The following is a 57,671-nucleotide window of genomic DNA, read 5'->3' as shown; positions in this document are numbered from 1 at the left end:
ATTAATTTTAAAGTTCTTTTTAATCTTCTTTTGCTCTTTTTTAAAAGCCATAAAAGGGAATAATGGAAAAAAGATACTGTTTTGTTCAAAAACCTTGCAGTTGTTGAGTGTTTTATCGTTAATAATTCTGATGTTAAAATCCCTACTACTTAACATTATTTTTTAAAATGGCTTTATAATGTTCTTCTTTTTTAAGCAACTCGATGACAGGAAAAATATACCCATTTCTTTTTCCTGTAATTTTTTTATTCTTCATAGAGAAAATATACAAAAACTTTCTCAGACTCCCTTTTTTATCATACAACAATGATTCTTCAATATCTGAATACAAAATTATCTCTAACAACGACTGAACTTCTTCAAATTGCTCTTGATTCTCCACAAAATAATCATCTAATATATGAATATATTCTCGCCCCATATAGATATTTAACATATTTTCCCACAGAAGAATTTTCAAATTGACCTTGTCTTTTTGATCCTTGATTTCCAAAACTTCATATCCATCTTCAATATATTTATTAGATAGATTATCCGTCAATGAATGATAATGGTTTAATAAGTTAAGCAGTCTATCGTTCATTTTTTTTCATCTAATTTATTATATTGAAAATTTAGAATTCATACACACTTTTTTCATGAGCGTTCTCCTTATTCCATGGATAATTAACAAAATATACAATCATGTCATCTATTCATAATAAATATCAGCGGGTAATAGCTCTTTAATCTCTTTTTTATTATTTACAATATCAACCAGCAAATCATATATTGATGTAAACTCCTCATCTTGAGAACAAAAATAAGATTTTTGGGCATTGTATATGTATGTTACTACTTTGTCTTGTAAAATCAGCTTATCATACATAACAGGAGAACTCCCTGTACTTGTACAATCCAATTTATCAGGGAGATTATGAAAATTATTTTCAGAAAAAGCATTTAGAATTTTCACTTTTTCATCAGAAGTTAAAGCAATTTTTACAACAATAGTATCATCACTATACCTTCTTTTGAAGGTTTGAGTTTTAGAGTCATAACTATCACTTAAATTTTCAAATCCAAAATGATTATCCATATTTACTACTGGCTTTTCTACACAACTACTCAATAAAATCACAACAAAAATCAAAATAACTATATTTTTTACCATAGCATAAATTGAATTTTAAGAAAATAACATCTCTTATCACTTCTCGGTCTTCATATTCCACTACTCTAAGCAAACAGCTTTTATATTGAAGACACATTCATCCCACACATTTTTTCTTTTTTTACTTTGCTATCATTGATATTAAACTTACATCCTCTTCATCATAAATACTATGTTTTTTCAGATAGTATTCTATTTCCTTGAATGAATTAGCTATCCCTTCAAAACCATCTTGTAGCAACTCGTAATCTGTTTCTACTAAATTCCAAAAATCAAAATCTATGGATAATAGGTCTTTTCTTTTATCAAGAAAAAAATAGTATAGCTTTTCCTTAATATCTATAATCTTTCTCCTATTAAACAATTCTATGATTAAATGATATTTTATTTTAATTTCATCTTTCTGATAGTTCTTCCTACAAAACATGAATAAAATATCCGAAAAACTTTTATTCTTTGCAGGGTATATCAGTTCATAATAATCCGAATTACTGATATGTAATCCCTCTTTTTCCACCAAAGAGGCTACATCATCTTTCGTAATCACAGATAAAAGAAGCAAATCATACAGTAGCTTACTCATTTCTATTTCAGTTTTTTCTTGGCATTATTTTAACTCATAGATTCACACACCATTCTCCTAATTACTGGCCAAATTCCATCACTTATCACTCCGAAAGCAATGGTTCCTATCATACTTCTAGTGTATTGAGATAAAAAAAGCAGAACAATATGAAATATGACATAAACAGCCTAGCAGATATTAAATTAACCTATTGTGTTATATCCAACTCATATAAAGACTCTTTTTCTATCACATATCTTAATTTTTGATAAGAAATACCTCTTAAGATTGTATCTTGTTTTAAATCTTGAATAAAATATTTCAATTTTCGTTTGTCTATACTATTAGGTTTCATTGAATAGGTTGTATCTACCGAAACCAACAAATATGTGTCATTGTATTTTACATCTACCATTCCACTATCAATGAACAATTTATTATTTTTAATAAGTCTATTTTGATTTCCTCCTTCATATATAGCTTTATAACCCTGTGGTAATTCTTCTACCGAATCTGACATATTACAAGAGTATAATAACAATTGTGTCATTGAGATAAAAAGAGTTTTTTTCATATTAAACTATGGTTTTATTGTATTGACTCCACTAAAATTAATTTAACACTGCATATTCCCTATAGCTTTAAATTTATCCTTCCGTGAAAAAACAAAGAATTCTTTACTTACACATATTAATTCCTACCAAATCAAACAAAAAAGTGAATATTGGTTTCTTATCAAGAACAAAAAATAATAGTATAGCAAATAGACCAATTATTGAATTATTGATTGTCCTATATAAGTGTTTCCAATTATTTCAAAAACACTTTTGCGTTCATCTTTAAATACAAAATCATTATATCTTATTTGCAGGTAAATATAAATAAGTATCAATATTAAAAAAATTATGGCTTGGAATATATAATTACAATACATATTATTATCTTCTATTTATTTTCTTTGATGTGTTACCAACTGAGGCTCCTATTATAGCTCCTTGAATTTCAAATTTATAGACACTATAATTTACATGCATTTAATAACCATAATATTTCGCCATCATCATAACAAAATTACAAACTTTCTTTTCACGATAATATTCAAAACCTAGATTCAACTTATAAAAGTAACTTTCCGTTATTATTAATTATTTTCAAATATATTTCTTTTGGACTTAAAAAACCAAATCTTTTGCGTGGTCTTGTATTTAAAATTTCTTGTACCTCCTTTAATCGTTGTTCTGTAATCAGGTTAAAATCATAACCTTTTGGAAAATAATACCTTAACAGCTTATTATAATTCTCATTTGAGCCTCTTTCCCAGCTGTGATACGGACGAGCAAAGTAATAATCAAAATTGAAACCTTCTGACAACTCCTTGTGTTTAGAAAATTAACTCGTTGTTTTTAAAGAAAATAGCGGTCTCGTTGAATCTTCGATTTCTTTCCCATTATCCGTGGTTAAAGTATGTATAGTCAATTGATTATCAGTAATTATCTTTTCTATTTTCAATCGAACTTCTTCCGATGATTTTCCCTCTAATAGCTCCAAAAAAGTGTATCCAGTCGCTCGGTCGTTCATCGTTAAAATGGCTTTTTTGTGGTTTTTACCTAATACCAAATCGGCTTCATAATCTCCTATTCTACATCGTTTTTCTACAATTTCGGGACGGTCTTCAATACTTTTTCTTTCTGCAATAATTCCTCGTTTACCTTTGGTTTGAAAATGTTTATAGAGTTTTCCTCCCTTTCGCTTGTCTTCCCAAATGAACCGATAAATCCACTCATGAGAGACCGTTTCTTTGCCTTCTAATTTTAGTGTACCTACAATCTGTTCAGGTGAATAATCTTTTGAAAGTAAGCGTATTACTTCTTTTTTAATAGATTCGGTAAAGCGGATTTTTTTGGGCTTCTCTTTTTTCCGTTGTTCGTATTTTCGTTGAGCTAAAACGGCTTTATAAACACCATTTCTACCGTCTGAATTTCGCTTAATTTCCTCATTAATAGTCTTTTTCGGACGATTTAATCGTCTTGCAATTTCAGCTCTTGATATTTTTTCTTGCAAATAAACTTGAATTTCGCACCTTTGTTCCAGTGTTAAATGACTCATATTTAGTTACTTTTGTTCGAAAACAAATATGAGAAAAATTTTCGTTTAACTCAAGGGTAGTTTTAGCTTCCCTTTTTTTATCTGTTTTCCCTAAAAGTTACCTTTGTGGATTGAATGTGCCTTATCATGCTTTTCATTTTAAAAAAAAATCTTATCTTTATGCAAAATAAAAAACAATAAAATAATTACAAATAATATGAGTACAAATTCGGCAGATTTCGGAATTGAACAATCATTAAAAAACTTAGGAATCAGTACAGAAAATAAAGGAGTAAGCTATGGAGATTCTTTTTTTGCCAATGGGGAGACGATAGAGAGTCTCTCACCCACGGATGGAAAAAGCATTGCTAAAATCCAACTAGGAACAGCTGCAGACTATGAAAAAGTAATGGAAAAAGCAATGGAAGCTTTTAAATCTTTCCGTATGATGCCTGCACCTAAAAGAGGAGAGTTAGTAAGACAATTTGGAAATAAACTCAGAGTACACAAAGAAGATTTGGGAAAATTGGTTTCCTATGAAATGGGAAAATCTTTTCAGGAAGGCTTAGGTGAAGTTCAGGAAATGATAGACATTTGTGATTTTGCCGTAGGGCTTTCTCGTCAGCTTCACGGGTTCACCATGCACTCTGAAAGACCGCTTCACAGAATGTATGAGCAGTATCACCCTATGGGAGTGGTAGGCATCATCTCCGCATTTAACTTCCCTGTGGCCGTTTGGTCTTGGAATACCGCTTTAGCTTGGATTTGTGGCAATGTTACCGTATGGAAACCTTCTGAAAAAGTAGGACTTTGTGCCATTGCTTGTCAAAAAATCATTCAAGATGTTTTAAAAGAAAACGACATGCCGCTGGGAATTTCTGGCGTAATAGTAGGAGACGGAGAAATAGGAAACACCTTGGTAGAAGACAAGAGGATTCCGCTGGTTTCTTTCACGGGTTCTACCGCAGTAGGTAGAAAAGTGGGAGCCAAAGTAGCTGAAAGATTTGGTAAATCTATCCTTGAACTAGGAGGAAATAACGCCATCATTATCACCGAGAATGCAGACTTAGATATGAGCATCATTGGTGCTGTATTCGGTGCGGTAGGTACTGCGGGGCAAAGATGTACCACCACACGCCGTCTCATCATCCACGAATCTGTGTACGAAGAAGTAAAAGAAAGACTGGTAAAAGCCTACCAACAAATTAAAATAGGAAATCCTTTGGATGAAAATAACCATGTAGGCCCACTCATTGACAAGGACGCTGTAAATATGTACCTTAATGCCATAGAAAAATGCAAAGCTGAAGGAGGAAAATTCATCGTGGAAGGTGAAGTGCTCCAAGGCGAAGGCTACCAATCAGGGTGCTATGTAAAACCATGCATCGCAGAAGTGGAAAATCACTATGATGTAGTACAGCATGAAACTTTCGCACCTATTCTCTATCTGATGAAATATAGAGATTTAGAAGAAGCTATCACTATGCAAAATGATGTACCACAAGGGCTATCATCTGCCATCATGACCCAAAATCTGAGAGAAGCAGAGCTTTTCCTTTCTCATGCGGGTTCAGATTGTGGCATTGCCAATGTCAATATTGGTACCTCAGGAGCAGAAATCGGTGGAGCTTTCGGTGGAGAGAAGGAAACAGGTGGCGGTAGAGAATCTGGCTCTGATGTATGGAAATACTATATGAGAAGACAAACCAATACCATTAATTATAGTAAAGAACTGCCATTGGCACAAGGAATTAAATTTGATTTATAAACAATAAAAAACTACATAAAAATGAATGATTCAATTGCCTCAAACCCACAAAACAGTAACGCTGTAAAATCAAGCCTTGCCAAGCATATCCTTGCAGATGGTTTTGATTTTGTGATGGATTTTGAGAAATCACACGGAAGCTGGATTTATGATTCCGTTACCCATACCGAATTTTTAGATATGTTTTCCATGTTCGCATCAGCATCCATAGGATATAACCATCCTTATCTGATGAAACACGCAGAGTGGCTCGGTAAGTTAGCCGTAAACAAGCCTACTTTGGCTGATGTATATTCTCAGGAATACGCAGATTTCGTGGAAACTTTTGCGAGAGTGGCTATGCCAGAGCATCTTCAGTACGCCTTTTTCATTTCAGGAGGAGCCTTGGGAGTAGAGAATGCCATGAAAGCATGCTTTGACTGGAAAACGCATAAAAACTTCCAAAAAGGTATTCATACAGAGGGAGATATCTGTATCCATTTCCGTCAGGCTTTCCATGGAAGAAGTGGCTATACACTAAGCCTTACTAATACTGCTGACCCAAGGAAATACCAGTATTTCCCAAAGTTTGATTGGCCGAGAATCATTAACCCTTATTTGACTTTCCCTATTACAGAGGAAAATTTAGAACAAACCATTCACAATGAGCAGTTGGCATTGCTCAATATCGAGGAAGCAATTCTTGCAAACCCAGATAGAGTGGCATGTATCATCATAGAGCCTATTCAAGCGGAAGGTGGAGATAACCATTTCCGTGATGAATTTTTCCAAGGACTGAGAAAAATTTGTGACCAAAATGAAATCCTACTCATCTTTGATGAAGTACAAACAGGGATAGGAATTACAGGTAAAATGTGGGCACATGAACATTTCTCTGTAAAACCAGACATCATTTCTTTTGGTAAAAAAGCCCAAGTATGCGGATGCTTAGCCAATAAAGAAAAATTCGATGAAGTACCTAACAATGTATTCAAAGAAAGTTCTAGAATTAACTCTACTTTCGGGGGTAACTTCGTAGATATGCTCCGCTTTAAACTGATTTTGGAAGTCATAGAGCAAGAGAATCTTTGCGAAAATGCTCAGGTGGTAGGAGACTATCTTCTCCAAGGGCTTGAAAAACTAGCTACTGATTTCCCTACCCTTTTCTCTAATGCAAGAGGACGAGGACTGATGTGTGCCATTGACCTGCCATCTGGCGAGGATAGAGACCGTTTCCGTGAAGAAATGTATAAGAAAAACATCATCGTCTTAGCTTGTGGAGACCGCTCGGTAAGATTCCGTCCGCACCTGAATGTTTCTAAAGCAGAAATAGACATCGTTCTTAATAAAATGAGACAAATAGCAGAAAAGTAAGTTATTAATTTACTACATACTATACCGCTTTCAAAATTTGAAGGCGGTATTTTTTTGGAGCGAATATCTTTTTCGTACTTTTGCAGATAAGCATTATGGAAAAAAATCAATCTACAAAACCAATGGTAAAAGCCAAACCGCTTTCTAAGCCTAGAATTTTCTTTGGACTCAGCTTCATTCTCATGGGAGCAATGATGACTTTTTCTTTCATTTCTTATCTTTCCAACTGGAAAGCAGACCAAAGCCAGTCTGGAAACATGATGGATAAAGAGGTAAAATCTAGTAATATTTTTGGTAAAATAGGAGATTGGTTGGGGCAGGTTTTTATCTTTGATAGCATCGGTGTTGCTGCATTTATTGTAGCATTTCTCATGATTGTTTTCGGATTACTTATCTTAAAAAAGAAATATTTCAAACCTTGGAAAACCATTGGGCATTCTTTATTCTTCATATGCTGGCTTCCTATTGCCATGGGGGCAATTACCATGGGAGAAGGTACACTCAGTGGGGTATATGGCTACCAGATTGTGGATTTTCTGCGTTCTTTCATTGGACTGGTAGGACTTTGGGGAATTATTATATCCAGCATCGCTCTCTATTTCATCTTGGAATTTAACATGAGACCGAGTGCCATCCAAGCAAGACTCCAAAAACTAAAAACCTTTTCCAAAAATAAATTCAATACTGCTTTGCCTAAATCAGATGAACAATTTGAAGCCGATGAGGAATTATTAGAGGAAAAATACACATCTTCCACATCAGAAAACAGTCTCCACCCCACTACTTCAATATTTGATGAAAACGAAAAGGTTCCATCTACTGAAGAAAAGGAAAAAGAAGGGCTTCCCCTCACACCTACTGATGACGAAGTAATACTCACGTTCAATCCAAATACAAAAAATAATACAGAAAAAACTTCTGAAAAAACGAATTTTTCTACTGAAAATGAACCCATTTCAGGAATAAAGGTCTCTGTAAATAACCAAGACATACAATCTTCTGATTCGGTTTCTATTTCTAATGATTTAGAGGATATTCATTTTCAAGTTTCTATTGCCAAAGAAGAAGATGAACTACTGGACACCGAACAAAAATCGGCAGAACTGGTGAAAGAATTTGGGCTATATGACCATAAGTTAGAGCTGGGAAAATTCCAGCTTCCCAATATAAATATATTAAAAGATTATGGTAATGAAGAGATATCTGTCAATAGAGAAGAATTAGAGGAAAATAAAAACAGAATCGTAGGGCTTCTGAAAAATTTTAACATTGGAATTTCAGAAATTCGTGCCACGATAGGTCCTACTGTAACCCTATATGAAATCATCCCAGAAGCAGGAATCCGTGTAGCTTCCATCAAAAAACTTCAAGATGACATTGCCCTTAACCTTTCTGCATTGGGCATTAGAATCATTGCTCCGATGCCAGGAAAAGGCACCATAGGTATAGAGGTACCAAGGAAAAACCCTACTTTGGTATCGATGAGAAGTGTAATTGCTTCCCAAAAGTTCCAAAATACAGACATGGATTTGCCTATTGTTTTCGGAAAAACCATTTCCAATGAAATTTTCATGGCAGACCTTGCAAAGATGCCGCACTTACTGATGGCGGGGGCTACTGGGCAAGGTAAATCTGTAGGAATCAACGCTATACTCACCTCACTTCTCTACAAAAAACATCCGAGTGAGCTCAAATTCGTGATGGTAGATCCTAAAAAGGTAGAGCTTTCTCTTTATTCTAAAATTGAAAGACATTACCTCGCAAAACTTCCTCATGAAGAAGATGCCATCCTTACAGATAATTCTAAAGTAATCAATACGCTCAACTCGCTTTGTTTAGAGATGGATATGCGCTATGAACTTCTGAAACAGGCGTTTTGTAGAAATATCAAAGAATATAATCAAAAATTCAAAGAGAGAAAACTTAACCCTGAAAATGGTCATCGTTATTTACCGTACATTGTATTGGTAGTAGATGAGTTTGCAGACCTTATCATGACGGCAGGTAAAGAAGTAGAACATCCTATTGCCAGATTGGCACAGCTTGCTAGAGCCATTGGTATTCACCTCATTGTGGCTACTCAAAGACCTTCGGTAAATGTAATTACAGGGATGATTAAGGCCAATTTCCCTGCCAGAATTTCTTTCCGCGTAAATGCCAGCGTAGATTCCCGAACCATCTTGGATACTACAGGTGCAGAGCAATTGGTAGGAAAGGGAGATATGCTTTACTCTAACGGTAATGACCTTACCCGTATCCAATGTGCTTTTGTAGATACACCAGAAGTAGAAAAAATAGTAGATTTCATCGGAGAACAAAATGGCTATGCTTCAGCACTTTTACTTCCAGAAGTAGTAGGAGATGCCATAGGAAGCAATGACCTTCCAGATGCCGATGAAAGAGATGCCCTCTTTGAAGAGGCTGCAAGAATAGTGGTAGGTCAGCAGCAGGGTTCTACTTCTAATCTCCAAAGACAATTAAAATTAGGCTTTAACAGAGCCGGGAGAATCATGGACCAATTAGAAGCGAACGGAATTGTAGGAGGTTTTAATGGTGCAAAACCAAGAGAAGTACTCATTAAAGACCTTCATCAGCTAGAAGAATTTTTAGCGAATTTAAGGTAATCAATATTTTGGAATATTTTTTGCCCAAACTATTCCGAATTAAAAAAATGAATCATGCTTACTAAAAAAATATTCATCGCAAGTAGTTTTTTACTCTCATCGGTCGTTGCTTTTGGGCAAACTATTGATGATAAATCAAAGAAAATATTGGATGCGGTTACCCAAAAATACCATACCAATAAAAATAATTATTTTAAATTTTCCTTTGGTAGTGGCACGCAAGGTAAAGTAACCAAAACGGAACACGGTATTTATTACTCTGCAGGAGATAAATACAAGCTCAAAATTATGGGTACTGAGCAAATTTACGACGGAAATAAAATTTATAATATCAGTGAAGAAGATTCCGAGGTTACCATAGCTAAACCCAATGAGAATCAAGCTATGTTTTCACCTATTAACTATCTAGCGAATTATAGGAAGGACTTCAATGTAAGCCACGCCGGACAACTCAAAATTAACGGTATAAAAGCAGATTATATTAAACTGACTCCCGTGAAAAAAAGCGGACTCAGTGTAGTAAAGCTTTTCATTGATACTAAAAACAATAGCATCATAAAACTAGAACAGCATGGCACGAATAAAGATGTAGCAGTCATTGCCATCAAAGAACATAAAGCCAACCAAAACCTAAGCAGCGATATGTTCATATTTAACAAAAGTAAATACGCAAATTATATTATTACTGAACTATAAAAAAAAACTGCCTTTTAAAAGGCAGTTTTTTTTATAATTATTTCACATGGACATAGTAAGTCCACATTTGATAGTCCGTATTAAACGGTTGCTCATTATGAAGCCCTTCTTCTTTTTGTGAATTTACGAACTCCACCAAATATTTTCCCTTCCAGAGAGGTTCAAATTTCACTTCTCCTTTTACATTGGTCATGGCATTCTGCTCCCAACCGTTATCAGAAACTATTTTCACCTTATGCTTAGACTTCGCCTCCCCATTAAAAAGAAACTGTAATTTATTTTCTTTATTGAGCTTATGCTGAGGATGCTCTACCACCATTTCTAATGGAGATACGCCCATTTTCACATGATTATTAGAGGCATCTGTACTCATAAAAGCAACGGAGTGATAAGTAATCTTCATTTTCTTAAAAGTATCCTTCACTAAATGTTTTACGCTAATAGTATAAACGCCTTTTTCCATCGGAGTAAAAAAGGAAGAATAATAGTTTTCTTGCTGCGTTTTTTCTTTAATCACCGAAACCTTTCCCGATGGAGAAATGATTCTCAATTCTAAATCCTTAATATCCGAGAACCACTTTGCCGTAGGAGTAGGTTTTTCTATTTCACCGAAAAACACTTTTATCTCGTGTTTTTTATTTACTTTTCCTCCTAACTCGGTTTCTATCCACACTGTGTGGGCATTCACAAAGGCAAATAAACAAATTGCCAACAAATTAATAATAGATTTCATTGCTGTATTTTTTTTTGCAAATATAAGTTATTTTTATTCATGCTAAATAAAAACACATGTCCAATTATTACTCTATTATTACCTTTTTCGTACCAATGATTTCAGTGTTATCTTTCACAATGCTCAGATAATAGATTCCTTTCTCTAAATGGTGTATAGGAATTTTGGTTTCCACAGCGTTCAAAACAATTTGCCCCAAAGTGTTCACCATTATAAAGCTATATTTTCCATGCTCTGGCGTTTTAATTTGTACAAAATCTTTTGCTGGATTAGGGTACACTGCAAATTCTGATACAGCTACTGGAGTTTCTTTAGTGGTCAATGTGGCTGTAGGTCTAAATCCTGCCACTACACAGCTCACTTTCCTAAATGCGAGTACCTCATGCGAAAGCTCTGGTAAATGAATGGCTATTCCCGTAGGGGCATTATTGTAACCCCAATTCGGTTTAAGCACATTCAAAAAATAACTGACCATCATTGACTTTTTGAATATTGAGAGAAGGTTTTTTTGGAAAAAAGCAACACGCAGTTAATGCTCCCAGAATATTCATAATAAAATTATTGAGACCTTTGCAAGAACCGTCCACTCTCTATTTTTTATATTCGGATATTTTTTTAGAAAATGGGGTTTTGAAAATTCAAAATTGTGTTCTTTTTCATCATTTTTTATCTCTTTTTCGGGACGATTTTAATCAACATTTCCCTTTTTTGAGCCATCTCGCTTCCTTATCTACCCCATCTTCAGCCACTTCCTTGAAAAAATGCTCTTGTTTTTCAATTTCCTCCTCTGTCAACTCGTCTTCCTTTCAGTCTTGGGCAATTTCAAAAGTTTTCGGCTTTTTCGAATGAAACGAACTCTGCGTAATACTGGCATCTACCTTTACTCCTTGATGGATGATAATCCTATGTTTTTCCAACTGATGGTTGATTTTCGAAAGGAGTAAATCGAAGGCTTTCTTTTCGGTAAGCTCGGAACGAAATCGGCTTAAAACACTGTAGCTCGGAACAGAGTCTTCCAGCTGCATACCGCAGAATTTCATCGCCGATAGACTGTCGTTTACATGCTCTTCTAGAGAGGGTGTTCCACATCCCGGTGAGTAGCATTTTGAACAGCAGGAGTCCGTCATAGGGTTTTTCACCCGAAGCGGAAAGTCCTTTTTGATAGTGTTTGTTGATGATAGCAGAAATGGGTTTCCAATCGATAATGCTATCAATTTGTGCATAAAAAGAGCCTTTTCGGGTGCGTCTTTCTACCTCATAAGCAACAAAGGACATAGCGGATAGGGTTTTGGTGCGTTTCATGAAGTAAATACACAAAATAACCATCTAATATTCAAATAATTAACTTTTTTAGGGAAATTTACCTTTCAAAGGTCTCACTTTGTGATTAGTTACAACGGTACTCAATAAAGATGTATTGAAATTTCCGTTGTAAATTGCTTTCAATTTTCCGTAACTTTGTGATTAGTTACAACCTCAAAAAATAATCCTCTGACAGACAGAGGATTATTTTTGTTTTTAGAAATAAAAAATTGAGCAAAAAAAGAATAAATCGGGCTGAGTAAATCCATTTTTTTCATTCTATTTCTAAAATAACTCGAGCTGCTGGTAAGTAGGTGGCGGATCTTCGCGTACTTTAGAATGGAATATTTCCATATCACCAAACTGCTTATCTGTAATCGTCATTACGGCTACTTTCCCGTATTTAGGAAGCATCATTTTTACTCGTTTTTTATGCACTTCTGCATTTTCTCTACTCGGACAGTGCCTCAAATAGATAGAAAACTGAAATAAAGAAAATCCATCATCTTCCAAGCGTTTTCGGAAGAGATTGGCTGCTTTTTGCATTGCCTTGGTCTCGGTTGGCAAATCGTATAAAACCATTACCCACATAATTCTATAAGCGTTAAATCGTTCGGAATTCATAACATTTTAGGATAAGAAATTTGTCTTTTTTCGCCCGTATAGCATTTGTACAGAGAGGAAACGGTAGATTTTACCGCAACCAATAGCGGACGCACCTGTTCGTCTATTTTCACATCTTTGGTAGCGGTTTGTAAAAAATGGGCTTTCGCTTCTTTGGTCAGTTCTTCGGCTTCAGGATTCTTTTCCAACCATCGGATGACCAATAAATCCACAAAAGGACGGTAAGGTTCCATTAGGTCATCTGCCAAGCAGTAGGCATTGTATTTGTTTTTGTGAAAAATCCCCAAAACGGGCAGTAAACCTGTTTCTACAATGGCTCTTGCCACGATACTTCTCAATACGGAATAACCAAAATTGAAAAACTGATTGGGCGAATCGCCGTAGCGTTCGCGTAAAAAATCGGGGTGAATGAGGTATTTCCAATAGTGCTGTGCAGCGATGCCTTCCATATTGCTGGTGTCGCCCGATTTCACTTGGCTGAAATACTCATACATAGGACTGGCGTAAGTTCCAAGTCGTTCCAAAACAGCGGCTTGATTAGCTATTTTGCATTCTATGGTTTGTTTCCACAGCTGTTTTTTGAGCGGTTCGCTGGCTTCTATCTGATCTTTTATGCGTTGGGAATGAATCGCATTTCCGTGCAGAGGTAGCATTTGTCCGTGTGGGAGATGATGGGCATCGCAACTGATAATCACCACATTGTTTCCCATCAGCCACTGTATCAGCTGATGGGAAATGGTAATCTGAAAGTGGTCGAGCATCAACAAACCCAAATCTTCTACCGGAACGCTAGTATTTAAACTTACGATAACAAATCAGACTAAATATTCTTCATCAACCCACTTGTAAATTTTTAATAAAAAAATCATCACGCTTCATTTACTCTAATAAATTTTATGGTCTTCTTATTTCAGATATACGAAATATTGACCTAATATAGTTTAAAACATCAATAATATACTAACAATGGTTTTATTTTCATGAAACAAAATGCACTAAAACAGATGTTTCATCGCATTTTCTTCTTGACGGATACGCACCACCAAAATCACTAAATAAATAGGAAACAGTAAACAAAAGGTAAAAACAGCCTTACACAGAAGTGCCATTCCTATAAGCTCTGGTAAAATATTCAAAAAATAATTGGGATGCTTTACCCATTTGAATAAAAAAGTTTTATTAACCTTATGTTCAGGAAGAATATAAACTTTGAGCGTCCATACCTCCCTCAATTGATAGATAACATAGAACAGCATCAGATAAGCAAAAATAAGCAATGCTAATCCCCATTTTGAAGTACTATCTAGCATCAAATGATGATTATAAACCGCCTCAAATAAACACGAAAAATAAAACACAATGTGTACAATGGCAAGCAACATGGAATTTACTTTCCCATACTGTACACCCCCCAAAGCCTTGATACGCTTCTCATTTCTTAAAGAAATCCCCAGCGAAATAAGCCGTAATATAAAAAAACAACAAAATAAAACAACTACTTCTTGCATATTAATTTTTTATTTTTTTTTAAAATCACTTTTCTTATTAAGAAAAAATACAAAGATATTTTATCCCTTTTAAGAAAGTTCTTAACCTCCTCTTTTACCCAGTTCTATCACTTCTAAATTTTGGATTTCACTACCATTAATTTCAAAGCGAAGCATGGTGCGTACTTTATGCCAACCTATATTTCCTGCGGCACCAGGATTAAGATGAAGCAATCCCAACGACGCATCGTGCATGACTTTAAGAATGTGTGAATGCCCAGAAATAAAGATATTAGGTCTTTCAGCAAGGAGAGTTTCTTTCGCCTTTTTAGAATATTTATTAGGATAGCCTCCTATATGCATCATTGCTACTTTCACATTTTCACAATGAAAAACCGCTACTTCTGGAAACGAAGTTCTAATGGATGTATCATCTATATTCCCATAGACTCCCCTCATAGGCTTTAATGCTGAAATTTTTTCCGCCACACCCTCTCCAAAATCTCCTGCATGCCATACTTCATCTGCCTGATGAATATAATGACTTATCCTTTCATCCCAATAGGAATGCGTATCTGAGAGCAGCAAAACTTTGGTCATAAGCAATTCACTTCTCGTTCTAAAAAGATTCCGTATTTCTGCTGAATGGATGCAATAATTTGTGCTGAAAAATCAAAAATCTCTTTCCCCGTAGCATTTCCTGTAGCATTAATAATCACCAACGCTTGGGAACGATGACTTGCTACATTGCTTATCTGCTTCCCTTTCCATCCTGCATTTTCTATGAGCCAACCCGCTGGAATTTTTACTCCTTCAGGAGAAGGATAATGAGGAATAGTGGGATAAAGTGCTACTATTTTCTGAAACTCTTCATGAGAAATTACAGGATTTTTAAAGAAACTTCCTGCATTTCCTATTTTCTTTGGATTAGGGAGCTTTGAAGTTCTTATGGCGATGACCGCATCAGATACCTGCTGAATAGTAGGTTTTTCTATATTCTTTTTTTGTAACTCTAAAAGAATTGCCCCGTAATCCGTACGAATATCATGGTACCGACGAGTAAGTGCAAAAGTTACCGAAAGAATACAATACCTTCCTTTGTTTTGTTTAAAAATAGAATCTCTATACCCGAATTTACATTCTTGATTTTGAAAAACTTTAACTTTATTATCTTCTAAATCTAAAACGGTACAAGTGTGCATTCTATCTTTAATTTCCACCCCATAAGCACCGATATTTTGGATAGGCGAAGTCCCCACATTTCCAGGAATTAGCGAAAGATTTTCTAATCCACCGTAATTTTTACCAATACAATACAAAACGAAATCATGCCAATTTTCCCCTGCCATTGCCGTAACCCAAACCGTGTTCTCATCTTGAATATCCTCTTTTATCCCTTTCATTTTTAATAAAATAGTATATCCTTCAAAATCTTGTGTAAAAAGGATATTACTGCCACCCCCCAAGAAAAGAATAGGCAAATCATCTGTCTTTTGATTCAAAAAAGAGATGAGTACCTCTGTAGAATCTATTTCCACTAGGAAACGAGTTTTCGCCTCTATTCCGAAAGTATTATAAGGCAAAAGAGATGCGTTTTCTGTTATTTTCATAATTAAAATTCAAAATAATTATTTCATCTTATCCCAAAGCGGAACGAAATACAAAAGCCCCAATGCGAAATACATGAACAAAGTCATCAAATCTGTGTACAGAAATGTTCCTAAGAAATAAATATGAAAAGAAAAATGCAGTAAAACACTGATAGGAAATAATATAAGCCCCAATCTTTTAAAGAAAAAAAGCAATACCAAAGCGGCTATCATCACCGCATTTACGGAGAAAATAATATAAAAATACCATTCTGGGATATGGATTTCGGTTCGTTGGAGCACTTGGTCCACATCCACGCCCATGGTCATAATGGAAAATACAATGAGTACGATAAGAGTTACCCAAAAGAAAGTACCTCTATGAAGTACTTGGGAATTTGTTTTTGGCTGTGTCATCTGGTAAAAATAAAAAACTTACACACCAATGGGGTAAGTTTTTATTGCGTTTTTATTAGTGGAAAATTAAATCTCTAATGCCTTAATCAGTCTATTCTTATCACTGAGAAACTCCTCCATAGAAATCATAGATTCTGTACGCATTACATCTGGGATATCATCGATTTGATAGATAATTTTCTTCGCGTTTTCTGTATTTTTTGCTCTGATTTTGCAGAAAATATTATATTTCCCAGAAGTTACACTCGCTTCTATCACATTAGGAATTTCTACTAATTTTTTAAGTACTTCTTGTGTTTTATTAGATTTAGTTAAAAGAATCCCTATATAAGCTGTAAATTCATACTTTAATTTAGAGTAATCAATATTTAACGAAGAGCCCAAAATAATCCCTGCGTCCTCCATTTTCTTTACTCTCACATGGATAGTTCCTGCTGAAACATCCATTTGCTTAGCAATTTCAGTAAAAGGCATTCTAGTATTTTCTACTAGAAAGTCTAAAATCTTTTTATCAATGTCATCTAGGTGATAATTCATCATTTTATATATTTACTATTTAATTTTAAGTGCAAAGCTACAAATATAAATTGAGTCTATCTTGACTTTTTGAAAACAAACAAGGAATTATGATTTTTGTGGTGTGAAACATAAAAACCTAAGACCTTGTTTGTAGTACTGGACAAAGATACGATAGTAGAAGAAATTATCCCACATTTACCTAAAAGAAAAAGAGGATTTAAACCAAAATCGCCTATTAGTGAGATAATTAACTGTATTTTATACAAATTGAAAACAGGTGTTCAATGGGCACTTTTACCGATGGAACAATTGTTTTCAGAGGTAGTTCCGAGCTATAAAACCGTGTTTGGACATTACCGGAAATGGTGTGAAGAAGGTGCTTGGCAGACTTGTTGGGTAGAAATTTTGAAGAAAAACAAATCGAAAATAGATTGTTCAAGTTGCGATTTTGACGGTAGCCAAACACCCGCAAAAAAAGGCGGGGAAGAAGTCGGTTATCAATCTCGTAAAAAAGCAAAAACAACGAATAGTTTGTTCTTGTCTGATAGGCAAGGTTTGATGTTAGCAATGTCTCAGCCTATATCTGGCCAGCATCACGACTTGTATAATATAGAGACTCATTTTCAAGAAATTACATCCGTTTTGAAAAAGGCTAAAATCTCCACAGAAGGTTTATTTGTGAATTTTGATGCAGGTTTTGACAGTGAAAATCTTCGGAAAATAACCGCCTCAGAAGGTATCATAGCCAATATTTGTGAAAACAAAAGAAACCAAAAATCCCCCTCTGAAACGGAACATTATTTCGATAAAAAACTCTATAAAGAGCGTTACGCCATTGAAAGAAGCAACGCTTGGATGGATAGTTTTCGTTCGGTTTTAAATCTTTTTGATACTACCGTAAGTAGTTGGGTAGGTTTTAATTACCTTGCCTTTATCGTCTTAGGACTCAGAAAATTTAAACAAAAGAGAAAGTCGAGATGAGTTCATTGAAAAATAAAAAACATTCATCCTAATACTTCTATGATTTTTTTCATATTTTTTATTTATTTATCAGTATTTTCTACAGTATCATTAATTTTTTCAGTAGCTTTCTTCTTGTTTTTTCTTTTAAACAAAGAGTCAAAAGACCTAGTGTGCACTATCCCCACCCCATACGCTTGGTTCATATTTCCTATCACTCCTGTACCATTCATCCCGATATTCATTGGCTTGGAGTAGGCCCTAAGTACCAAAGAACCATCATTTTGTTTAGAGGCATCATACTCTAAAGTCCCTTCACCCGAGAGGAAATTATTGGTAGTATATTCCGTCCCTCTTGTCAATGGTATTCCGAAGCCTGTTTTCAGTGTTATCCTTGGAGAGATATCCAGACTCACTCCTGCACTTGCCCTATCTCCCATATTGGAAGAAGCATCTCCACGGACATAGTTAAGATCTATCTGAAATTCATTAGAAATGGTATTCAAAACAGAACCTAACTGCTTAAAAAGCAAATCATAGCCCGTATTCTGAGCAATATTTACTACGGAAGTAGATGCATCTGAAGTATTAAACCTATTGAGCAAAAGAATAGAACCGAACTGCAAGAGTTTCTCATCATTTTGATTCAGCTTTGCATTCAGTGTTTCTTTAATTTGGCTAGAAACTTCATCGGCCACTACATCTAATTCTATTTTAGGATTGATGAGAGATTGAGTAATTTTAGTTTGAAGTACCAAATTAATCGGTGGTATGCTGCCTATTCCTAAGTATTCGCCCGTATTAGCTACCGTTCTCATATAGTTTGCGGTAATATCTAAGTTAGGCGTCATAGGATTTCCTGACCATGAAATATTAGACCCTTTGACTATTTGGAAAGTCTTATTCAGCACTGCCTTAGAAGTGAAAGTACCATGCCCCACAGTAAAGCCTCCATCCATACTGATACCTCCATTTCTCTGCATTTGGAAGTTAAGACGCTCTGCCTTTCCGCGTACGGAAATATTCCCGATATCATCTCCTACTAAAACATTTACAGAAGTACCTTCATCCACAAATACATTAAAATTCACACGCATATTAGCACTCGCTTTTTGCTCTACTCTTCTTACACTTCCGTCTTTTTCTTCTTTAAGGAATTGAAGCATCTTAAACTCTTCCACCGTAGAGGTAGAATTGGCATTAAAGGTAAAAACGCTGTTATTCAAAGCACGCATATTGGGTGTCTGAATACTGAGCGAGCTCACTGGACCAGAGACATACAAGTCCCCCTGCCCAAATACTCTTCCCCAAAATAAATCAAAATCAGACTGAGTAGTATTAAGCAGTAAGAGATTATCCGCACGCATGATAAGTTCCACCGCCATAGATGAGAGTGTCTCAAAATAAATTGCTCCAGAGATACTTCCTTTAGATATGTTTCGGCTATCTTTCACCTGAATATCATTGAGAATAGCACTCCCTTTCAGCAAAGAGACCACCGTATCTTCTAAGGAATAATCTACCCCTGTGAAATCCAACTTCAAACCTAAATTTTTCAAAGCGATATCTCCATTATAATCTAAATCATCTAATTGTCCAGATATATGTAGTTCTCCATTAGCAAGACCTCTAAGATTAGAAAAGATTCCTTTCACGAATTGATTAGCAAATTTCAGGTCGAAATCTAATAAATCTGCTTTTACATCTAGTTCTGTTTTCGCTTTTGAGTTATCTAAAATCCCTGAAACCGTAAGGCTATTGGACCCGAAAAACCCTGTAGAAACTACTCTCCCTTCTATGTCAAATATATTTTCTCTATCACTGTCCTTAACGGTAAGGAAAACATTCCCCATCACATCACCATTCATAGTAACACTTTGCACTTCAATATTGGCATGAGGCTCTAGCTCTCCTTTTTCCATTTTAATTTCTGCAATACCATTAGCAATTCCTGCTAAATTCATGGTATTACCACTCTTCTGCATTTGCATAAGTTTTGCCAATGATAAATTTTTCATATCTACGATGAAATGATAATCTTTACCCGACTGAAATATTCCTTTACTGATAAAAAGTTCACTATCATCCGAATAAATACGAAGATTTTCCAGCTCTATATTACCCGTTTTTTTACGATAAACAATGGAATGATTCTTCTCTTCACTGGTATCCACTGCCCAAACTACCCCATTAAAATCTACGGAAGTATTATCAAATTTTAAAACATAATCTCCCATTTTATTGGTCGTTTGATTTAAAGAAAACGCATAGTTTTTCAGCTCCACCTCTTGGTCTTCTCCTATGGCACCATGCTGAAACTGCGTGGTAATTGCCAGCTGGTCTTCCATGGATTTTTTACCTACCACAGATAAGTTCTTAAACTGCTGCTGATTATAGCGTAAATCATCTACCCTTAGGAAAAGCTGTTCATCTACATTGGCAGTATTTATCCTTAATGCCATTCCGGTAATAGTCAATTTATTATTCGGAAGAGATTTAGCTTTTTCACTTTCATCATTGGCAAAATCTAGATTAGGAATCGCTTCGGCAAGAAGTGCCATCTCTTTTTCATCAGAAATCCTATACTCTCCTTCTTTAACATCTAAATTAAGTACCAAATTGTTCAATGTTCCGTCATAAGCACCATTAACAAAAGCCCCTCTAGGTAATTTTAATTCTGGGAGAAAAAATTTAGTTAATGCTTCACTTACTTCTGCCTCGAAATTAAAAAACTGATTTTTATAAATTTTCCTCGGTTGAGGATTTACTAACACTTTATCCAATCCATTTTGGAACATTGCCCCCAAATCAGAAAGCTGATATTTACCTGTAATTCTACCATTAATAAACTTAGGAGCTATCACTGAAACTATTCTATTTCCTTCTTGATAGCTGATATTTACTTTTGCTTGGTCTAAAGCATATCTACTTTTCCCATTAGCAAAAGCAGCATCATACAACGCCGCCTCCATGACCAGATCATCTAGATTACTCATTTCTATTTTCCCCTTCATACTACCTTTAATAATTTGAGGCGTTTTAGTTTTGGTAAAATAGTGAAGATGAAGATGATTCATCTGTGCTTCTACATCTGCTTTTATTCTAGAAGTTTGGAAATTTATCCTTCCATCTACTTTCCCCTTGAGTGGAGCATCCTCTATATGAGCAATTCCCGTATAAATTCTATGGTCTAGAATGCCATCTAGATAGATATTTTTAATGGTATGATTAAGAATTTCTATTTCCTGTATAGTAGATTTAGTTCTAATTTTGAGTGTATTTACATCTACCCCTTGTCCCTCAAGGTTAAAATTTCCGCTTAGCATTCCTACAGCTTCATTTTTAGTAATTGCAGCCACATTAAAATTCTTCATCTGAACACTCCCTTTATACCAAGGGGCGACATGATTAAGATGAGCGAACTGAAATTGAGTAATATTAGCTTGTCCTACGCTGGTAATCAGCTCCGCATTGGTTACATCTACTTGCGTAGGCTGTACCACTACCCCTCCTTTAAAATGTATATCCCCAAAAGCATCTGCAAAATTTCCCATTTTTTGGCTGATGAACCTAGGCAATGCCGCTCTCAGTTCCGGATAGTTCATCCGTGCCGATAGTAAATTTGATTTAATGGTAAAATTACCACCAAGTAACTGATAAAAATGAACATTCGGCGTAGAAATATTCATCTTAGCATCCGAAATTACGAAATCTGTAAGATGAAAATCATTCAGTGGACCAGACATCTCGCCAGACATCTTAAAAGTATGAGCATTATCCCAATCTTTCACGAAATAACTGATATCATGACCACTGATTTCGCTTCCATATTTTAGTTGCATTTCCCACTTTACCTTATCGGTAAAATCTGCCCAAGAACCTTTATTGAGATGAAATTTAAGATTACCTTGAAGCAGTGTATGGCTAGTATTAAGCGTTAAATCACTAAGTGTTAAAGCTTCATTAGAAAGCATCAAGTCTGCGGAAAAAGTATCTACCCAATGTTTCTTTCCCCACCTTTGTGTTTCAAAAGAAAGTCTATTTACCTGTGCATAAACATCTTGTCCATTAATCTTCACTCTAGAAGCCACTAGATTAAACCGTTTTGCATCAAGCCATTTTCCTTGATCTCCTGGACTATTTTCATTAATAATAGAAACTGTTCCCTCCTCCAAAACAATACGAGCATCCATCTGGAAAGGCGGCTTATTAGGGTCTCTCTCCTTACCATCATCAAAATTAGCAATATACCTCACAAAATTAGAAATGCTATCGCCTTTGTAAGTAATAACCTTCACTACAGGCTGAGTGAGTTTAATAGAACTAAAACTCAGTGATGTACCTTTGCCCGCAATAGCGTTTTTTGCCAAAGCAAACCAGTCTGTATTGGCTTTTAGTTCTTCCACTTGGAAAAACTCTTTTCCACGATAATCTTTAATTTTTAACCCCTTAATAGAAACATCACCGAAAAAATTGACAGCAATATCCTCAGTTTTCATTTCTGCCTTAAAATCTTTATTGAGCAATTCCAAGGCCTGATTACCCGCCCACCTTTTGGTTACAGGGAGATTAATGATGATAAAACCTAAAAAGAAAATACATACGGTAGTCCAAAAAAGCACCAAAAGCGTTCTTACCCACCATTTTACATTTTGGACATCTTCGGTGGCCTGATTAGCGAGAATTTCCACCGTTTCCACAGGATTTTCCACCGCATGAAGTGCCTCCTTAGCGATTTCTTTTACTTCTTCCTTTAAGGGTTTTTGTGTTTTAGAAGAGGAAGAATGTTTTTTATTTTCGTAATTATTATCTTTATTTTCTAAATTTGCCATTGTAATGAAAGAGCCAATAATTTTAGCAATAGAATCCTCTTGTGATGATACCGCAGCGGCCATCATCCAAGGAAACACTATATTATCCAATGTTTCAGCGGGACAGTCCGTACATATTGCTTATGGGGGGGTAGTCCCAGAACTAGCCTCCCGAGCACATCAGCAAAATCTAATTCCTGTAGTGAGCGAAGCCATTTCCCAAGCAAAGATACAAAATAAAGAAATAGATGCCGTAGCTTTTACGCGTGGTCCTGGATTATTAGGCTCACTTTTGGTGGGTACTTCCTTTGCTAAGTCTTTTGCTCAAAGCCTTGATATTCCTTTAATCGAGGTAAACCATCTTCATGCACATATCTTAGCACACTTTATAGACGATGCCAATCCTACTCCACCTACTTTCCCTTTCCTCTGCCTTACCGTGAGTGGTGGCCATACCATGCTGGTCTTGGTCAAAGACTATTTTGATTTAGAAATCATCGGAAAAACCATAGACGATGCCGCAGGGGAAGCCTTTGATAAAATAGGAAAAGTATTGGGCTTAGATTATCCAGCAGGTCCCATCATAGACCAATTGGCACAAAAGGGCGATGCAAACGAATTCAAATTCAGCAAACCTAAAGTAGCCCACTTTGATTATTCCTTTAGTGGGCTGAAAACCTCCGTGCTGTATTTCATCAAAAAAGAAATAGCAAAAAATGAAAACTTCGTCCAAGAAAATCTGAATAATCTCTGTGCTTCAGTACAGAAAACCATCATAGAAATACTCATGGACAAACTGAAAAAGGCAGCAGAAGAATACCAGATAAAAGATATAGCCATTGCGGGGGGCGTTTCTGCCAATTCAGCACTCCGAAAAGCCATCCAAGACTATGGTCATCAATACCATAAAAATGTATTCATCCCAAAATTTGAATATACTACAGATAATGCCGCTATGATTGCCCTCGTAGGACAATTAAAATACGATAAAAAAGATTTCTGTAATATGGAAACCAGTGCCATGGCAAGGTATGAAATAAATCCTTCTACTGAATCTAAATAATTTTTTTTCCAACTATCATCTATAAAAACATTATGACATTCCCAGAACCTATCTCCTTAAAAACTATAGCCGAAATCATTGGTGCCAAATTCATTGGTGATGAAAATTTTCCAGTCCTTGGAACCAACGAAATTCATCGAGTAAAAAGCGGAGACATCGTTTTTGTAAATCATCCTAAATATTATGACAAGGCACTCTACTCTGATGCCACCATCATCCTCATTGATAAAGAAGTAGATTGCCCACAGGGAAAAGCACTTCTCATTTCAGAAGACCCTTTTAGAGATTTTAATAAAATCAATACTTACTTTGCTGCTATTTCTAATTTTAAAACAGAAGAAAAAGACACTGAAATAGGTAGCGACACATTCATCCATCCTTCAGCCGTCATAGGGAATGGAGTGAAAATTGGCAAAAACTGTCATATCTTCCCCAATGTAGTCATAGGAGACCGCACCATTATTGGGGATAATGTCATCATCCAAAGTAATACCGTATTAGGAGGAGATGCCTTTTACTATAGAAAACTTAATGGCCACTTTGACCGACTCATTTCTGTAGGTACAGTGGTGATAGAAGACCATGTAGAAATAGGAAACGGATGTACCATAGACCGAGGTGTTACTGATGTTACTCGCATCGGTGAAGGCTCTGTTTTAGACAACCAAATCCAAATAGGGCACGATACCATCATCGGAAAAAAATGTCTCATCGCATCACAAGTAGGCATTGCAGGATGCTGTACCATCGGAGATGAAGTGAGTATTTGGGGACAAGTAGGCATTGCTTCAGGGATTAACATAGAAAAAGGGACCGTACTCTATGCCAAAACAGGAGTAAATAGAAGCCTCAAAAAAGGCGTATATATGGGACCAATTGCAGAAGATTTTAAAACTTACCTTAAAAAGGAAGTAAAACTAAGAAATCTTTAGCCCTACTTCTATCACACAAAAAATAAAGAAATACTATATTTTCTAAGATAAAATATCATTCAAATAAAAATTTATGCCTAAATTTGTGGGATAAATTTTTACAAAAAATAAATTATATACAATGTCAGTTTTAGTAAACAAAGATTCAAAAGTTATCGTTCAAGGATTTACAGGAAACGAAGGAACTTTCCACGCAGGACAAATGATTGATTATGGTACCAATGTAGTAGGAGGGGTAACTCCAGGTAAAGGAGGAACTGAGCACTTAGGAAAGCCCGTATTTAATACCGTAGCAGATGCTGTAAAACAAGCAGGAGCTGATGTTTCTATCATTTTTGTACCACCAGCATTCGCAGCAGATGCAGTGATGGAAGCTGCAGAAGCAGGAATCAAAGTAATCGTTTGTATTACAGAAGGCATCCCTGTAGCAGACATGGTAAAAGTAAAAGAATTTATTAAAGATAAAGACTGTAGATTAATCGGGCCAAACTGCCCAGGAGTAATCACTTCTGAAGAAGCAAAAATAGGAATTATGCCAGGTTTCGTTTTCAAAAAAGGAAAAATCGGTATCGTTTCTAAATCAGGTACTTTGACTTATGAAGCTGCTGACCAAGTGGTAAGAGCTGGTTATGGTGTTTCTACAGCTATTGGAATCGGTGGAGACCCTATCATCGGTACTACTACTAAAGAAGCTCTTGAGCTTTTCATCAATGATGATGAAACAGAAGCGGTAGTAATGATTGGAGAAATCGGTGGTTCATTGGAAGCAGAAGCAGCAAGATGGTACAAAGAAAGCGGTTCTAAAAAACCAGTTATCGGGTTCATCGCTGGACAAACTGCCCCTAAAGGTAGAACAATGGGACACGCAGGAGCGATCGTAGGAGGTGCAGAAGATACGGCTCAAGCTAAAATGGCCATTATGAGAGAAAATGGTATCCATGTGGTAGATTCTCCAGCAGACATTGGAGCTACAGTAGCTAAAGTTTTAGGCTAAAATTTACTCCTATAATGAAAAAATTATTAATACTAAGTGCAACTGCCCTGTGCAGTTCACTTTTTTCACAAATAAAATGGAAGGAAACAAGGTTCGGCCTTAAAGGAGGACTAAACTACTCTAGAGTTTCTAATGCTCATAATCCGTCAGGACCTAGATTAACCCTCCAAGGTGGTGCTTTGGCACTCATTCCCATAGGGAAAGAGGAGCAGTTTTACCTACAGCCTGAAGTACTCTATTATGGTGCAGGAGAAACTGGAAAAGAAAAAGGTAAATCAGGAGATAGATATAGTGCTGTGTACGGAAATTCCTATATCTCTGTACCGCTATTCTTTAAAGCATATTTTTCTGAAGCTCAATCTGAGTTTTTTGGGCTTATCGGACCTAGATTTAACTTCCTCATCGGACAAAATGTAAAAAATCCGAGCAGACCTTACTATGTCCCAGAGCAGCTTCCTGAATATGCAGGTGTTAATGGCAAGGCAAATACTTTCGGTGTGGCTATAGGTGCAGGAATAGGATACAGCTATAAAAGAAAATTTGAAATTACCGGACAGTTAGATTATGGTCTTACTAATACCTACCCTAATCTATTAAAAGAATTCGGTACGGACAAAGCCATTGGAACCAAGAAAAGAGAAATCGTGGTAGGAGTAGGGATTAGCTATATATTGGATTAAAACACTATTTAATACTTTTTTCATAATACGCACATGCTATCATCATTCTGATGATAGCATGTTTTTTATCAATGAATAACAATAAAAGACAATATAACAAAAAATGGTGCTTAAAAACCTTGTAAAGCATTGTCTTTTATAGACTTATAAGAGTTATAATGAAAGTGGTTTCATTATAACTCTTATTTTATGTCCAAAACGAATAAAAAATGTCCAGTTTGTGATTCTAATCACATCATCAAAAAAGGAAAAAGAAATGGAAAACAACGCTTTCAATGTGGAGATTGTCAGGCAAATTTTACGATTAAAAACATTGGTGTAAAAAGAAAAAATCAATTCATTTGGTTCAGAAAATGGATAATGGAAAGGCAAGTCTATAAAACCCTTTCGAGGGATAGCTCAATGAGCCAATCTACCCTTCAAAACCTCTTTAAACATTACCTTTCACAAGTTCCTACCCTCAGCATCAAAAGCAAGACAAAGGTTCATCTCTTGATTGATGGCACCTACTTTTCCAATGGATTATGCCTGATACTCTACTACGATTATGACATTCGATATGTGCAACTTTACCGCCAAACCAACAAGGAAAAACTTCGTGATATAAAGCAAGATTTGGAAAACTTAAAGAAGCTGAATGTGGCAGTTTACAGTGTAACCTGCGATGGGCATAAATCTATTTTAGGAGCGGTAAAAAAGGTGTTTCCAGAGGTGATTATCCAAAGATGTTTAGTGCATATTAAACGACAGATTAAGAACTATTTAAGTGGTAGCCCAAAACATTTTATTAGCCAACAGCTTTTGTGTTTATCCAAAGAAATTACGCATCTAAAAACCAATGAACAGGCTAACGATTGGGTAAATAGATTTTACCAGTGGTATGTTGAAAATCAATATTTTATAGAAGAAAAATCAATGAATGAAGAATCTGGATTTCAGTGGTTTAAACATAAAAATCTACACTTAGCTACTTATCATATTATCAATGCCTTACCCAATATGTTTGCATATCTGAAAGATAGTGAAATCCCTTATACTACCAATCGTTTAGAAGCCTATTTTACGCATTTGAAAGAGAAATTAACCTTGCATAGAGGACTTCGTTTTGAGGCTAAAAAGAACTTTATAAAATGGTATTTATATTTTAAAAATCAAGGGGGATAAGGTTTTTTTAGCCATAGGGTTCATCCGATAGTTTTAATAAAAAAGGGTGAGAAAAACTCACCCCTAAAACTATCGTTTTGAACATTGATTGTATTGCTGACAATGAACTATGTTCGTAACCTTCGTAAAAGCTATTCGCTTTTTCTCGCTTATTCCTCAGCAGAGCTTGTTTCCTCTTCCAATCAATGTGCGAAATATAAGCATTTTTTATCAATTATAAAAGTACCATTTTTTACCACATTGCCCAATAAAAAAGCTCGATTTATAAAAAACCGAGCTTTATATTATTGATAACAAAAATTCTACATTATTTTACTTGATTCACAACAGCTTTAAAAGCCTCAGGATGATTCATTGCAAGGTCTGCAAGAACCTTTCTATTCAGCTCAATGTTGTTCTTTTTAAGAGCTCCCATAAACTGAGAGTAAGACATCCCCTCTGCTCTAGCTCCTGCGTTAATTCTGGCAATCCATAGTGCACGGAAATTTCTTTTCTTCTCTTTTCTACCGCGGTAAGCATATTGCATTGCTCTTTCCACGGCATTTTTAGCTACAGTCCAAACATTTTTTCTTCTACCGAAAAAACCTTTAGCCTGTTTCATGATTTTTTTTCTGCGGGCTCTTGAAGCTACCGCGTTTACTGATCTTGGCATAATTTAAAATTGTTTTTTTGAATACAGCGTTGCTTATTTCATCAAACTTTTGTGCTGATATTCAGGGTTAAAAATTCTGAATGATTCATTCTTATAAACCGAAAAGATTTATAAAAACTACTTGATTGCTAATTGCTTAAGTACACTTTTCTCATCCACAGAAGCAACATAAGAAGTCTGTGTAAGATTTCTCTTTTGTTTGGTTTCCTTCTTAGTCAAAATGTGGCTTTTATAAGCATTCTTTCTTTTGATCTTTCCTGTTCCAGTAAGAGCAAAACGCTTCTTAGCACCTGATTTCGTTTTTAATTTTGGCATTGTTCTGCTTTTTTTATTTCTTGTTATCAATAATTTGAGGTGCAAATATACGGATATTTATTTAATTTTCAAGAGCATTATTTAAACATTTATAGACCTCTATAAGCCATAAGCCTTTTTCATTGTAATGAATTGATTCCTCCGAAATATTTTCTCTCATTTCACTACTCATAATTCATTCCCAAGACTTTTAGTGAGCCTTTTCACAAATCATAATTGCTCCCCCGAAATATTTTCTCTCATTTCACTACTCATAATTCATCCGCAAGACTTCTGGTGAGCTTTTTCACAAATCATAATTACTCCAGCAGGAATATTTTCTATCCATTATGAGTGCATAATTATTTCTCTTTCCCATTTTCTCTTCATTGTGCTACTATTAAAAAACATAAGGAAGAATGATGATTCGCCTCTGTCTAAAAATCACATCACCTCCATTTTAAAATAGGGACGAATGATGATTCATCTCTACTATTTTTAAAATAGGGACGAATGATGATTCGCCCCTACTATCTTTAAATCATATATAATTTTACATCACCTCCATTTTAAAGCTCATACTTTCGATGACTTTCAGTACGGCTTCTACGGTATCCATAGCGGTGAGACAAGGTACGCCATTTTCTACGGACATACGGCGGATTTGGAAGCCGTCGCGTTCCGCTTGTTTTCCCTTGGTAGTGGTATTCACCACATACTGCACTTTGCCTTTTTGGATAAGGTCTATCAGGTTGATTTCCTCCCCTATTTTGTATCCGATTTTACACGGTACACCATTCGCTTCGAAATGTTTCGCGGTACCTTCGGTTGCCCAAATTCTAAAACCTATTTCGTGGAATCGTTTTGCTAAAGCGGTGGCTTCGTCCTTGTGTTTATCAGCAACCGTAAAGAGGATGGCTCCGTGAGTAGGTACTTTCATTCCAGCAGCGATGAGACCCTTGTACAACGCCTTTTCCAAAGTGGTGTCTTTCCCCATTACTTCCCCTGTGGATTTCATTTCAGGGCCGAGGGAAATATCTACCTTGGTGAGTTTGGAGAAGGAAAATACTGGCACTTTTACAAATACTCCTTTCTTGTTCGGAACCAAACCATTTTCATAACCGAGGTCTTTTAGTTTTTTGCCTAAAATCGCTTTAGTAGCGAGGTTCGCCATCGGAACATTCGTGATTTTTGATAAGAAAGGAACAGTTCTAGACGAACGAGGATTTACCTCAATCACATAGACATTGCCTTCAAATAAGACATATTGGATATTCATCAAACCGATGACATTCAGTCCCTTTGCTAATCTTTGGGTATAATCTACCAAAGTTTGTACCTCTTTCTCACTGATATTTTGAGGCGGATATACCGCGATAGAGTCTCCAGAATGCACCCCTGCACGCTCTATATGCTCCATAATCCCTGGGATAATCACCGTTTCGCCATCGCAAATGGCATCAATTTCCACCTCTTTCCCCAGCATATAGCGGTCGATAAGGACAGGATGTTCAGGACTTGCCTCTACGGCGTGCTCCATATAGTGGGCGAGTTCTTTTTCGTTATACACTATCTCCATCGCACGGCCACCCAAGACATAAGACGGACGCACCAGCACAGGATACCCGATTTCATTGGCAATTTTTATCGCTTCTTCCTTAGAAGTGGAAGTTTTTCCTTTTGGCTGAGGAATACCTAGCTCTTGGAGTGCCTTTTCGAACTTGTCGCGGTTTTCGGCTCTGTCCAAATCTTCCAAAGAAGTTCCCAAAATCTGTACGCCGTGTGCTGCCAATTTATCAGCAAGGTTAATGGCAGTTTGTCCCCCGAACTGCACCACTACTCCTTTAGGTTTCTCCAGCTCAATGATATTCATCACATCTTCCTCGGTAAGTGGTTCAAAATAGAGTTTATCTGAAATGGAAAAATCTGTAGAAACGGTTTCAGGATTATTATTGATGATAATCGCCTCGTAGCCCATTTCCTTAATTGCCCAAACGGAATGCACGGTAGCATAATCGAATTCCACGCCTTGCCCAATTCGGATAGGTCCAGAACCCAGCACGATGACCTTCTCTTTTTCCGTTACGATGCTTTCGTTTTCCTCCTCGTAAGTTCCATAGAAATAAGGCGTCTCGCTCTCAAATTCCGCTGCACAGGTATCTACCATTTTATACACTGGCATAATGCCGTTTTCTTTTCTGAAATTAAATACCTCACGCTGGGTAACACCCCAAAGATGAGCGATATTGACATCAGCAAAGCCTAATTTTTTGGCTTCTCTCACTATATCAATTTGTTCAGCATTTGAAAGGTTTGATAAGTTGGACAAAGTTTTTTCAAAATCAATCAGTTTCTTAATTTTCCAAATGAAAAACTTATCTATTTTGCTCCATTCTACGATTTGCTCCCAATCATAACCTCTTCTAAGGGCATCGCCAATGATGAACAAACGCTCGTCATCGCACACCTTAATTCTTCGCTCAATATCCTCTGCAGTCAGTGCCTCGGCATCTTTGGTCTTCAAACCGATATGGCGAATGCCTGTTTCCAAAGAACGAATCGCCTTTTGTAAAGACTCTTCAAAGTTTCTACCAATCGCCATCACCTCTCCTGTGGCTTTCATCTGCGTGGAAAGTCGGCGGTCAGCAGTTTCAAATTTATCAAACGGGAAGCGAGGGAATTTGGTAACCACATAGTCTAAAGCAGGTTCGAAACAAGCGTAAGTCTTGCCCGTTACGGGGTTCATAATCTCGTCCAAAGTAAGTCCAACGGCAATCTTCGCTGCAATCTTCGCAATCGGATAGCCCGTAGCTTTACTCGCTAATGCCGATGAGCGGGAAACCCTTGGATTTACCTCAATTACATAATAATTAAAAGAATGCGGGTCTAGTGCCAATTGTACATTACATCCCCCCTCAATACCTAAAGCTCTAATGATTTTTAGAGAGGCATTTCTCAGCATTTGGTATTCTCTATCGGAAAGCGTTTGCGAAGGTGCCACCACAATAGAGTCTCCTGTGTGAACCCCCACAGGGTCTATATTTTCCATATTACAAACCACGATGGCATTATCATTAGCATCACGCATCACTTCGTATTCTATTTCCTTGTATCCAGCGATGGATTTTTCTATCAAACACTGGGTAACGGGACTATGCTTAAGACCGAGTTCTGCAATTTCTCGGAGTTCCTCCTCATTGGCAGCGATACCACCACCCGTTCCGCCCATCGTAAAAGCAGGACGAACAATCACTGGATAACCGATGTTTTGGGCAAATTCCAACGCACCTTCCACTGTGTTCACAATATCCGATTCTGGTACAGGCTCGCCAAGCTCGTTCATCAATTCACGGAACAAATCTCTATCCTCAGCACGATTAATAGCGGAAAGTTTGGTTCCTAACACCTCTACTTTACACTCTTCCAAGATGCCTGATTTCTCGAGCTCCACTGCCATATTCAGTCCTGTTTGTCCGCCCAAAGTTGGCAATAGAGCATCCGGTCTTTCTTTTCTAATGATATGGCTCACGAACTCCAAGGAAATCGGTTCGATATAGACTTTATCGGCAATTTCCACATCGGTCATAATAGTGGCAGGATTGGAATTGATGAGAATCACACGGTAACCTTCTTCTTTCAAAGAGAGGCACGCCTGCGTTCCCGAATAATCGAACTCGGCTGCTTGACCAATGATAATAGGCCCGGAACCGATTACTAAAATGGTTTTTATATCTTGTCGTTTCATATATCTATTGTATTAAAAGCTTAACTATTATCAATCACACAAATCTAAAATTTTGTTCCTATACTCTAAATCCATCACTAATTTATAATAGAGAGGATTATGAGCTCTTCGATATCCCGAATAGTTCGTTCTATCGAGTTCTACTTTTGCTGCTTTTTTCCACTGTTCAAATAAAAAATGGTCATTGGAAAAAACAATATTATTATCAAAATTCACCCAAAGTGCTTCTTTATTTTTCTTTTTGTCATAGAAGTAATTATCGTCAATTTTAGCAATAGGATTATTAGAAATCATTTCTTCGAGTTCCAAAGGTAAGATAAACCCTACCTTATTCTGCTGCGATTTAGCTCTAATTACATAGCGTTGTCCAATAGAAATGGGCATTCGTAGGTCTTTGGTTACAGACATCGTGATTTTAGGCGATTCCTCTCCTATGTTTAAATCGGTTAAAAGCTCTTTGATTAAATCAAAAAAACGATTCAGCCATTCTTTATCTTTCTTAATTTTCTTAATGGCTTTCACTAATTCACTCTGATAGTCCTTGTCCGTCTTAAAGAATGTACCAATATCTACCAAACTTGCTCTTTTCATTACTTTTTTTGATGGACTTTTCAGTTTTTTAATTCTAGGTTTATGATTGGTATTTTCGTTTTTCTTTACAAAATCAGACAACTGCTCTTCTGTGAAATTTATTGCTACTTCCCACAATGATTCAAACCAAGATTTTATTTCTTGCACTTTTTCTACCTCTGAAAATGAAACAGACATTTCCGTTCGTTGGCAAATTCCTTTATCAGTAAAATTAGCAGACCCTAAAAAAGCAGAATGCTCTGAAATTAAAACTTTCGCATGAATATCAGAAATATGCTTTATTTTTTCTGGGTTTTCATTTATAAAATTAATGATGTTTTCTCGTTGTTCTTTTCTCTGATGAGAAATAATCCACTCTTCAAAATCTGTGATGAGCCTCCAAGATTTAGAAAGTTGTATGAGTCTTTTCAAATAATCGAGTCCGATATAAGGAGATACCAAGCACAAATTTTGTTGATTGGCTAGTGTTATTAATTCAACATCAAATGGGGAATACTCCGCCCTGAAATTTGTCCTATGATATATTAACTTCATTATTTAATTTATGACTATTTAATATTCATTTTATCCACTTAATTTAACTAGCCTAATTTCATTATCTACCTAATAATTATACAAAAACGAAGTCAATAAATGACTTCGCCTTTGATGATTTTATCTAAAAAAATTATTTTATTTGCTAAAAACATTTTCTATTTTTTATATCTGCAAATGTAATAAAAAAGTAAAGAAATTAAAAACAATATTTCGTTTTTTCATCTTAAAAAATCCATAGACTCCCTCTTTTTTGGCATCAAGCGTTTTTAGGGTAATTCTTTTTTATAAATTACTATAGATTTTCTAAATATGCATTCCAGCCTGCTATTTTATATTGGAGTGCGGCCTGTTCTGCATCTTCTGCTTTATAGATTCCTCTCCCTACAATGATAAAATCCGTTCCTAATTTGGAAAAAACCACCTCAGGGCTATTGTATTGCTGTCCTTTTCCATCGGCTTGTATATCAATATTTACTCCAGGCGTAAAGAGAAGTAAATCCTCTGGCAAAGTATCTTGGGACACTCCTCCAATAACATTAGGATGTGCCTGAGCTACTTTAATGGCTTCAGCACGGTAATTGGCATCTGTCAGTGTACCTTCAGAAGACATTCCAATAATACTAATAACCCCTGAATTAAGGAAAAAATCCAAAGATTTAGCTCCACCAATTACCTGAGAGGTAATAAGATCTGCCCAACTGGAAATCCTGTGAATACCATAACTATACTGCAGCTCCTGCGTACTTCCGATGTCTGCAAATTTTCTATCTTCCATCAAAAGGAAACGATGTTTCTGTGCAATATCTAAAAGCGGAACAATGGTTTTTTCATAATCAAAATCAGTAATGATATCCGCATGGGTTTTCAGTGCTACAATGTGTGGACCTACCTTTTCTGCAAAATCCAAAAGCTCTGCAGTAGTAACCACATCTGCTGAGGCAATGAGATTAGACTCTTTTTCCATTGCCAACTGCAGTAGTTTCTGTGCCTTACTATGGGAATGAATTGCCAATTTCTCTTTGTACGATTTTCTTTTAGGCTTCTCAAAAGTAATGGCATTTCCTTTTACAAAATCCTCTATCCTCTGCTGCTCTTCCTCAGTGATTTTTCCAGCTTCCACAAGGATTTGGCATGCCTCACGAATAGTAAATAGCGTCCTTACCTGATAGCCCTTTTCTTCCAAAAGTTCTTTACCTCCCTGCTCACGATCTAAAACCACTACTATTTCTGAAACTTTTATACCTTCGTTTTCTATCTCTGGAATGGTCTCTAAAAGTGATTTCCCACTTGTGATAACATCCTCCACCACAAGGCAAGACTGCCCCTTCTCAAAAATTCCCTCAATGAGTTTTTTGGTTCCATAACTTTTGGCTTCTTTTCTTTTAATAATCAATGGTATTTCGCTTTCCAAAGCCATCGCTGTAGCCATAGGAAGTGCTGCGTAAGGCACACCACAAATAAGCTCTGGCTGTGCATTAGAAACCAACTGAAGCAAGTAATGACCTAATTTTTTTAGAATTTTAGCATCTGATGCCAGTGGCCTTAAATCCACATAAAAAGGACTCTCTATACCTGATTTTAAAGTAAACTTTCCGAATTTTATGATGCCCAATTGATAGCACTCTAAAAAGAAATCTTTTTTGTTTTCCATAGTTTGATTTCCTACAAAATTAAGGATTTATTTAGAAAATTCATCTAACCAGCCCATATTTTTCATCCATTCGTCATTATAAATTTTAGCTACATAGCGTGAACCATGATCATGAAGAAGAACTACAATAATATCTTTTTCCGTAAACTGATTTTCCATTTGTTTAATGGCTGCAATGGCACTTCCCGCTGAATATCCACAGAATATCCCTTCTTCTTTTGCTAACTTCCTAGCGAAGAATGCCCCATCTTTATCAGTAACCTTCTCAAAATGGTCTATCACACGCATATCATAATTTTCAGGAATGATGTCCTCCCCTATTCCCTCTGTGATGTATGCGTACGCATTTTCAGGATTATAAGTTCCTGTCTCATGGTATTCTTTAAGGATAGAGCCGTAAGTATCTACACCAATGATTTTAATATTTTCATTTTTCTCCTTAAAAAATTTACCACATCCTGTAATGGTTCCCCCAGTTCCTGCTCCCACCACGAAGTGCGTCAGTTTACCTTCTGTTTGTTCCCAAATCTCTGGGGCGGTTTGTTCATAGTGTGCCTGACGGTTAGAAAGGTTATCATACTGATTCACATACCAGCTGTTAGGTGTTTCTTCGGCAAGTCTTTTAGAGACCGAATAATAAGACTGAGGATCATCAGGAGCCACAGCCGTAGGACAAACAATAACTTCTGCCCCTACCGCTCTTAAAATATCACATTTTTCTTTAGACTGCTTGTCATTGGTTACGAAAATACAATGATAGCCTTTCACTATGGCTGCCAGTGCCAGTCCCATTCCTGTATTTCCACTGGTACCTTCTATAATGGTACCGCCCGGCTGTAGTCTGCCATCAGCTTCGGCATCTTCTATCATTTTCAGTGCCATTCTGTCTTTTACAGAATTTCCAGGGTTAAAGGTTTCTACCTTTGCTAAAACCAAAGCAGGAAAATTTTCACCTAAAACTTTATTAAGTTTTATCAAAGGGGTATTCCCTATGGTTTCAAGGATATTGTTTTTATAATTCATAGTTTGTATATAAAATTTTAAGATTGAAATTTATTTTGTACAAAAAAGATAGCTCGCCTATTACATTCTACGCTGTATGATAAGTACAATTGATTGAAAATACCTAATCAACCATCACAAGTACATTAATTGTATTTAATCGATTTCACAGGAGAAATTTTGGAAATTAAATAGCTGGGTAAAATCAGTGAAATAGCTGAAACAGTAAGAATCCCTAATGATAGTAATAAAGGTATCATAGGATTAAGATCTACTGGTACGGTGCTGATATAATAATTATCAGGATTGAGCCTAATAATCTTCAGAAACCTTTGGGCTAACAATAATCCTACTCCTATAATATTGCCATAAAAAAGCCCTGGAAGCATGATGATAAGCGTATAATAAATAAATATCTTCTGTATTTGAAAATTATTCGCACCCAAAGTTTTTAATATTCCTATACTATTCGTTCTTTCAATGATGAGAATAAGAAGCACCATAATAATATTGATAATCACCACAGAAAGCATAATCCCAATAATAACGGCAATATTATTATCGAAAATAGCTATCATATCTACTATCTGAGGATATTTATCAGTAGCAGACTCTACATAGTTTTTAAGTCCAATATATTGCTCAATGGTAGGGGTATGTGTATCTATCTCATTTACATTCTGAAAAAACACATCCAGTCCACCGATGGCATTTTTATCTACATCAGCTATTTTTCTTGCGTGGTTAATATCTCCGATGACAAACTGTTCGTCTATCATTTTAATATCCGTTTTATAGAATCCTGCTATTTTAAATTTTCTATAGATAGGATTTTTATCTGCCTTAGAAAATATCGCTACGATGCTATCATTTAGCTTGAGCTGTAAATCTGAAGCTATTTTTTCTGATACCAAAATCTCGTTGCTATACCCTTTCTGGGGTAGCTGAGGAATTTTTCCTTCGGTAATAAATTTTTCAAATCTTTCTTTATCAAAATCTTTATCTACTCCCTTAAAAACAATCCCAGCAAAATTATCCTCCGTCCTCATGATGCCCGTTACATTAAGAAACTGCTGTACACTGGCCACAGAAGGTGTATTCTTTATCTTCTCAATATCTAGTCCAGAAGCATCTAAAACCGAAGAATCATAGGAGGTATTACTTTTCTGAGACTTAATATTTACATGTCCATTAAAATCTGCCATCTGAAGTTTTATGGCTTCTTTAGACCCTTGCCCAATAGAAATTGTAAGTAATGAAACAATAACCCCTAAAGCAACAGACAGCCTACCGATGAAGATGATAATCCTAGAAAGATTATTTTTATTATCTTTGGAAAGTGCTATTTTCTTTGAAAAATATGGTGCAAAATTCAAACCTTATGATTTTAGGCGTCAAAAATATAAAAATACTATCAATCCTCGCGGTTTTCTTATTAGGAAATCCCCTATTTTTTAGTCAAAATATTTCTTCATCACTAAAAACAGGAGCAGACCAACCTGAAAAATACTTGCATCTGTTGAGAGAAAAAAGAGTGGGCGTAGTTACCAACCATACAGGGAAAATCATCAGAACCATCAAGTACAATGCTTCAGTAAATGGAGGATGTGCCTTGGCCATAAGAAAAGATACGGTAAGCATCGTAGATTTTTTACTGGAAAACAAAATCGATGTCAAAAAAGTATTCGCTCCAGAACATGGTTTTAGAGGTACAGCCGATGCAGGGGAAGTGGTAAAAAATGGCATCGACCAAAAAACAAAATTACCCATCATATCCTTATATGAAAAAAATAAAAAACCGAGCCGAGAACAGATTGCAGATATAGACATTTTACTCTTTGATATTCAAGATGTAGGCGTTCGGTTTTACACTTACATCTCTACCCTTTCCTATATTATGGAAGCAGCGGCTGAAAATGGTAAAAAAGTCATCGTCTTAGACCGCCCTAATCCACATGATGGCTATACAGATGGCCCCATTTTAGAGCCTCCATTTCAGAGTTTCGTAGGGCTACACCCTGTGCCTGTAATTTATGGGCTCACCATCGGAGAATATGGACTTATGGTCAATGGCGAAGGTTGGCTAAAAGGAAAATTAAAAGCCGATTACATCTTGATAAAAATGGAAAATTATTCTAAAAATCAAAGATATAGCATTTCTGACAAACCTTCCCCTAACCTCCCCAATGATGTGGCCATACAGCTCTATCCTAGCCTATGCTTCTTTGAAGGCACACAAGTAAGTGTAGGGAGAGGTACCCACTTACCTTTTCAAATTTACGGGTCACCGTGGATGAAAAATCAATCTTTTTCTTTTGTTCCTAAACCTACTGAGGGAGCGAAAAAACCTTTCTTAGAAAACCAAACTTGCTATGGCGAAAATTTGTCCCACCACCGACAAAAATCGAGGCAGCTGAATTTAGAATGGCTCATCAAAGCCTATCAAAATTTCAATCATAAGGAGAAAAAATTCTTTTTAGAAAACCTTTTTTTCGATAAGTTGGCAGGAACAGACCAACTCCGAAAACAAATTCTCCAAGGTAAAACGGCATCGGAAATCCGAAAATCTTGGAAAAAAGGACTGTACGATTTTGAAAAAATTAGAAAAAAATACATGGTGTATGAAGAATGATTTACGCCTATCTTTTGCTAAATTTTAATCCTTAGCACCTAAGAAAAAGCCAATATTCCTACACGCATTGCTACATTTTTACTAAATTTGCGTGTATTAATCATCAATATTCTGAAAATAAATATCATGACTTTCCAAGAACAGATACAACAAGGAATTCCCACAGAGTTACCTGCTCCACAACCTTTTGATACGAGCATTAACCACGCTCCAAAGCGTAAAGAAATTTTAACCGAGGAAGAGAAAAAATTGGCACTGAAAAATGCCCTCCGTTACTTTGATCCTAAACATCACACCACACTCATCCCTGAATTTAGGGAAGAATTAGAAAAGTATGGGCGTATCTACATGTACCGTTTTCGTCCGAATTACAAAATGTACGCTCGTCCCATTTCTGAGTATCCAGCAAAATCTCAGCAAGCGGCAGCCATTATGCTCATGATTCAAAATAATTTGGATTATGCTGTGGCTCAGCACCCACATGAATTGATTACTTACGGTGGAAATGGTGCTGTTTTTAGTAATTGGGCTCAGTATCTGCTCACCATGAAATACCTTTCGGAAATGACCGATGAGCAGACTTTGGTAATGTATTCAGGACACCCTATGGGGCTTTTCCCTTCACATAAAGACGCTCCAAGAGTGGTAGTAACCAATGGTATGATGATTCCGAACTATTCTAAACCCGATGATTGGGAAAAATTCAATGCCTTAGGCGTTACCCAATATGGGCAAATGACCGCAGGGTCTTATATGTACATAGGGCCACAAGGCATTGTTCATGGAACTACCATTACCGTACTCAATGCTTTTAGAAAGATAAAGAAAAACCCTAAAGGAGGGCTTTTCGTAACTTCTGGACTGGGAGGCATGTCAGGAGCTCAACCCAAGGCGGGAAACATCGCAGGATGTGTTACCGTTTGTGCCGAGGTAAATCCTAAAATCACCAAAATTCGTCACGACCAAAAATGGGTAGATGAAATTATTGAAGATCTTGACCTATTAGTAGAAAGGGTAAAAAAAGCTCAAGCCAATCAAGAGACGGTTTCTTTAGCCTATCTCGGGAATGTGGTAGAAGTATGGGAAAAGTTTGACGAAAAAGGATTAAAAATAGACATCGGTTCAGACCAAACTTCCCTGCACAACCCTTGGGCAGGCGGATATTACCCTGTAGGATTGTCTTTTGAAGCGTCTAACGAAATGATGGCTAACAATCCTGAATTATTTAAACAAAAAGTACAAGAATCCCTAAGAAGACACGCCGCAGCTATCAACAAACATACAGCTAAAGGCACTTATTTCTTTGATTATGGAAATGCCTTTTTATTAGAAGCCAGTCGTGCAGGAGCCGATGTGTTGGCAGAAAAGCCTACATTGGGAAGAGAATTCAAATATCCTTCTTATGTTCAGGATATCATGGGACCAATGTGCTTTGACTATGGTTTTGGGCCGTTCCGATGGGTATGTACCAGTGGTAAGCCTGAAGATTTGGCAAAAACCGATGCCATTGCTTGTGAAATTTTGGAAGAAATCATGAAAAACTCACCAGCAGAAATCCAGCAACAGATGGCCGATAATATCCAGTGGATTAAAGGGGCTCAGGAAAACCAATTGGTAGTAGGCTCACAAGCCAGAATCCTCTATGCCGATGCCGAAGGACGAATGAAAATAGCAGAAGCCTTTAATAAAGCCATTGCCAAAGGTGAAATAGGACCAGTAGTTTTAGGAAGAGACCACCACGATGTTTCGGGGACAGACTCTCCATACAGAGAGACTTCGAATATTTATGATGGCTCAAGATTTACCGCCGATATGGCGATTCATAATGTGATTGGCGACAGCTTCCGAGGGGCCACTTGGGTGTCTATCCACAACGGAGGTGGCGTAGGCTGGGGCGAAGTAATCAATGGAGGCTTCGGTATGCTCTTAGATGGCTCCGATGATGCCGACCGCAGACTGAAATCTATGCTGTTCTGGGATGTGAACAATGGCATTTCCCGAAGAAGTTGGGCAAGAAACGAAGGTGCTGTATTCGCTATCAAAAGAGCTATGGAATCAGAACCTCTACTGAGGGTTACACTCCCAAATATGGTAGATGAAAACTTACTTTGAAAATAAAAAAAAAGGACATCCGAAAAGGATAGCCTTTTTTATTTAAAAATAATTCAGCCCTATTGCCACTAAAACCGAAGTTACAAAAGTGATGATACCTACCTGTTTTAGGAATGGGTCTAGCTCATGTGGAGATTTTACTTGCATAATTTTCCGTCTCACACCGGCTAAAGGAAACATCATAATCATAGCCATAAAAGCATAATAATTTCCCTTTTCATGAAAACCGTTCAGCATAAGGAAGATAAGCAACAATATCATGGGCAACTGCATCAGTATCATCTGATAAATCATTGCTTTTTTAAAGCCCAATCGGAGTGCCAGTGATTTTTTTCCCGAAATGGCATCGCTCTCTATATCTCGCATATTATTAAGATTTAACACGGCGGCAGAGAACAGCCCCACTGCCGAAGCTGGAAGCAGTACATCCCAACTCCACGATTTGGTAAAAAGAAAATAGCTCCCCCCTACCGATACCAATCCGAAGAAAATAAATACCATCACATCTCCCAAGCCCAAATATCCATACGGCTTTTTACCTACGGTATAACCAATCGCGGCTAAGATACACGCCACTCCTAAACCGATGAACACCCAAAACTCTTTCATAAAATCAGGGAAAAACGCTTTATATAGCAAACCTACAGTAGCCAATAAAGAGAGGAAAGCAGTAATGAGCATAGCATTTTTCATCTGCTGTGCCGTAATTTTCCCCGAGGCTACAGCTCTGGCTTCGGCATTTGTACTCCGCATTTGGTCAGTACCTTTAACGCCATCACCATAATCATTGGCAAAATTGGACAAAATTTGATACAATAAAGTTACCAAAATCGCCAAAGCAAAAATTTGCCAGTCCCACGCTTGTCCCAGTTCTCCCAATCTCCATCGGGCAATGAATGCCCCCATAATAATTCCACTCATAGAAAGCGGTAAAGTACGAAGCCTAGCGGCATGTATGTAGTTTTTCATTTATTATTAAAATCAAATTTATTATTCACTCCCAAATAACTTTCCATTGAAAGTATGCGTACAGCAATTACAAAAAGGTATCATATCAACTGCTTTTAGATTAGGATTATATATTTGCAAGATTCCATTTTCATCTACAAATAACCCCGAGTAATAAGAAGACTCACCTACTCTTACATAGTCTTTTTTTTCTTGCTCATTCATTGCTACCATCCAAAAAATAGGATCAGTTTTATCCAAACGAGATTTCGCTTCACTAAAAATTTCATCCCAATTTTGTCCTACTTTAGATAAAAGAAACCGAAAAAGCGGTGTGTAGTCTAGTCCTCTTTTCATTTTGGGCATCTTACCCTGTGTTACGGAAGTACTTTTTCTCTGATGACGAGAATCACTAAAATCTCCACCAAAACAATGAGATACATTGTAAGTTTTGGTATTTACTTTTCTATAAAGTTTGGACTTAGCTTTATTCATATTAATTTATCATTTATAGAACTTACTAAATTTCGTAACCATTCATCATATTCTTTATTTCCAAAATTAATAATAACCAAATTTAACCTACTCCGAGTAATTCCCGTATATAAAACTTCATCAAAAGCATATGAATCAAAACCATTTTCTCTATATTTAGGTTCCAAAATTAAAAACACTAACTAACTTTCCCAACCTTTAAAACATGAACTGTTGAAATTTTAATCGTTCCACTATTGAACCAAAAATTCATTTTTTTATTTTTTCTAATAGTCTCAAAAGTTTGATGAGATTGTTCTTTTAGTTTTCTATACTATTCTTTATTTTCTCCCTAGATTCAACTTATAAAAGTAACTTTCCGTTGTTATTAATCGTTTTCAAATATACTTGTTTTGGACTTAAAAAACCAAATCTTTTGCGTGGCCTTGTATTTAAAATTTCGGTATTATTAAATTATTATATTTAATTGATTATTCAGCTTCAGAAATAAAAGTTTCAAGGAATTTTCTAACATTGTTTTTGACTTCGAGTAACATTTTCCTTTTCTTTTAAATCTTGCCAAATAATGCCTTATTCTGCTATTATATCCCTCCACTGTAAAGGTTTCTGCTTTGGATTCCATATGCTTTTCACTTGGAATTATCTCTGAATAACTCTTCCAATAATCGCTACAAAAACCATTGATATCTCTGTTTTTCAATTTCTTCCAAAGTTCTAAGAAAGTTTCTGTGTCTCGTTTGCCACAAACAAAACCGATGAACTTTTTTCCAAGTCTATCAATAGCAATCCAGCTCCAACAGTAGTTTTTTTTGACTGTACATAACTGTGAATCTCGTCCAATTCCACTATTTCAATAGGTTCTTCATTCTGAGGTAGTTCCACAGATTCTTCCCATTTCTTTACCCACCGATAAACCGTTCCGTAGCTAATATTCAATATCCTTCCAATAGCTCGAAATCCTAATCCTTCCAAATACATTTGCAAAGCAAGACGCTTTTGTTCTGGCGTTTTCACATCCGATTTCTTCTCAACACTGAAAAAATAGCCACAGTCTTTACATTTATATCGCTGTCTGCCTCCAACAAAACCTGCCTTAATTTTATTTAACGATTCACATCTGGTACATTTCATGACGCTAAATTATATAAAATATATCAGAATAACAATACCCAGTAATTATTTTTAAAACTTTGTTCTATATTTTGCAAAAATTTTATAACAATAATCTGTAAATGAACGAGGTAAAAATTTAAAAACAGATAAAAGACGATAAGGAAATGGTAAATGATAGGCAATATTAAAAATAGCTAGTGAACGAGTGTTTACTTTTTCCTCTTTGATAAAATAAACCGTCTGTAAATCAATAAAATGAACACCTCTTTTTTTGAGCAACTGTTTTGCTTCTTTACTCCGAATAGGAACAATAGCCAAAGAAGAGTTCTTCTCTGTAGCCCAATGAGCAAATCGAGTACAGAAACGACATTTTTCGTCATAAAGAATGAAAATATTTTTAGACATTCAGTAAGTTATTTCTTTTGTAAAGCTAAAAAAAGTCATCTTTTCAGATGACTTCTAAATTTATTTTCTTTATCCGTTAAAAATCATATTTCTATTAGAAATACAAAATTATTTTTTTCTTAGCTCATCACGGATTTCCATGAGTAATGCATCTGTAGATGAAGGCCCTGCAGGTGCTTCCACTTTTTCCTTTTTAAATTTATTTGCCGCTTTTACCACTGCAAAAAGTACAACAGCAATAATAAAGAAAGAAATTACTGCAGACAAGAAGTTACCATATTTTATTCCGTTCCATGTAAGCTGTGAAATATTCTCTAAATTGGCTGTTTTTAATGCAGGATTAAGTGCTGCCGGAGTAATAACATCTTCTACAAAAGAGTTTACTATAGTTCCGAAAGCCCCTCCAATAATCACACCGACTGCCAAATCAATCACATTGCCTTTAAAGGCAAAACTTTTAAATTCGTCTATTAAGCTCATTTTTTATCATTTAAATGACGAATATACAATAAAATATTTTTATACCACCTATGTTTTTATTAAATTTTATCTATGATAAAAGAATTGACCAGTGTCATCCCACTATTTCATATCATACATTACCAAAGCAGAGACCAATTTCGGTTCTATATAAGTACATTTAGGAGGCATAATAATTTTCTGATCAGATATCTGAATAATATCCTGAAAGCTAATAGGGTATATCCCAAATCCTACTACACCATTTCCATTATCTACTTCATCTTTAAGCTTCATAATACCTTCTTTACCAGAGTTTCCTTTCGTATAGCAAATAAGTTCTGAGCTATCAGGATCTTCAATATTAAAAATCTCTTTTAATACATATTGGTTAAAAAGCTGATGATCTACCAAAATTTGTCCATTATCACAATTTCTTGCTTCACTTTTCAGATGTAAAGAATAAAACTTTCCATCTAAGTACATAGAGAAATGATGTTTTTTAGTAGGAAAATAGACTTCTTCTCCTCTTTCATTAATGGAAAAATAAGTTTCCATTTTCTTTAAAAGTTCTTCCTTGGTCATACCATTGAGGGAGGTAATATACCTATTATAGTCATTAATTTTGATGGATTGATTAGAAACAATGAAGCTATACACAAAATTATGACCATCGGTAGGAAGGGTTTTCTTATTTTTTTCGGAAATATTTTTTGCACAAAGAGACACCGCCCCCATTCTATGGTGTCCATCCGCAATGTAGAAAGCGTTTTGCTGGTCTAATGCCTCTTTTATTTGCTGCATTTTCAGCCGATTATCTATTTTCCAAACCTTATGCTGTACCCCATTTTCATCGGTCATTTTAATGACAGGAATCGTTTTTTCTTCCATATTCATCATGAGCTCTATTTTAGGATTAGATGGATAAGTAAGCAAAACAGGTTCTGCCTGAATTTGAACTTTTTCTAAATAATACGCAAGTTCTTCTTTTTTCTGAGGAATGGTACTCTCATGTCTTTTTACCTTACCTTCCCAAAAATCATGAATGGATACTAAGCCTAAAAGCCCACGAAAAACCGCTTTATTAGGATGAATTTGAGCATAAAGATAATATGCAGAACCATCTTGAAGTAATTTCTTTTCTTCCAAAAGCTCTTCAAAATTGTTTCTTACTTTTTGTAAATTCGTATCTTTATTCTTTTCATTCCCTTTCAGATAGGGCATTACCATCTGAATATAGGATAATTCCTTTTTCTGTTCTAAATTTTGTGCATCAGCAAATGATTCTAAAACCTGTGTAGGAAATGATTCTAAAATATCTTCATGTGGGCGTATTCCCCGAAATGGCTTAAATGTAGGCATTTCTTTAATGATTATTACTGTAATTAATGATTTGCTCGGCAAGTTCCAAGCCTATTTTTTCCTGAGCATCTATGGTACTTCCTCCCAAATGCGGACTCAAGGAGAGCTGGGGATGCATCAAAATATTAAGTTCTGGCTGAGGTTCATTTTCAAAAACATCCAGTGCTGCTCCTGCTATTTTTTCTGTGTCTATATAATGAAGCAGTGTCTCTTCGTTCAGTACTCCTCCTCTAGCAGTATTAACAATGAAAACACCGTCTTTCATCATCTCAAACTGCTCAGCATCCAATAAATAGCCATTGGTTTTTGGGGTATTAATACTCAGAAAATCAACATCTTGATAAAAGGAAGCATCTGCCACTTCTGTAGTAATCTCAAACTCAACTTTCTGACCATCAAAAAAAGACAACTCAATTTTTTCTTTCCTTGGTTTTCTGGTAGCTACCTTAACTTTCATTCCCAACGCGATGCCCATTTGAGCTACTTCTTTTCCTATTCCCCCGAATCCTATAATTCCTAGCGTCTTCCCTGAAAGCTCTACCGCATTGGCATAAGATTTTTTCAGTTGGTTAAATTGTGTTTCGCCCTCTAGTGGCATCATTCTATTGGCATCATGTAGAAATCTTGCCAAAGAAAAGAAATGAGCAAAAACCATTTCAGCCACAGAACGAGAAGATGCGGCAGGTGTATTTATCACACTAATCCCTTTACTTTCAGCATATTCCACATCTATATTATCCATACCAACTCCTCCTCTACCAATGATTTTAAGACTAGGCACTTGGTCTATAAGTTCTTTTCTTACTTGGGTAGCACTTCTTACCAAAAGCACCTCTACCTGATGTTCATTTAAGAAATTAATCAGTTGCTCTTGAGCCACTCTATGATTGAGTAAAGTGTGTCCTGCACTTAGGAGGGCATCTATTCCTTTTTGGGAAAGTCCATCATTTGCAAGTATTATCATCTTGACTATATTGATTGCATTACATTAACTAAAACTTCTACGCTTTCTAAAGGCAAAGCATTGTAAAGACTCGCTCTATATCCCCCTAAACTTCTATGCCCATTCAGTCCGCTGATATTCGCTTCTTTCCAAGCGTTATCAAAAGCCTCTTTTTTAGAATCATCGGTGAGATAGAACGATACATTCATCATGGAACGGTCTTCTTTTTGAGCAAAACCTTCAAATAATGGATTTCTATCTATTTCGTTATAAAGAAGCTGAGCTTTCGCTTTATTCAGCTTTTCCACCGCTGCTACACCTCCGTTTTTTTCTAGATGCTGAAGCGTAAGCAGTGTGGCATAAACCGAAAACACTGGCGGTGTGTTATACATAGATTCTTTATGAATATGCTGAACATAGTCTAAATAAGAAGGAATATCTCTACCTGTTTTTCCCAAAATATCTTTCTTTACCACCACTACGGCTACTCCAGCAGGCCCCATATTTTTCTGAGCACCCGCATAAATAAGGTCAAACTGACTATAGTCTCTTTGGCACGAAAAAATATCTGATGACATATCACAAACCATCAGCGTATCCACTTTCGGGAAATGGTGCATCTGCGTTCCGTAAATCGTATTATTAGAGGTACAATGAAAGTACGCATTTTCCTTACCTACGGTATAATCTTTTGGAATAAAAGAATATTGTGCTTCTTTAGATGAAGCAACTACATTTACTTTTCCTAGTTTCTTTGCTTCTTTAATGGCACCGGCCGCCCAAGTTCCAGTATCCAAATAAGCGGCTTCTCCATTTTGTAAAGGCATAAGATTAAAAGGCACCATGGCAAACTGAAGACTGGCACCTCCTCCTAAAAAAAGTACTTCATAATCATCATTTAAGTTCATCAGTCTTTTTATGATGGCTCTAGCCTCCTCCATTACCTGTACGAAATCCTTACTTCTATGGGAAATCTCAAGGATAGAAAGCCCTATACCATTAAAATCAAGAATAGCTTGGGAGGACTGCTGAAATACTTCCTGTGGAAGAATACATGGTCCCGCACTGAAATTATGTTTTTTCATTTTTTTCGTTTAGTATAAAGAAAAAAAGCCCCATTACGAGAAGGAGGCATATTTTATTCTGCGTGTAAAAAGGCTTTTCTGCTCAGCAATACATCTTCGCTTTCTACTCGGTTTTCATCTGGAACACAACAATCTACAGGACAAACAGCGGCACACTGTGGCTCCTCATGGAATCCTTTACACTCCGTACATTTATCTGGAACGATGAAATAATAGTCATCACTGATAGGCTCTTGTGGAGCATCCGCATCCACGGTAAGTCCAGAATCAAAAGTTACCGTCCCTGAAAGACTGGTCCCATCTGATGCTTTCCAGTCAATTGCTCCTTCATAAATGGCGTTGTTAGGGCATTCTGGCTCACAAGCACCACAGTTTATACATTCATCTGTTATGATAATTGCCATAGCTTTTTTTTTGACAGTGCAAATGTACGAATAATAAACTAAATATCAGAGGTAAGATAGTGGGTTATATTCGCCTATATCTTATTCTTTTCCTAAAAACTCATCTATGGTCTTTTTCATTTCGGCTACTTCATGTACTCTAAAAATTTTCGCCCCTTTTTCTAAGGCTTTACGATGAAGCAATTGGGTTTCTGAATTGATGTCTAAAGGCGTTTTACCTAAGGGTTGATAAATAAAAGATTTCCTTGAAATACCTACCAATAGTGGCTTTTTTCCAAAATGAATAAACTCTAATTCATCTAAAAGCTGGTGATTCTGCTCTATGGTTTTCCCAAATCCAAAACCAGGGTCCAAGATAATGTCATGTATCCCCAACTGATACAGCACTTCTATTTTATCAGAAAAGTACTCATTTTCTTCCAGTAGAATATCCTTTTCTGCATTTTTCTGGTGCATATTTTCATACGCATCTGCAATGTGCATGAGTATATAGGGAAGCCGAATTTCTGCTACCGTACTGAACATATTCTCATCAAACTGACCTCCTGAAATATCATTGACCAAGTCTATTCCCTCATCATTTCCAAAACGGACTACATCCGAGTAAAAAGTATCTAGAGAAACCAATACTTCGGGAAACCTTTTTTTAATTTCAGAAATGGTTTTTCCTATTCGGAGGATTTCTTCTTGAGCTGAAATTTCCCCTGCATTAGGACGGGTAGATTGAGCTCCTATATCAATGATACTGGCCCCTTCTTCTATCATTTTTTCCGCTTGTAAAAGTGCGTTATTCAGCGTATTGTACTTTCCTCCATCAGAAAAAGAATCTGGCGTAAGATTAAGAATCCCCATAATAAGAGGCGTCTCCAAACTGATGAGCCTCCCTCTACAATTCAGCGTAAAATAAGAAGCAAATCCAAAAAAATCTTTCATAGTACAAAGGTATTCTTTTGTTTTAATATACTAAAATTCGTACCTTTGGGTGATATTGTAGAATATGACAAAAACGATAGAACAATTCCAAACCGTTATACATAACTGCCGTTCATTATTCCAAAAGAAATTTAAGGACTATGGCTCTGCATTTAGAATACTGAGAGCCAGTTCGGTAACAGATCAGATGTATATCAAGGTAAAAAGACTGGTAACAATACAAGAAACAGGTATCTCTAAAGTAGATGATGAATCTCAGGAGGAGACTTTTATTGCATTGGTTAATTACTCTATCATCGGGCTAATTCAGCTGACCAAAGGCACTTCTGAAAATCTCAGAGAAGAAGAAAATGATATTTTCACGCTCTATGATGATTTCGCTCTACAAGCACAGAAACTCATGGAAAGAAAAAATCATGACTACGGAGAGGCTTGGCGTGAAATGAGGATTACTGCCATCACAGATTTAATCTATCAGAAAATACTAAGAACGAAAGAAATAGAAAATAATCAAGGGAAAACATTGGTATCCGAAGGCATCGAAGCCAATTATTTTGATATCATTAACTATGCCGTATTCGCCATGATACTCATCCATGAAGATTAGAAATTTGAGATTTGATATATTAACTCAAAAAATATAATTGATGTTTTAGCATTTTCTTTTCTAATATTCTACCTCAAATACTCAATAAAAAAATGAAACACTTACTAAGAATACTTATCGGACTGATTTTCATTATATCTGGAGCAGTAAAAGCCATTGACCCAATGGGATTTTCTTTTAAACTAGAAGAATATTTTTCGCCATCGGTGTTTAATATGCCTTGGCTAGAACCTTTTGCACTCTATATTGCTATTTTCGTAGTCGTTTTAGAAATTCTATTGGGAGTCATGCTGTTTTTGGGTACTCAACTAAAATTTACACTTTTCAGCCTTATAGGATTGTGTGTATTTTTCGGTTTCCTCACTTTCTATTCAGCGTATTTCAATAAAGTAACCGACTGTGGTTGCTTTGGAGATGCCATTAAATTCACTCCTTGGCAAAGTTTCTTCAAAGATGTAGCACTGCTTATTGGATTGATATTCCTTTATTTTCTCTACCGAAACGCTACCTCCCTCGCTCTTCGCCACCCTATCAGCATAGGGGGAATGGGCATCGTAAGTATCGTCATGAGCATCGTTATATATTGGGGCATCGCTCATGAACCTATTGTAGATTTTAGAGCTTACAAAATAGGAACTGATATGATCAGCGAAAAGAAAAAGATTAATGCAAATCCCGATGAATACAGAAATATCTATACCCTAAAAAATACTAAGACACAAGAAGAAAAACGAATTCCACAAGATGAATATTTGGAAAACGACATCTATTGGAAAGAAGGTACTCCGTGGGAAATTCTCTCGGATAAAACCACTACTGAACTCGTGAAGGAAGGCTATGCCTCAGAGATTAAAAAATTTAAAATAGAAAAAAACGGGATAGACATCACGGAAGAAATACTTAACCAGCCAAAAGCGTATTTACTCTTCGCGTATCAGCCTACAAAATTGAATGAAGCTGAAAGAATTAAAGCACAAAACGCTATTAAAAATCAAGCATTTGCAATGGCAGTTACTACCGTTCCGAATTCTTTTACAGAAATTCCTGAGGCACTAATGGATGGTATTGCCATCAAAACCATCGCGAGGAGTAATCCTTTTATCTTAGTACTTGAGAACGGAAAAATAGTAGATAAAAAAGCTTTGAAAGATTTTAAATTAGAAGAATAACGAATATTATCCAATCTTTAAATTATATAAAAATGCAAAAATCCAATAAACCGATTGCCGGATACCATTTGCTGATGATACTATCTTCAGTAGATGATGATTTCTCTCCTGAAGAAGGAATGAAAATTCAAGAGTATTTAGCCGAAGAGTTCCCATTTTATATGGATTTAGATGACGAGCTAGACATCATTGCCTCTCTTCCCAAAACGCAATGGCAAAGCCATTTTGACTTCCATGCCCAGTGTTTCTTAGAAGATTCCACAGAGAAGGAAAGATTAAAATTCGTGCAGTTTGCCAAATCACTCATCAAAGCAGATGATTCCGTGGCAGATGTAGAGCATGATTATTATACACGACTTAAGAAAATTTGGAATATTTAATAAAAAATTACATAATGAGAAAAAAAATTGTAGCAGGAAACTGGAAAATGAACAAAGATGTCATCGGTGCCCAGCAGCTGATGAGTGATCTCCTTAATTATACCCGAGAAAATAAACCTTCTTGTGAAGTGTGGATTGCTCCGCCAGCACTCTACCTCATGATGGCAAAAGACCTTTATGAAAATAATGAAGTAGGGGTATTTGCTCAGGATATTTCTATCCATGATTCGGGGGCATACACAGGAGAAATTTCTGCCGAAATGCTAGAAAGTATAGAAGCGGATGGTAGCATCATTGGGCATTCTGAAAGGAGACAATACCATGGTGAAACCGATGCACTATGCTTTGAAAAAATAAAAAAAGCACTGGCTAAAAATCTTACACCTATCTACTGCAATGGGGAAACTTTGGAACAAAGAAAAGCAGGTAAACACTTAGAAGTAGTACAAGAGCAAACGGAAAATGCACTTTTCGGGCTTACAGCTGAGGAAGTGAAAAAAGTAATCATCGCCTATGAACCTGTTTGGGCAATAGGTACTGGAGAAACGGCTACCCCTGAACAAGCACAAGAAATTCATGCACACATCCGTAAGGTATTGGCAAGCAAATTCGGTGAAGAAGTGGCACAATCCATCTCCATTCTCTACGGTGGCTCTGTAAAGCCGGATAATGCGAAAGAAATTTTCTCTCAAAAAGACATTGACGGTGGGCTCATCGGTGGTGCAGCACTTAAAATTGAAGATTTCTCTAAAGTCATCGAAGGTTTTAACGCATAAAAATTGCCCCGAAAGGGGCTTTTTATTTGCTACGAGTAACGCTCCAGAAGGAGGATTATGCCAAAATGTTTACTCCATTCTCTAAAAGCTCGTAGATGGTATCTCTACCATTGGTAGGTTTCACATTCACTGCTTTGGTACCACGGAAATGCAGATTGGTAATAAATCCTCTATCTACCGCATCTAAACATGTATGTTTCACACAATAGTCTAATGCAAGCCCTACTACTTCAAGCCACTGTACCCCATTATCATTCAAGAATTTTTCTAATTCCGTTTGCATGAAATGATTATTATCTTGGAAAGCACTGTAACTGTCCACCTCTGAATTTTTACCTTTCAGTATCGTAATCGCATTTTCAGGAACTACGAGTTCTGGATGAAAGGCAGCACCATGCGTACCCTGTACACAGTGAACAGGCCACATGAACTGAGCCACTCCGTTAAGAGAAATGGTTTCTCCTACTTTTCTACCATTATTTACAGCAAAACTCTTGTGATTTTCAGGATGCCAATCTTTTGAAAAAATCACATAATCATGATGCCCACTTTGAATGAGTTCATTGATAAAAGGTATGGTTTCATTAGCACCTGGCACCGCTAAAGCACCGCCCTCACAAAAATCATTCTGAACATCTACTACCAATAAGGCTTTTTTTATTTCCATATTTTTTGTCTAAATCTATTATACAATTCTTTGATGATAAAAAAATTCACACCAGTTGAGCATCAAAAACTTCCGAAAAATGATGCAAAATTTTATCTTTAAGTACCTTTATCTCTTCATCGGTAAAAGTTTTTTCTAATTCCCTTTGCAAAGAAGTTACCGCTTTATCTCTGATTCCACAAGGAATAATGTACTCAAAATACCTTAAATCCGTATTCACATTCAGTGCAAAACCGTGCATGGTTACCCACTTAGAGGTTTTCACTCCCATGGCACAAATTTTTCTGGCATAGGGTTTTCCTACATCTAGCCACACGCCTGTTTCGCCCTCGCTTCTCTCTCCTTTTAGTCCATACTCTGCAATGGTTCTGATGATTACCTCCTCCAAATTTCTCATATAAAGATGAATATCAGACTTAAAATTATCCAAATCTAATATAGGATAACCTACTATTTGCCCAAAACCATGATAAGTAATATCCCCTCCTCTATTCGTTTTTACGAAGGTAGCTCCTATTTCTTTAAGTTGATCTGCATTCGCCAGCATATTTTGTTCATCCCCTGATTTTCCGAGCGTATAAACATGCGGATGCTCTACAAAGAGAAAATAATTCTCTGTCTTCTGATAATCTTCTTCACTACGGTCTCTATTTTTCAGTTTTTTATCTATGAGCCCTGTCATGAGTTGCTCTTGAATATCAAATGCTTCTGAATACTCTTTCAGTCCTAAATCTTGAAAAAAAATGATTTTATTCTGCTCCATTATTGGTTATTTATTTTTTGCCGAACAAAGATAAGGAAAATAGTTTCACCATAGTGAAAAGGGCTTTTGTCTCCCAGTGAACGAATTTCCATTTAGAAAATACTCTTTTTATTTCCCAGTGAACGAATTTCTATTTAGAAAATATGTCATCATCAATTTCAGATATTATTTAATACCTTTGTGAAAAATAAATAATATGATTTCACCAGAATTTCTACATCATTTACAAACGGAACTGGCAACCATAGAACAAGATGGTTTGTACAAAAGAGAGAGAATCATCACTTCCCAACAAAGTGCTGAGATTGTGGCCAATGGAAAAACACTCCTCAACTTTTGTGCGAATAATTACCTTGGACTTTCCAATCATCCTGAAGTAATGGCAGCTTCTCAAAAAATGATTGATGAAAGAGGTTACGGAATGTCTTCAGTTCGTTTCATCTGTGGCACACAAGATATACATAAGGAACTTGAAAAGAAAATTTCAGAATTTTTAGGCTTAGAAGATACCATTCTCTATGCCGCATGTTTTGATGCCAATGGAGGCGTTTTCGAGCCACTCTTCGCGGAGGCAGATGCCATTATCTCTGATGAACTGAATCATGCTTCCATAATAGATGGAGTAAGACTGTGTAAAGCGGCAAGATATCGATACAAAAATAACGATATGCAAGACCTCGAAGCACAGCTAAAAGCCGCAGAAGAGAAAGGACATCGTTTCAAAATCATCGTTACCGATGGGGTCTTCTCTATGGATGGCATAGTGGCCAATCTGAAAGGCGTTTGTGATTTGGCAGAAAAGTACAATGCCCTACTCATGGTAGATGATTCTCACGCTACAGGATTCATCGGAAAAACGGGAAGAGGTACCCATGAGTACAATGAAGTAATGGGACGAGTAGATATCATTACCTCTACCCTTGGGAAAGCACTTGGCGGAGCTTTGGGTGGCTTTACTTCTGGAAAAAAAGAAATCATAGATATGCTGAGACAGAGGTCTAGACCCTACCTTTTCTCTAATTCATTAGCACCAGGTATTGTGGGAGCTGCCCTCAAAGTACTAGACATGATTTCTGAGGATACTTCACTGAGAGATAAAGTGATGGAAAATGCAGCGTATTTCCGTACCCAAATGAAAGCCAAAGGCTTCGATATTCCAGATGGAGATGCCGCCATTGTTCCAGTGATGCTCTATGATGCCCCTCTTTCTCAGAAAATGGCAGAAAAATTAATGGACGAAGGCATCTATGTCATCGGGTTCTTCTATCCAGTAGTGCCAAAAGGTAAAGCAAGAATAAGAGTACAGCTTTCTGCTGCACACACGCGTGAACATCTGGATAAAGCCATTGCAGCTTTTGAAAAAGTAGGAAAAGAACTGGGTGTAATTTCCTAAATATCCACTAAAAAATAAAGTTGATAGCTCAATGGAAAATGAGCTGTCAACTTTTTTATATTTTTGTCTATGATTAAAATTTTAGATAAATACATCATCAAAACTTTTTTCGGGCCGTTTTTTTTCATTTTCAGCGTCCTATTTTTCATTCTCATCGTGAATATCGTTTGGGTGCAGATGAGCCATTTTTTAGGAAAAGGACTTACCTATTTTGAAATTGGAAAACTGCTTTTTTATTTTGGGGTAAGCGTGATTAATCTGGTAATGCCACTCTCCATCCTACTTACTTCTATTATGACTTTTGGAACATTCGGGGAACGATATGAACTTGCCGCCATGAAAGCCGCTGGCATTTCCCTCTTCCGAGTAATGAAACCGCTCTTCGGGGTAAGCATCGTCATGTCTTTTATCCTATTTATTTTTGCCAATAATGTAATTCCTTCGTCCCAGAAAAAGGCGAGGAATATGCTTTTTAATATTACCCAAACGCGTTTGGCACTGAACTTTACCCCTGAACAGTTCATTGACCAAATCCCTGGGTTTTCAGTAAGGTTTGACGAAATTTCTGGTGAAAATGGAGAACATCTGAAAGGAATTTATATCCACAAAAAGGCCAGTGCCTATGATAACCAGCAGACCATCATTGCTAAAAAAGGACTATTAAAAGCCGAACCACTCAATAAAAATTACCTAAAACTTACGCTCTATGACGGCTATGTACATGAAGAAAATTTAGGCAATAAAAATTACCAAGAAAGACTGAAACAGCCCGACCAGTCTATGAAATTCGATACGCTATCTCAGCTTTTTGACATATCAGAAATAGTGAATAAAGCTCTGGAGCAAGAGAGAATTACAGATGACCCACGCTTTAAAAATTTTGTAGAACTGGGAGAGGAAATTACCAAAGCTGAGAAACAAAATACCGAACAGTTCAAAAGATTAGGAGAAGAGCTTGCCGCCCAAACCACGCCTTTCCTCTACGCCATGGATAAACATAAAGACCGATTTAAAAATCCTCAGCCACAGTTTGAATTTTCAAAATTAAAAGAAAAAGAACAACTAAAGATACTTACCAATGCTCACAGACATATAGAAAATCAAAAAATGACACTGAACAATAGAAATTCAGAAATGGCTACCATCTATGATGATTTTGGGCATCTGGTGATGTATCAGCATAGAATTATAGCACTTTCTCTCACCTGTGTTATCTTTTTTATGATAGGAGCCAGTTTAGGGAGTATCATCAGAAAAGGAGGGATAGGGATGCCAGTGGTCATTGCCATTATTATTTTCATTCTTTTTTATGTGATGAACCTTACCGTAGAGAATCTTTCTTGGGACGGAACGCTCAGTCCCTATTGGGCATCATGGATTCCAAACATGATTCTTACACCATTTGCCATATGGCTTACCCGAAGTGCCTTAACGGATTCCCAACTTTTTGACATTGAAAAATACAAAACTTTTTTCAAGCCACTGATTCGTAAATTTGTAAAAAACAAAGAACACGCAAGGTATAGGTAACCCCCATGAAATACTAAAAATAAAGCAAGAATAAAAGCAGGAGGCAGGAAGCAATGGGCAGGAGGCTTTTAGTTGTTGGCGAATAATTTTTGGCTGCTAGCACTTGGCTTCTAACTTTTTAGCCTTTTAGCTTTCTAATTTCTAAAAGCAATAGGCAGGAGGCCTTTTCGTTTGACCTCGTGGAGGTCGTATGTTTTATGTCATGGGATATGACTGTGTATAACATTCGACCCCGTCGGGGGTCGAATAATAAGACGAATTTTATTACTATATACATTTGACTCCGCTGGAGTCATTAGATGGAGTATGTTTTTGACGGATGACTCTAACTTTTCATTTCTAACCTCTAATTTCTAAAATCATTGTACTTTGTACAATCTCTAATTTCAATGAACAAAAGATAGCTAAGCGTTTAGAAATGCTTAGCTATCTTTTTTTAGTCCTCACTTTATTTAAAAAGCTTTACAGAATGATCATTTCTGCAAAATAATGCACCTTCTAACACCATTTATGTTCTGCTCTCTCATTGGACAAATAAGCTATAAATTCATCTTGTTTTTTAGTTTGCTTAAATCTCTTGAGTTTTATGATTACAAAGCTCTTCGCCAAAGTTTTTTAGCACTTTAGCAAAGCAATTCGAAACGATGAAACTCATTAAAATTAGTATTTTTCATCAATCCATTTACACATTCATTATACTACTATTCTTTTGATTTTAATGGGGTTTTATTACTAAGTAAGTCGAGATGATCTCAATATAAATAAGTATATAAAAATATTTTCTTTTTTTTATGCTAATCCTTGTTTATATAGAAATAGTTAGTATATTTGCCTCGTGATGAAAAAAAATAGTTCAATTATCTTCAAAAAGCACCTCCAAAATTTGGTGGTGTCGGATAATTGTATAAACACACACCTTCGCTCTATAGCATAATAACTACGCGTGTGTGCGTATTTTACGAAAAATATTTCGGACTAAAAAATTACTTTCTTTTACATTTTCTTATTTTTTTTAATAATACTTCCCTTGTGTTCATGTTATCTTTTTCATTGGGGAAATACCTTCTATCTAACAAAAACATTTCAAATAGATTATACTCTTCTTCCTTATGCTCATTGAAAGGAAGTCTGTATATAAGCTATAATTCGATTAGTGTCTTTAATCAGAATTTTTTTGTTTGTTTAAGACCGCTTCACGAGCTGGAGCGGTATTTTTTCCATAAAATAATAAACAAAAACAATATAGGTTCATGGACTAGTGACAAAAAACATATTTGAAAAAATAGAATTAAATAATTTTAAAAACACAATGTATGAAAAAACAACTATGCACGCTTGCCGTATTAGCAAGTATGTTCATCGGTACGGAAGCCTTTGGACAAAGTGAAAAAGGAAGAGTGGGGGTTAACACTCCTACTCCCAAAGCTACACTCGATATTCAAAATCTATCGAGTAACCTAACTACCAATGAAGGATTATTGATTCCTCGACTTACAAAAACCAG

General features: G+C 36.2%; 51 protein-coding genes and 4 pseudogenes. 19 read left to right on the top strand and 36 right to left on the bottom strand.

The features are described 5' to 3' along the window. Window positions 1–145 precede the first annotated feature (145 nt). The 5 genes and pseudogenes from HMPREF9699_RS06300 to HMPREF9699_RS06280 all read right to left on the bottom strand — a co-directional run bounded on the left by HMPREF9699_RS06300 (window position 146) and on the right by HMPREF9699_RS06280 (window position 3,824). A complete protein-coding gene (locus HMPREF9699_RS06300; RefSeq protein WP_002663361.1) occupies window positions 146–583 on the bottom strand; it encodes a hypothetical protein in 438 nt (145 codons plus the stop codon). A gap of 108 nt (window positions 584–691) precedes the next feature. Continuing rightward, window positions 692–1,153 (bottom strand): hypothetical protein, encoded by a 462-nt coding sequence (locus HMPREF9699_RS06295; protein ID WP_002663359.1) that lies wholly within the window; start codon window positions 1,151–1,153, stop codon window positions 692–694. Window positions 1,154–1,274: 121 nt separating this feature from the next. Next, a complete protein-coding gene (locus HMPREF9699_RS06290) occupies window positions 1,275–1,736 on the bottom strand; it encodes a hypothetical protein (protein ID WP_002663355.1) in 462 nt (153 codons plus the stop codon). Window positions 1,737–1,926: 190 nt separating this feature from the next. Next, window positions 1,927–2,238: a hypothetical protein gene (locus HMPREF9699_RS06285; protein ID WP_245946037.1), complete on the bottom strand. Its 312-nt coding sequence runs from the start codon at window positions 2,236–2,238 to the stop codon at window positions 1,927–1,929. A gap of 596 nt (window positions 2,239–2,834) precedes the next feature. Beyond that, window positions 2,835–3,824 (bottom strand): annotated as a pseudogene (locus tag HMPREF9699_RS06280) (IS30 family transposase). A 196-nt stretch (window positions 3,825–4,020) separates the two neighbouring features. Here HMPREF9699_RS06280 and amaB point away from each other — a divergent pair. The 4 genes from amaB to HMPREF9699_RS06260 all read left to right on the top strand — a co-directional run bounded on the left by amaB (window position 4,021) and on the right by HMPREF9699_RS06260 (window position 10,244). Next, the gene (gene amaB, locus HMPREF9699_RS06275) at window positions 4,021–5,571 is read left to right on the top strand and encodes an L-piperidine-6-carboxylate dehydrogenase (RefSeq protein WP_002663352.1); all 1,551 of its coding nucleotides are present in this window, start codon (window positions 4,021–4,023) and stop codon (window positions 5,569–5,571) included. Window positions 5,572–5,592: 21 nt separating this feature from the next. Further along, on the top strand, window positions 5,593–6,924 hold the full coding sequence (lat, locus tag HMPREF9699_RS06270) for an L-lysine 6-transaminase (RefSeq protein ID WP_002663351.1): 1,332 nt from the start codon (window positions 5,593–5,595) through the stop codon (window positions 6,922–6,924). A gap of 95 nt (window positions 6,925–7,019) precedes the next feature. After that, window positions 7,020–9,548: a DNA translocase FtsK gene (locus HMPREF9699_RS06265; RefSeq protein ID WP_002663349.1), complete on the top strand. Its 2,529-nt coding sequence runs from the start codon at window positions 7,020–7,022 to the stop codon at window positions 9,546–9,548. Window positions 9,549–9,602: 54 nt separating this feature from the next. Continuing rightward, window positions 9,603–10,244 carry a LolA family protein gene (locus HMPREF9699_RS06260; protein WP_002663348.1) on the top strand — a complete coding sequence of 214 codons (642 nt, stop codon included), beginning with the start codon at window positions 9,603–9,605 and terminating at the stop codon, window positions 10,242–10,244. Between the two features lie 37 nt (window positions 10,245–10,281). On the opposite strand, the gene HMPREF9699_RS06255 is transcribed toward HMPREF9699_RS06260, so the two are convergent. The 11 genes and pseudogenes from HMPREF9699_RS06255 to HMPREF9699_RS06210 all read right to left on the bottom strand — a co-directional run bounded on the left by HMPREF9699_RS06255 (window position 10,282) and on the right by HMPREF9699_RS06210 (window position 16,933). After that, window positions 10,282–10,977, bottom strand: a complete 696-nt coding sequence (locus HMPREF9699_RS06255; RefSeq protein ID WP_002663346.1) for a DUF4198 domain-containing protein — start codon at window positions 10,975–10,977, stop codon at window positions 10,282–10,284. A 67-nt stretch (window positions 10,978–11,044) separates the two neighbouring features. Further along, window positions 11,045–11,455 carry a T9SS type A sorting domain-containing protein gene (locus tag HMPREF9699_RS06250; protein ID WP_034985705.1) on the bottom strand — a complete coding sequence of 137 codons (411 nt, stop codon included), beginning with the start codon at window positions 11,453–11,455 and terminating at the stop codon, window positions 11,045–11,047. Then, window positions 11,424–11,549: pseudogene (locus HMPREF9699_RS11625) on the bottom strand (IS982 family transposase); the annotation flags it as partial. The pseudogene HMPREF9699_RS11625 and the gene HMPREF9699_RS06250, both read right to left, overlap by 32 nt. 234 nt (window positions 11,550–11,783) lie before the next feature. Then, window positions 11,784–12,002: a hypothetical protein gene (locus HMPREF9699_RS11565; protein WP_081580595.1), complete on the bottom strand. Its 219-nt coding sequence runs from the start codon at window positions 12,000–12,002 to the stop codon at window positions 11,784–11,786. Window positions 12,003–12,564: 562 nt separating this feature from the next. Next, complete coding sequence (gene cas2, locus HMPREF9699_RS06240) at window positions 12,565–12,903, bottom strand: CRISPR-associated endonuclease Cas2 (protein ID WP_002663340.1); 339 nt, start codon at window positions 12,901–12,903, stop codon at window positions 12,565–12,567. Then, window positions 12,900–13,694 (bottom strand): annotated as a pseudogene (cas1, locus tag HMPREF9699_RS06235) (type II CRISPR-associated endonuclease Cas1); the annotation flags it as partial. The pseudogene cas1 and the gene cas2, both read right to left, overlap by 4 nt. Window positions 13,695–13,898: 204 nt before the next feature. After that, entirely contained in the window at window positions 13,899–14,411 is a 513-nt protein-coding gene (locus HMPREF9699_RS06230; RefSeq protein ID WP_002663336.1) for an isoprenylcysteine carboxyl methyltransferase family protein, read from the bottom strand. Between the two features lie 81 nt (window positions 14,412–14,492). After that, window positions 14,493–14,990 (bottom strand): metallophosphoesterase family protein, encoded by a 498-nt coding sequence (locus HMPREF9699_RS06225; protein ID WP_002663335.1) that lies wholly within the window; start codon window positions 14,988–14,990, stop codon window positions 14,493–14,495. Continuing rightward, complete coding sequence (gene murB, locus HMPREF9699_RS06220) at window positions 14,987–16,000, bottom strand: UDP-N-acetylmuramate dehydrogenase (protein WP_002663333.1); 1,014 nt, start codon at window positions 15,998–16,000, stop codon at window positions 14,987–14,989. The genes HMPREF9699_RS06225 and murB overlap by 4 nt, the downstream gene beginning before the upstream one ends. Before the next feature lie 18 nt (window positions 16,001–16,018). Further along, window positions 16,019–16,396 (bottom strand): hypothetical protein, encoded by a 378-nt coding sequence (locus tag HMPREF9699_RS06215; protein ID WP_002663332.1) that lies wholly within the window; start codon window positions 16,394–16,396, stop codon window positions 16,019–16,021. Between the two features lie 66 nt (window positions 16,397–16,462). Further along, on the bottom strand, window positions 16,463–16,933 hold the full coding sequence (locus HMPREF9699_RS06210) for an Lrp/AsnC family transcriptional regulator (RefSeq protein ID WP_002663330.1): 471 nt from the start codon (window positions 16,931–16,933) through the stop codon (window positions 16,463–16,465). A gap of 126 nt (window positions 16,934–17,059) precedes the next feature. On the opposite strand from HMPREF9699_RS06210, the gene HMPREF9699_RS06205 reads away from it, so the two are divergent. After that, window positions 17,060–17,896, top strand: coding sequence for an IS5 family transposase (locus HMPREF9699_RS06205; RefSeq protein WP_002663328.1), 837 nt, complete (start codon window positions 17,060–17,062; stop codon window positions 17,894–17,896). 62 nt (window positions 17,897–17,958) lie between these two features. Here HMPREF9699_RS06205 and HMPREF9699_RS06200 read toward each other — a convergent pair whose 3' ends face one another. Further along, the gene (locus HMPREF9699_RS06200; RefSeq protein WP_002663326.1) at window positions 17,959–22,707 is read right to left on the bottom strand and encodes a translocation/assembly module TamB domain-containing protein; all 4,749 of its coding nucleotides are present in this window, start codon (window positions 22,705–22,707) and stop codon (window positions 17,959–17,961) included. A 4-nt stretch (window positions 22,708–22,711) separates the two neighbouring features. Here HMPREF9699_RS06200 and tsaD point away from each other — a divergent pair, with 4 nt between their 5' ends. The 5 genes from tsaD (at window position 22,712) to HMPREF9699_RS06175 (ending at window position 27,519) form a co-directional block, all read left to right on the top strand. Further along, window positions 22,712–23,749 (top strand): tRNA (adenosine(37)-N6)-threonylcarbamoyltransferase complex transferase subunit TsaD, encoded by a 1,038-nt coding sequence (gene tsaD / locus HMPREF9699_RS06195; protein ID WP_002663324.1) that lies wholly within the window; start codon window positions 22,712–22,714, stop codon window positions 23,747–23,749. A 32-nt stretch (window positions 23,750–23,781) separates the two neighbouring features. Next, complete coding sequence (locus HMPREF9699_RS06190; RefSeq protein WP_002663323.1) at window positions 23,782–24,681, top strand: UDP-3-O-(3-hydroxymyristoyl)glucosamine N-acyltransferase; 900 nt, start codon at window positions 23,782–23,784, stop codon at window positions 24,679–24,681. A 121-nt stretch (window positions 24,682–24,802) separates the two neighbouring features. Continuing rightward, window positions 24,803–25,675 carry a succinate--CoA ligase subunit alpha gene (sucD, locus tag HMPREF9699_RS06185; RefSeq protein WP_002663321.1) on the top strand — a complete coding sequence of 291 codons (873 nt, stop codon included), beginning with the start codon at window positions 24,803–24,805 and terminating at the stop codon, window positions 25,673–25,675. 14 nt (window positions 25,676–25,689) lie between these two features. Next, complete coding sequence (locus HMPREF9699_RS06180) at window positions 25,690–26,355, top strand: porin family protein (RefSeq protein ID WP_002663319.1); 666 nt, start codon at window positions 25,690–25,692, stop codon at window positions 26,353–26,355. A 189-nt stretch (window positions 26,356–26,544) separates the two neighbouring features. Next, complete coding sequence (locus tag HMPREF9699_RS06175; protein ID WP_002661810.1) at window positions 26,545–27,519, top strand: IS256 family transposase, variant Zn-binding type; 975 nt, start codon at window positions 26,545–26,547, stop codon at window positions 27,517–27,519. A 307-nt stretch (window positions 27,520–27,826) separates the two neighbouring features. Here the strand turns inward: HMPREF9699_RS06175 and rplT are convergent, their stop codons facing one another. The 7 genes from rplT to HMPREF9699_RS06140 form a co-directional block, all read right to left on the bottom strand. Next, a complete protein-coding gene (gene rplT / locus HMPREF9699_RS06170; RefSeq protein ID WP_002663317.1) occupies window positions 27,827–28,171 on the bottom strand; it encodes a 50S ribosomal protein L20 in 345 nt (114 codons plus the stop codon). A gap of 117 nt (window positions 28,172–28,288) precedes the next feature. Continuing rightward, entirely contained in the window at window positions 28,289–28,486 is a 198-nt protein-coding gene (gene rpmI / locus HMPREF9699_RS06165) for a 50S ribosomal protein L35 (RefSeq protein ID WP_002663316.1), read from the bottom strand. A 532-nt stretch (window positions 28,487–29,018) separates the two neighbouring features. Further along, window positions 29,019–32,210, bottom strand: coding sequence for a carbamoyl-phosphate synthase large subunit (gene carB / locus HMPREF9699_RS06160; protein ID WP_002663315.1), 3,192 nt, complete (start codon window positions 32,208–32,210; stop codon window positions 29,019–29,021). A gap of 30 nt (window positions 32,211–32,240) precedes the next feature. Further along, window positions 32,241–33,335: a phospholipase D-like domain-containing protein gene (locus HMPREF9699_RS06155; protein WP_002663314.1), complete on the bottom strand. Its 1,095-nt coding sequence runs from the start codon at window positions 33,333–33,335 to the stop codon at window positions 32,241–32,243. Between the two features lie 295 nt (window positions 33,336–33,630). Next, window positions 33,631–34,989 (bottom strand): orotidine-5'-phosphate decarboxylase, encoded by a 1,359-nt coding sequence (pyrF, locus tag HMPREF9699_RS06150; protein ID WP_002663313.1) that lies wholly within the window; start codon window positions 34,987–34,989, stop codon window positions 33,631–33,633. A 27-nt stretch (window positions 34,990–35,016) separates the two neighbouring features. Continuing rightward, window positions 35,017–36,012: a PLP-dependent cysteine synthase family protein gene (locus HMPREF9699_RS06145; protein WP_002663312.1), complete on the bottom strand. Its 996-nt coding sequence runs from the start codon at window positions 36,010–36,012 to the stop codon at window positions 35,017–35,019. A 125-nt stretch (window positions 36,013–36,137) separates the two neighbouring features. Beyond that, complete coding sequence (locus HMPREF9699_RS06140) at window positions 36,138–37,367, bottom strand: ABC transporter permease (RefSeq protein ID WP_002663311.1); 1,230 nt, start codon at window positions 37,365–37,367, stop codon at window positions 36,138–36,140. A 5-nt stretch (window positions 37,368–37,372) separates the two neighbouring features. On the opposite strand from HMPREF9699_RS06140, the gene HMPREF9699_RS06135 reads away from it, so the two are divergent. Next, a complete protein-coding gene (locus HMPREF9699_RS06135; protein ID WP_002663310.1) occupies window positions 37,373–38,623 on the top strand; it encodes an exo-beta-N-acetylmuramidase NamZ family protein in 1,251 nt (416 codons plus the stop codon). Window positions 38,624–38,749: 126 nt separating this feature from the next. Then, the gene (locus HMPREF9699_RS06130) at window positions 38,750–40,735 is read left to right on the top strand and encodes a urocanate hydratase (RefSeq protein ID WP_002663308.1); all 1,986 of its coding nucleotides are present in this window, start codon (window positions 38,750–38,752) and stop codon (window positions 40,733–40,735) included. A 42-nt stretch (window positions 40,736–40,777) separates the two neighbouring features. Here HMPREF9699_RS06130 and menA read toward each other — a convergent pair whose 3' ends face one another. The 10 genes from menA to folP all read right to left on the bottom strand — a co-directional run bounded on the left by menA (window position 40,778) and on the right by folP (window position 48,882). Next, window positions 40,778–41,704, bottom strand: coding sequence for a 1,4-dihydroxy-2-naphthoate octaprenyltransferase (gene menA / locus HMPREF9699_RS06125; RefSeq protein WP_002663306.1), 927 nt, complete (start codon window positions 41,702–41,704; stop codon window positions 40,778–40,780). A 21-nt stretch (window positions 41,705–41,725) separates the two neighbouring features. Next, window positions 41,726–42,178, bottom strand: a complete 453-nt coding sequence (locus tag HMPREF9699_RS06120; protein WP_002663305.1) for a hypothetical protein — start codon at window positions 42,176–42,178, stop codon at window positions 41,726–41,728. A 448-nt stretch (window positions 42,179–42,626) separates the two neighbouring features. After that, a protein-coding gene (locus HMPREF9699_RS11020; RefSeq protein ID WP_115599232.1) for an IS1 family transposase occupies window positions 42,627–43,309 on the bottom strand; the annotation gives its coding sequence in 2 pieces (ribosomal slippage) (window positions 42,627–42,982 and window positions 42,982–43,309; 684 coding nt in all). 51 nt (window positions 43,310–43,360) lie between these two features. Continuing rightward, window positions 43,361–43,696, bottom strand: coding sequence for a thiol-disulfide oxidoreductase DCC family protein (locus tag HMPREF9699_RS06110; protein ID WP_002663299.1), 336 nt, complete (start codon window positions 43,694–43,696; stop codon window positions 43,361–43,363). Window positions 43,697–43,804: 108 nt separating this feature from the next. Continuing rightward, window positions 43,805–44,176 (bottom strand): large conductance mechanosensitive channel protein MscL, encoded by a 372-nt coding sequence (mscL, locus tag HMPREF9699_RS06105; RefSeq protein WP_002663294.1) that lies wholly within the window; start codon window positions 44,174–44,176, stop codon window positions 43,805–43,807. A 102-nt stretch (window positions 44,177–44,278) separates the two neighbouring features. Next, entirely contained in the window at window positions 44,279–45,517 is a 1,239-nt protein-coding gene (locus HMPREF9699_RS06100) for a DUF1015 domain-containing protein (RefSeq protein ID WP_002663292.1), read from the bottom strand. 4 nt (window positions 45,518–45,521) lie between these two features. Further along, window positions 45,522–46,481 (bottom strand): NAD(P)-dependent oxidoreductase, encoded by a 960-nt coding sequence (locus HMPREF9699_RS06095; protein WP_002663291.1) that lies wholly within the window; start codon window positions 46,479–46,481, stop codon window positions 45,522–45,524. Between the two features lie 5 nt (window positions 46,482–46,486). Next, complete coding sequence (serC, locus tag HMPREF9699_RS06090; RefSeq protein WP_002663289.1) at window positions 46,487–47,545, bottom strand: 3-phosphoserine/phosphohydroxythreonine transaminase; 1,059 nt, start codon at window positions 47,543–47,545, stop codon at window positions 46,487–46,489. A gap of 53 nt (window positions 47,546–47,598) precedes the next feature. Next, window positions 47,599–47,949: a 4Fe-4S dicluster domain-containing protein gene (locus tag HMPREF9699_RS06085; RefSeq protein ID WP_002663288.1), complete on the bottom strand. Its 351-nt coding sequence runs from the start codon at window positions 47,947–47,949 to the stop codon at window positions 47,599–47,601. Window positions 47,950–48,030: 81 nt separating this feature from the next. After that, window positions 48,031–48,882, bottom strand: a complete 852-nt coding sequence (folP, locus tag HMPREF9699_RS06080; protein WP_002663287.1) for a dihydropteroate synthase — start codon at window positions 48,880–48,882, stop codon at window positions 48,031–48,033. Between the two features lie 64 nt (window positions 48,883–48,946). Here folP and HMPREF9699_RS06075 point away from each other — a divergent pair, with 64 nt between their 5' ends. The 4 genes from HMPREF9699_RS06075 (at window position 48,947) to tpiA (ending at window position 51,814) form a co-directional block, all read left to right on the top strand. After that, the gene (locus HMPREF9699_RS06075; protein WP_002663286.1) at window positions 48,947–49,489 is read left to right on the top strand and encodes a DUF1599 domain-containing protein; all 543 of its coding nucleotides are present in this window, start codon (window positions 48,947–48,949) and stop codon (window positions 49,487–49,489) included. A 92-nt stretch (window positions 49,490–49,581) separates the two neighbouring features. Further along, complete coding sequence (locus HMPREF9699_RS06070; protein ID WP_002663284.1) at window positions 49,582–50,658, top strand: BT_3928 family protein; 1,077 nt, start codon at window positions 49,582–49,584, stop codon at window positions 50,656–50,658. A gap of 32 nt (window positions 50,659–50,690) precedes the next feature. Continuing rightward, window positions 50,691–51,038, top strand: a complete 348-nt coding sequence (locus tag HMPREF9699_RS06065) for a TerB family tellurite resistance protein (protein ID WP_002663282.1) — start codon at window positions 50,691–50,693, stop codon at window positions 51,036–51,038. Between the two features lie 14 nt (window positions 51,039–51,052). Continuing rightward, window positions 51,053–51,814 (top strand): triose-phosphate isomerase, encoded by a 762-nt coding sequence (gene tpiA, locus HMPREF9699_RS06060; protein WP_002663281.1) that lies wholly within the window; start codon window positions 51,053–51,055, stop codon window positions 51,812–51,814. Window positions 51,815–51,869: 55 nt separating this feature from the next. On the opposite strand, the gene pncA is transcribed toward tpiA, so the two are convergent. Together pncA and lipB are read right to left on the bottom strand one after the other, a co-directional pair. Beyond that, window positions 51,870–52,475 (bottom strand): bifunctional nicotinamidase/pyrazinamidase, encoded by a 606-nt coding sequence (gene pncA / locus HMPREF9699_RS06055; protein ID WP_034986151.1) that lies wholly within the window; start codon window positions 52,473–52,475, stop codon window positions 51,870–51,872. A gap of 52 nt (window positions 52,476–52,527) precedes the next feature. Then, a complete protein-coding gene (gene lipB / locus HMPREF9699_RS06050; protein WP_002663279.1) occupies window positions 52,528–53,244 on the bottom strand; it encodes a lipoyl(octanoyl) transferase LipB in 717 nt (238 codons plus the stop codon). Window positions 53,245–53,440: 196 nt separating this feature from the next. On the opposite strand from lipB, the gene kbl reads away from it, so the two are divergent. The 3 genes and pseudogenes from kbl to HMPREF9699_RS11315 form a co-directional block, all read left to right on the top strand. Next, window positions 53,441–54,637: a glycine C-acetyltransferase gene (kbl, locus tag HMPREF9699_RS06045; RefSeq protein WP_002663278.1), complete on the top strand. Its 1,197-nt coding sequence runs from the start codon at window positions 53,441–53,443 to the stop codon at window positions 54,635–54,637. 69 nt (window positions 54,638–54,706) lie between these two features. Beyond that, window positions 54,707–56,167: an LptF/LptG family permease gene (locus tag HMPREF9699_RS06040; protein WP_002663277.1), complete on the top strand. Its 1,461-nt coding sequence runs from the start codon at window positions 54,707–54,709 to the stop codon at window positions 56,165–56,167. A gap of 1,313 nt (window positions 56,168–57,480) precedes the next feature. Then, window positions 57,481–57,671: pseudogene (locus HMPREF9699_RS11315) on the top strand (hypothetical protein); the annotation flags it as partial.

Origin of the sequence: Bergeyella zoohelcum ATCC 43767 (assembly GCF_000301075.1) — a bacterium.
Taxonomy (GTDB): domain Bacteria; phylum Bacteroidota; class Bacteroidia; order Flavobacteriales; family Weeksellaceae; genus Bergeyella; species Bergeyella zoohelcum.
This window is presented reverse-complemented; position numbering and strand designations above follow the sequence as displayed.

Excerpts from the sequence above, each read along its gene's own strand:
- HMPREF9699_RS06145 (WP_002663312.1), bottom strand. The coding sequence starts at position 36,012 with ATGAATTATAAAAACAATATCCTTGAAACCATAGGGAATACCCCTTTG.
- HMPREF9699_RS06120 (WP_002663305.1), bottom strand. The coding sequence starts at position 42,178 with ATGAATAAAGCTAAGTCCAAACTTTATAGAAAAGTAAATACCAAAACT.
- HMPREF9699_RS06190 (WP_002663323.1), top strand. The coding sequence starts at position 23,782 with ATGACATTCCCAGAACCTATCTCCTTAAAAACTATAGCCGAAATCATT.
- HMPREF9699_RS06295 (WP_002663359.1), bottom strand. The coding sequence starts at position 1,153 with ATGGTAAAAAATATAGTTATTTTGATTTTTGTTGTGATTTTATTGAGT.
- HMPREF9699_RS06285 (WP_245946037.1), bottom strand. The coding sequence starts at position 2,238 with ATGTCAGATTCGGTAGAAGAATTACCACAGGGTTATAAAGCTATATAT.
- rplT (WP_002663317.1), bottom strand. The coding sequence starts at position 28,171 with ATGCCAAGATCAGTAAACGCGGTAGCTTCAAGAGCCCGCAGAAAAAAA.
- HMPREF9699_RS06200 (WP_002663326.1), bottom strand. The coding sequence starts at position 22,707 with ATGGCAAATTTAGAAAATAAAGATAATAATTACGAAAATAAAAAACAT.
- HMPREF9699_RS06095 (WP_002663291.1), bottom strand. The coding sequence starts at position 46,481 with ATGATAATACTTGCAAATGATGGACTTTCCCAAAAAGGAATAGATGCC.
- rpmI (WP_002663316.1), bottom strand. The coding sequence starts at position 28,486 with ATGCCAAAATTAAAAACGAAATCAGGTGCTAAGAAGCGTTTTGCTCTT.
- HMPREF9699_RS06260 (WP_002663348.1), top strand. The coding sequence starts at position 9,603 with ATGCTTACTAAAAAAATATTCATCGCAAGTAGTTTTTTACTCTCATCG.
- sucD (WP_002663321.1), top strand. The coding sequence starts at position 24,803 with ATGTCAGTTTTAGTAAACAAAGATTCAAAAGTTATCGTTCAAGGATTT.
- HMPREF9699_RS06085 (WP_002663288.1), bottom strand. The coding sequence starts at position 47,949 with ATGGCAATTATCATAACAGATGAATGTATAAACTGTGGTGCTTGTGAG.
- HMPREF9699_RS06225 (WP_002663335.1), bottom strand. The coding sequence starts at position 14,990 with ATGACCAAAGTTTTGCTGCTCTCAGATACGCATTCCTATTGGGATGAA.
- HMPREF9699_RS06210 (WP_002663330.1), bottom strand. The coding sequence starts at position 16,933 with ATGAATTATCACCTAGATGACATTGATAAAAAGATTTTAGACTTTCTA.
- HMPREF9699_RS06135 (WP_002663310.1), top strand. The coding sequence starts at position 37,373 with ATGATTTTAGGCGTCAAAAATATAAAAATACTATCAATCCTCGCGGTT.
- lat (WP_002663351.1), top strand. The coding sequence starts at position 5,593 with ATGAATGATTCAATTGCCTCAAACCCACAAAACAGTAACGCTGTAAAA.
- HMPREF9699_RS06265 (WP_002663349.1), top strand. The coding sequence starts at position 7,020 with ATGGAAAAAAATCAATCTACAAAACCAATGGTAAAAGCCAAACCGCTT.
- HMPREF9699_RS06110 (WP_002663299.1), bottom strand. The coding sequence starts at position 43,696 with ATGTCTAAAAATATTTTCATTCTTTATGACGAAAAATGTCGTTTCTGT.
- kbl (WP_002663278.1), top strand. The coding sequence starts at position 53,441 with ATGATTTCACCAGAATTTCTACATCATTTACAAACGGAACTGGCAACC.
- HMPREF9699_RS06155 (WP_002663314.1), bottom strand. The coding sequence starts at position 33,335 with ATGAAGTTAATATATCATAGGACAAATTTCAGGGCGGAGTATTCCCCA.
- HMPREF9699_RS06290 (WP_002663355.1), bottom strand. The coding sequence starts at position 1,736 with ATGAGTAAGCTACTGTATGATTTGCTTCTTTTATCTGTGATTACGAAA.
- HMPREF9699_RS06175 (WP_002661810.1), top strand. The coding sequence starts at position 26,545 with ATGTCCAAAACGAATAAAAAATGTCCAGTTTGTGATTCTAATCACATC.
- folP (WP_002663287.1), bottom strand. The coding sequence starts at position 48,882 with ATGAAAGATTTTTTTGGATTTGCTTCTTATTTTACGCTGAATTGTAGA.
- murB (WP_002663333.1), bottom strand. The coding sequence starts at position 16,000 with ATGAAAATAACAGAAAACGCATCTCTTTTGCCTTATAATACTTTCGGA.
- HMPREF9699_RS06075 (WP_002663286.1), top strand. The coding sequence starts at position 48,947 with ATGACAAAAACGATAGAACAATTCCAAACCGTTATACATAACTGCCGT.
- HMPREF9699_RS06230 (WP_002663336.1), bottom strand. The coding sequence starts at position 14,411 with ATGCAAGAAGTAGTTGTTTTATTTTGTTGTTTTTTTATATTACGGCTT.
- HMPREF9699_RS06065 (WP_002663282.1), top strand. The coding sequence starts at position 50,691 with ATGCAAAAATCCAATAAACCGATTGCCGGATACCATTTGCTGATGATA.
- carB (WP_002663315.1), bottom strand. The coding sequence starts at position 32,210 with ATGAAACGACAAGATATAAAAACCATTTTAGTAATCGGTTCCGGGCCT.
- HMPREF9699_RS11565 (WP_081580595.1), bottom strand. The coding sequence starts at position 12,002 with ATGCAGCTGGAAGACTCTGTTCCGAGCTACAGTGTTTTAAGCCGATTT.
- tpiA (WP_002663281.1), top strand. The coding sequence starts at position 51,053 with ATGAGAAAAAAAATTGTAGCAGGAAACTGGAAAATGAACAAAGATGTC.
- HMPREF9699_RS06300 (WP_002663361.1), bottom strand. The coding sequence starts at position 583 with ATGAACGATAGACTGCTTAACTTATTAAACCATTATCATTCATTGACG.
- HMPREF9699_RS06250 (WP_034985705.1), bottom strand. The coding sequence starts at position 11,455 with ATGATGGTCAGTTATTTTTTGAATGTGCTTAAACCGAATTGGGGTTAC.
- tsaD (WP_002663324.1), top strand. The coding sequence starts at position 22,712 with ATGAAAGAGCCAATAATTTTAGCAATAGAATCCTCTTGTGATGATACC.
- cas2 (WP_002663340.1), bottom strand. The coding sequence starts at position 12,903 with ATGAATTCCGAACGATTTAACGCTTATAGAATTATGTGGGTAATGGTT.
- amaB (WP_002663352.1), top strand. The coding sequence starts at position 4,021 with ATGAGTACAAATTCGGCAGATTTCGGAATTGAACAATCATTAAAAAAC.
- HMPREF9699_RS06040 (WP_002663277.1), top strand. The coding sequence starts at position 54,707 with ATGATTAAAATTTTAGATAAATACATCATCAAAACTTTTTTCGGGCCG.
- HMPREF9699_RS06100 (WP_002663292.1), bottom strand. The coding sequence starts at position 45,517 with ATGCCTACATTTAAGCCATTTCGGGGAATACGCCCACATGAAGATATT.
- menA (WP_002663306.1), bottom strand. The coding sequence starts at position 41,704 with ATGAAAAACTACATACATGCCGCTAGGCTTCGTACTTTACCGCTTTCT.
- HMPREF9699_RS06180 (WP_002663319.1), top strand. The coding sequence starts at position 25,690 with ATGAAAAAATTATTAATACTAAGTGCAACTGCCCTGTGCAGTTCACTT.
- HMPREF9699_RS06255 (WP_002663346.1), bottom strand. The coding sequence starts at position 10,977 with ATGAAATCTATTATTAATTTGTTGGCAATTTGTTTATTTGCCTTTGTG.
- pyrF (WP_002663313.1), bottom strand. The coding sequence starts at position 34,989 with ATGGAAAACAAAAAAGATTTCTTTTTAGAGTGCTATCAATTGGGCATC.
- lipB (WP_002663279.1), bottom strand. The coding sequence starts at position 53,244 with ATGGAGCAGAATAAAATCATTTTTTTTCAAGATTTAGGACTGAAAGAG.
- serC (WP_002663289.1), bottom strand. The coding sequence starts at position 47,545 with ATGAAAAAACATAATTTCAGTGCGGGACCATGTATTCTTCCACAGGAA.
- mscL (WP_002663294.1), bottom strand. The coding sequence starts at position 44,176 with ATGAGCTTAATAGACGAATTTAAAAGTTTTGCCTTTAAAGGCAATGTG.
- HMPREF9699_RS06130 (WP_002663308.1), top strand. The coding sequence starts at position 38,750 with ATGACTTTCCAAGAACAGATACAACAAGGAATTCCCACAGAGTTACCT.
- HMPREF9699_RS06070 (WP_002663284.1), top strand. The coding sequence starts at position 49,582 with ATGAAACACTTACTAAGAATACTTATCGGACTGATTTTCATTATATCT.
- HMPREF9699_RS06215 (WP_002663332.1), bottom strand. The coding sequence starts at position 16,396 with ATGACACAGCCAAAAACAAATTCCCAAGTACTTCATAGAGGTACTTTC.